This is a genomic window from Microbacterium sp. 67-17 (assembly GCF_001898325.1).
Taxonomy (GTDB): Bacteria; Actinomycetota; Actinomycetes; order Actinomycetales; family Microbacteriaceae; genus Microbacterium; species Microbacterium schleiferi.
Map to the genome: position 1 here is coordinate 55,625 of NZ_MKTR01000016.1, position 56,416 is coordinate 112,040.

General features: G+C 67.1%; 54 protein-coding genes and 1 tRNA gene (1 of these 55 only partly in view). 35 read left to right on the forward strand and 20 right to left on the reverse strand.

The annotated features are described in order from the left end of the window. Together BGO47_RS07455 and BGO47_RS07460 are read right to left on the reverse strand one after the other, a co-directional pair. Positions 1–859, reverse strand: partial view of an MDR family MFS transporter gene (locus BGO47_RS07455; protein ID WP_292710077.1) — the 5' end (the start) only. 863 nt of this gene lie to the left of the window's left edge; only the first 859 of its 1,722 coding nucleotides appear in the window; its start codon is at positions 857–859; its stop codon lies off the left edge, out of view. A 170-nt stretch (positions 860–1,029) separates the two neighbouring features. Next, the gene (locus tag BGO47_RS07460) at positions 1,030–1,680 is read right to left on the reverse strand and encodes a YqaJ viral recombinase family protein (protein WP_292710079.1); all 651 of its coding nucleotides are present in this window, start codon (positions 1,678–1,680) and stop codon (positions 1,030–1,032) included. A 330-nt stretch (positions 1,681–2,010) separates the two neighbouring features. On the opposite strand from BGO47_RS07460, the gene rplJ reads away from it, so the two are divergent. The 3 genes from rplJ to BGO47_RS07475 all read left to right on the forward strand — a co-directional run bounded on the left by rplJ (position 2,011) and on the right by BGO47_RS07475 (position 5,602). Continuing rightward, the gene (rplJ, locus tag BGO47_RS07465) at positions 2,011–2,526 is read left to right on the forward strand and encodes a 50S ribosomal protein L10 (protein WP_292710080.1); all 516 of its coding nucleotides are present in this window, start codon (positions 2,011–2,013) and stop codon (positions 2,524–2,526) included. 42 nt (positions 2,527–2,568) lie between these two features. Then, a complete protein-coding gene (rplL, locus tag BGO47_RS07470) occupies positions 2,569–2,958 on the forward strand; it encodes a 50S ribosomal protein L7/L12 (protein WP_292710082.1) in 390 nt (129 codons plus the stop codon). A 115-nt stretch (positions 2,959–3,073) separates the two neighbouring features. After that, complete coding sequence (locus BGO47_RS07475; RefSeq protein WP_292710084.1) at positions 3,074–5,602, forward strand: HAD-IC family P-type ATPase; 2,529 nt, start codon at positions 3,074–3,076, stop codon at positions 5,600–5,602. On the opposite strand, the gene BGO47_RS07480 is transcribed toward BGO47_RS07475, so the two are convergent. Together BGO47_RS07480 and BGO47_RS07485 are read right to left on the reverse strand one after the other, a co-directional pair. Continuing rightward, a complete protein-coding gene (locus BGO47_RS07480) occupies positions 5,532–5,978 on the reverse strand; it encodes a hypothetical protein (RefSeq protein WP_292710086.1) in 447 nt (148 codons plus the stop codon). The two genes, BGO47_RS07475 and BGO47_RS07480, sit on opposite strands and share 71 nt — an antisense overlap. A 114-nt stretch (positions 5,979–6,092) precedes the next feature. Further along, positions 6,093–7,127, reverse strand: a complete 1,035-nt coding sequence (locus BGO47_RS07485) for a LacI family DNA-binding transcriptional regulator (protein ID WP_292710088.1) — start codon at positions 7,125–7,127, stop codon at positions 6,093–6,095. A gap of 300 nt (positions 7,128–7,427) precedes the next feature. Between BGO47_RS07485 and BGO47_RS07490 the strand changes: the two genes are divergently transcribed. The 4 genes from BGO47_RS07490 (at position 7,428) to BGO47_RS07505 (ending at position 12,532) form a co-directional block, all read left to right on the forward strand. Then, on the forward strand, positions 7,428–8,741 hold the full coding sequence (locus BGO47_RS07490) for an ABC transporter substrate-binding protein (RefSeq protein ID WP_292710090.1): 1,314 nt from the start codon (positions 7,428–7,430) through the stop codon (positions 8,739–8,741). A gap of 102 nt (positions 8,742–8,843) precedes the next feature. Beyond that, positions 8,844–9,977, forward strand: a complete 1,134-nt coding sequence (locus tag BGO47_RS07495) for a sugar ABC transporter permease (RefSeq protein WP_292710092.1) — start codon at positions 8,844–8,846, stop codon at positions 9,975–9,977. A 106-nt stretch (positions 9,978–10,083) separates the two neighbouring features. Beyond that, a complete protein-coding gene (locus tag BGO47_RS07500; protein WP_292710306.1) occupies positions 10,084–10,992 on the forward strand; it encodes a carbohydrate ABC transporter permease in 909 nt (302 codons plus the stop codon). A gap of 160 nt (positions 10,993–11,152) precedes the next feature. Beyond that, a complete protein-coding gene (locus BGO47_RS07505; protein ID WP_292710094.1) occupies positions 11,153–12,532 on the forward strand; it encodes a multidrug effflux MFS transporter in 1,380 nt (459 codons plus the stop codon). Here the strand turns inward: BGO47_RS07505 and BGO47_RS07510 are convergent. After that, a complete protein-coding gene (locus BGO47_RS07510; RefSeq protein WP_292710096.1) occupies positions 12,522–13,061 on the reverse strand; it encodes a nitroreductase family deazaflavin-dependent oxidoreductase in 540 nt (179 codons plus the stop codon). The genes BGO47_RS07505 and BGO47_RS07510 overlap by 11 nt on opposite strands. A gap of 89 nt (positions 13,062–13,150) precedes the next feature. Between BGO47_RS07510 and BGO47_RS07515 the strand changes: the two genes are divergently transcribed. From BGO47_RS07515 to BGO47_RS07525, 3 genes are read left to right on the forward strand one after another with little or no spacing between them, the layout of a single operon-like run. Next, on the forward strand, positions 13,151–13,528 hold the full coding sequence (locus BGO47_RS07515) for a hypothetical protein (RefSeq protein WP_292710309.1): 378 nt from the start codon (positions 13,151–13,153) through the stop codon (positions 13,526–13,528). A 31-nt stretch (positions 13,529–13,559) separates the two neighbouring features. Beyond that, positions 13,560–13,784 carry a GNAT family N-acetyltransferase gene (locus BGO47_RS07520; RefSeq protein ID WP_366246878.1) on the forward strand — a complete coding sequence of 75 codons (225 nt, stop codon included), beginning with the start codon at positions 13,560–13,562 and terminating at the stop codon, positions 13,782–13,784. 9 nt (positions 13,785–13,793) lie between these two features. Continuing rightward, positions 13,794–15,347, forward strand: coding sequence for an SDR family oxidoreductase (locus tag BGO47_RS07525; RefSeq protein ID WP_292710098.1), 1,554 nt, complete (start codon positions 13,794–13,796; stop codon positions 15,345–15,347). Here BGO47_RS07525 and cydC read toward each other — a convergent pair. Both cydC and cydD read right to left on the reverse strand, forming a co-directional pair. Further along, a complete protein-coding gene (gene cydC, locus BGO47_RS07530) occupies positions 15,344–17,005 on the reverse strand; it encodes a thiol reductant ABC exporter subunit CydC (RefSeq protein WP_292710100.1) in 1,662 nt (553 codons plus the stop codon). The genes BGO47_RS07525 and cydC overlap by 4 nt on opposite strands. Then, a complete protein-coding gene (gene cydD / locus BGO47_RS07535) occupies positions 17,002–18,663 on the reverse strand; it encodes a thiol reductant ABC exporter subunit CydD (RefSeq protein WP_292710102.1) in 1,662 nt (553 codons plus the stop codon). The genes cydC and cydD overlap by 4 nt, the downstream gene beginning before the upstream one ends. Positions 18,664–18,835: 172 nt before the next feature. Here cydD and BGO47_RS07540 point away from each other — a divergent pair, with 172 nt between their 5' ends. From BGO47_RS07540 to BGO47_RS07555, 4 genes are read left to right on the forward strand one after another with little or no spacing between them, the layout of a single operon-like run. After that, positions 18,836–19,228, forward strand: a complete 393-nt coding sequence (locus BGO47_RS07540) for a TOBE domain-containing protein (protein ID WP_292710104.1) — start codon at positions 18,836–18,838, stop codon at positions 19,226–19,228. A 3-nt stretch (positions 19,229–19,231) separates the two neighbouring features. Continuing rightward, complete coding sequence (modA, locus tag BGO47_RS07545) at positions 19,232–20,017, forward strand: molybdate ABC transporter substrate-binding protein (protein ID WP_292710106.1); 786 nt, start codon at positions 19,232–19,234, stop codon at positions 20,015–20,017. Then, the gene (locus tag BGO47_RS07550; RefSeq protein WP_292710109.1) at positions 20,014–20,832 is read left to right on the forward strand and encodes an ABC transporter permease; all 819 of its coding nucleotides are present in this window, start codon (positions 20,014–20,016) and stop codon (positions 20,830–20,832) included. The genes modA and BGO47_RS07550 overlap by 4 nt, the downstream gene beginning before the upstream one ends. Next, positions 20,829–21,599, forward strand: coding sequence for an ATP-binding cassette domain-containing protein (locus BGO47_RS07555; protein ID WP_292710111.1), 771 nt, complete (start codon positions 20,829–20,831; stop codon positions 21,597–21,599). The genes BGO47_RS07550 and BGO47_RS07555 overlap by 4 nt, the downstream gene beginning before the upstream one ends. A gap of 60 nt (positions 21,600–21,659) precedes the next feature. On the opposite strand, the gene cydB is transcribed toward BGO47_RS07555, so the two are convergent. The 3 genes from cydB to BGO47_RS07570 all read right to left on the reverse strand — a co-directional run bounded on the left by cydB (position 21,660) and on the right by BGO47_RS07570 (position 24,952). Then, the gene (gene cydB, locus BGO47_RS07560) at positions 21,660–22,691 is read right to left on the reverse strand and encodes a cytochrome d ubiquinol oxidase subunit II (protein ID WP_292710113.1); all 1,032 of its coding nucleotides are present in this window, start codon (positions 22,689–22,691) and stop codon (positions 21,660–21,662) included. Between the two features lie 12 nt (positions 22,692–22,703). Then, entirely contained in the window at positions 22,704–24,146 is a 1,443-nt protein-coding gene (locus BGO47_RS07565; RefSeq protein WP_292710115.1) for a cytochrome ubiquinol oxidase subunit I, read from the reverse strand. Between the two features lie 161 nt (positions 24,147–24,307). Next, on the reverse strand, positions 24,308–24,952 hold the full coding sequence (locus BGO47_RS07570) for an ArsR family transcriptional regulator (RefSeq protein WP_292710117.1): 645 nt from the start codon (positions 24,950–24,952) through the stop codon (positions 24,308–24,310). 89 nt (positions 24,953–25,041) lie between these two features. Between BGO47_RS07570 and BGO47_RS07575 the strand changes: the two genes are divergently transcribed. The 8 genes from BGO47_RS07575 (at position 25,042) to BGO47_RS07610 (ending at position 31,154) form a co-directional block, all read left to right on the forward strand. After that, positions 25,042–25,650 (forward strand): hypothetical protein, encoded by a 609-nt coding sequence (locus BGO47_RS07575; protein ID WP_292710119.1) that lies wholly within the window; start codon positions 25,042–25,044, stop codon positions 25,648–25,650. Positions 25,651–25,777: 127 nt separating this feature from the next. After that, the gene (locus tag BGO47_RS07580; protein WP_292710121.1) at positions 25,778–26,386 is read left to right on the forward strand and encodes a copper resistance CopC family protein; all 609 of its coding nucleotides are present in this window, start codon (positions 25,778–25,780) and stop codon (positions 26,384–26,386) included. Between the two features lie 11 nt (positions 26,387–26,397). After that, positions 26,398–26,952 carry a copper chaperone PCu(A)C gene (locus BGO47_RS07585; protein WP_292710123.1) on the forward strand — a complete coding sequence of 185 codons (555 nt, stop codon included), beginning with the start codon at positions 26,398–26,400 and terminating at the stop codon, positions 26,950–26,952. Beyond that, positions 26,952–28,178 carry a Dyp-type peroxidase gene (locus tag BGO47_RS07590; RefSeq protein WP_292710125.1) on the forward strand — a complete coding sequence of 409 codons (1,227 nt, stop codon included), beginning with the start codon at positions 26,952–26,954 and terminating at the stop codon, positions 28,176–28,178. The genes BGO47_RS07585 and BGO47_RS07590 overlap by 1 nt, the downstream gene beginning before the upstream one ends. Before the next feature lie 71 nt (positions 28,179–28,249). Continuing rightward, complete coding sequence (locus BGO47_RS07595) at positions 28,250–28,600, forward strand: hypothetical protein (RefSeq protein ID WP_292710127.1); 351 nt, start codon at positions 28,250–28,252, stop codon at positions 28,598–28,600. Positions 28,601–28,607: 7 nt separating this feature from the next. Next, positions 28,608–29,603 (forward strand): TIGR00341 family protein, encoded by a 996-nt coding sequence (locus BGO47_RS07600; protein WP_292710129.1) that lies wholly within the window; start codon positions 28,608–28,610, stop codon positions 29,601–29,603. A gap of 89 nt (positions 29,604–29,692) precedes the next feature. After that, positions 29,693–30,751: a phosphogluconate dehydrogenase (NAD(+)-dependent, decarboxylating) gene (gnd, locus tag BGO47_RS07605; protein WP_292710131.1), complete on the forward strand. Its 1,059-nt coding sequence runs from the start codon at positions 29,693–29,695 to the stop codon at positions 30,749–30,751. 37 nt (positions 30,752–30,788) lie between these two features. Continuing rightward, positions 30,789–31,154, forward strand: coding sequence for a PLD nuclease N-terminal domain-containing protein (locus BGO47_RS07610; protein WP_292710133.1), 366 nt, complete (start codon positions 30,789–30,791; stop codon positions 31,152–31,154). Here BGO47_RS07610 and BGO47_RS07615 read toward each other — a convergent pair. The 5 genes from BGO47_RS07615 to BGO47_RS07635 form a co-directional block, all read right to left on the reverse strand. Then, positions 31,130–32,473: a HAMP domain-containing sensor histidine kinase gene (locus BGO47_RS07615; protein ID WP_292710135.1), complete on the reverse strand. Its 1,344-nt coding sequence runs from the start codon at positions 32,471–32,473 to the stop codon at positions 31,130–31,132. The two genes, BGO47_RS07610 and BGO47_RS07615, sit on opposite strands and share 25 nt — an antisense overlap. Before the next feature lie 46 nt (positions 32,474–32,519). Beyond that, positions 32,520–33,215: a response regulator transcription factor gene (locus tag BGO47_RS07620; RefSeq protein ID WP_292710137.1), complete on the reverse strand. Its 696-nt coding sequence runs from the start codon at positions 33,213–33,215 to the stop codon at positions 32,520–32,522. Between the two features lie 4 nt (positions 33,216–33,219). Further along, positions 33,220–35,127 (reverse strand): YhgE/Pip family protein, encoded by a 1,908-nt coding sequence (locus BGO47_RS07625; protein WP_292710139.1) that lies wholly within the window; start codon positions 35,125–35,127, stop codon positions 33,220–33,222. Continuing rightward, positions 35,124–37,880, reverse strand: a complete 2,757-nt coding sequence (locus tag BGO47_RS07630) for an MMPL family transporter (protein WP_292710141.1) — start codon at positions 37,878–37,880, stop codon at positions 35,124–35,126. The genes BGO47_RS07625 and BGO47_RS07630 overlap by 4 nt, the downstream gene beginning before the upstream one ends. Before the next feature lie 93 nt (positions 37,881–37,973). Then, positions 37,974–38,591 (reverse strand): hypothetical protein, encoded by a 618-nt coding sequence (locus BGO47_RS07635; protein WP_292710143.1) that lies wholly within the window; start codon positions 38,589–38,591, stop codon positions 37,974–37,976. Positions 38,592–38,721: 130 nt separating this feature from the next. Here BGO47_RS07635 and BGO47_RS07640 point away from each other — a divergent pair, with 130 nt between their 5' ends. The 12 genes from BGO47_RS07640 (at position 38,722) to BGO47_RS07695 (ending at position 49,760) form a co-directional block, all read left to right on the forward strand. Then, the gene (locus BGO47_RS07640) at positions 38,722–40,584 is read left to right on the forward strand and encodes a hypothetical protein (RefSeq protein ID WP_292710145.1); all 1,863 of its coding nucleotides are present in this window, start codon (positions 38,722–38,724) and stop codon (positions 40,582–40,584) included. 3 nt (positions 40,585–40,587) lie between these two features. Continuing rightward, a complete protein-coding gene (locus BGO47_RS07645; RefSeq protein WP_292710147.1) occupies positions 40,588–43,218 on the forward strand; it encodes an FtsX-like permease family protein in 2,631 nt (876 codons plus the stop codon). A 1-nt stretch (position 43,219) separates the two neighbouring features. Continuing rightward, positions 43,220–44,158, forward strand: a complete 939-nt coding sequence (locus tag BGO47_RS07650) for an ABC transporter ATP-binding protein (protein ID WP_292710149.1) — start codon at positions 43,220–43,222, stop codon at positions 44,156–44,158. Further along, the gene (locus BGO47_RS07655) at positions 44,151–44,873 is read left to right on the forward strand and encodes an ABC transporter ATP-binding protein (protein ID WP_292710151.1); all 723 of its coding nucleotides are present in this window, start codon (positions 44,151–44,153) and stop codon (positions 44,871–44,873) included. Before BGO47_RS07650 ends, BGO47_RS07655 begins: the two co-directional genes overlap by 8 nt. 74 nt (positions 44,874–44,947) lie before the next feature. Then, positions 44,948–45,847, forward strand: a complete 900-nt coding sequence (locus BGO47_RS07660; RefSeq protein ID WP_292710153.1) for a DMT family transporter — start codon at positions 44,948–44,950, stop codon at positions 45,845–45,847. 61 nt (positions 45,848–45,908) lie between these two features. Beyond that, entirely contained in the window at positions 45,909–46,325 is a 417-nt protein-coding gene (locus BGO47_RS07665) for a GNAT family N-acetyltransferase (protein ID WP_292710155.1), read from the forward strand. 43 nt (positions 46,326–46,368) lie between these two features. After that, positions 46,369–47,457, forward strand: a complete 1,089-nt coding sequence (locus BGO47_RS07670; protein ID WP_292710157.1) for a crosslink repair DNA glycosylase YcaQ family protein — start codon at positions 46,369–46,371, stop codon at positions 47,455–47,457. Between the two features lie 22 nt (positions 47,458–47,479). Then, positions 47,480–47,827, forward strand: a complete 348-nt coding sequence (locus BGO47_RS07675; RefSeq protein ID WP_292710159.1) for a DUF2200 domain-containing protein — start codon at positions 47,480–47,482, stop codon at positions 47,825–47,827. Beyond that, positions 47,824–48,000 carry a hypothetical protein gene (locus tag BGO47_RS07680; protein WP_292710161.1) on the forward strand — a complete coding sequence of 59 codons (177 nt, stop codon included), beginning with the start codon at positions 47,824–47,826 and terminating at the stop codon, positions 47,998–48,000. Before BGO47_RS07675 ends, BGO47_RS07680 begins: the two co-directional genes overlap by 4 nt. After that, positions 47,997–48,101 carry a PLD nuclease N-terminal domain-containing protein gene (locus BGO47_RS07685; protein ID WP_292710163.1) on the forward strand — a complete coding sequence of 35 codons (105 nt, stop codon included), beginning with the start codon at positions 47,997–47,999 and terminating at the stop codon, positions 48,099–48,101. The genes BGO47_RS07680 and BGO47_RS07685 overlap by 4 nt, the downstream gene beginning before the upstream one ends. A 178-nt stretch (positions 48,102–48,279) precedes the next feature. After that, positions 48,280–49,611 carry an HNH endonuclease signature motif containing protein gene (locus tag BGO47_RS07690; protein WP_292710165.1) on the forward strand — a complete coding sequence of 444 codons (1,332 nt, stop codon included), beginning with the start codon at positions 48,280–48,282 and terminating at the stop codon, positions 49,609–49,611. Between the two features lie 59 nt (positions 49,612–49,670). Further along, a tRNA-Ser gene (locus BGO47_RS07695) sits at positions 49,671–49,760 on the forward strand. Between the two features lie 194 nt (positions 49,761–49,954). Here the strand turns inward: BGO47_RS07695 and BGO47_RS07700 are convergent. After that, positions 49,955–50,320 carry a nuclear transport factor 2 family protein gene (locus BGO47_RS07700; protein ID WP_292710167.1) on the reverse strand — a complete coding sequence of 122 codons (366 nt, stop codon included), beginning with the start codon at positions 50,318–50,320 and terminating at the stop codon, positions 49,955–49,957. A 450-nt stretch (positions 50,321–50,770) separates the two neighbouring features. Then, positions 50,771–51,592, reverse strand: a complete 822-nt coding sequence (locus BGO47_RS07705; protein ID WP_292710169.1) for a MerR family transcriptional regulator — start codon at positions 51,590–51,592, stop codon at positions 50,771–50,773. Between the two features lie 95 nt (positions 51,593–51,687). Here BGO47_RS07705 and BGO47_RS07710 point away from each other — a divergent pair, with 95 nt between their 5' ends. Further along, positions 51,688–51,810, forward strand: a complete 123-nt coding sequence (locus BGO47_RS07710; RefSeq protein WP_292710171.1) for a hypothetical protein — start codon at positions 51,688–51,690, stop codon at positions 51,808–51,810. 54 nt (positions 51,811–51,864) lie between these two features. On the opposite strand, the gene BGO47_RS07715 is transcribed toward BGO47_RS07710, so the two are convergent. From BGO47_RS07715 to BGO47_RS07725, 3 genes are read right to left on the reverse strand one after another with little or no spacing between them, the layout of a single operon-like run. Next, positions 51,865–54,153, reverse strand: coding sequence for a DUF3488 and transglutaminase-like domain-containing protein (locus BGO47_RS07715; protein WP_292710173.1), 2,289 nt, complete (start codon positions 54,151–54,153; stop codon positions 51,865–51,867). Then, positions 54,150–55,370 carry a DUF58 domain-containing protein gene (locus tag BGO47_RS07720; RefSeq protein WP_292710175.1) on the reverse strand — a complete coding sequence of 407 codons (1,221 nt, stop codon included), beginning with the start codon at positions 55,368–55,370 and terminating at the stop codon, positions 54,150–54,152. Before BGO47_RS07720 ends, BGO47_RS07715 begins: the two co-directional genes overlap by 4 nt. Position 55,371: 1 nt before the next feature. Beyond that, positions 55,372–56,385 (reverse strand): MoxR family ATPase, encoded by a 1,014-nt coding sequence (locus BGO47_RS07725; RefSeq protein WP_292710177.1) that lies wholly within the window; start codon positions 56,383–56,385, stop codon positions 55,372–55,374. Positions 56,386–56,416 lie beyond the last annotated feature (31 nt).

Genomic DNA, 56,416 nt, shown 5'->3' on the forward strand with positions numbered 1-56,416 from the left:
TCGAGGCGAGCACGGCGAGCGTGAACGTGCGGCTCCGGAACATCGAGAGCGGGACGAGGGGTTCGCGTGAGCGCAGCTCGACCACGATGAACGCAATGGCTGCGAGGATCGCGCCGCCCACCATCAGCAGGGTCGTCAGGCTCCACCAGTCAAAGGAGTCCCCGGCGAGGGTCACCCAGATCAGAAGCAGCGAGACGGCAGCCGAGAGCAGGACGATGCCGAGGTAGTCGATCGAGACCTTGCGTGCGGTCAGAGGCTTCAGGTGGAGGGTCCGCTGCACGATGATCAGCGCTGCAACGGCAAACGGGAGGGCGACGTAGAAGTTCCAGCGCCAGCCGATCCCGTCGGTGATGACGCCGCCGACGAGGGGACCGCCGATGGTCGCAAGCGCCATGACGGCCCCGAACAGACCCATGTAGCGACCGCGCTCGCGCGGGCTGATGATGTCAGCCATGATCACCTGGCTGAGCGCCGCAAGGCCTCCGGCGCCGACGCCCTGCACGGCACGCATGGCGATGAGCCACTCGGTATTCGGGGCGAAGCCTGCCGCGGCGGTGGCGACGACGAAGATGCCGATCGCGAGCTGGAAGAGGAGCTTGCGATTTATCAGATCGGCGAGCTTGCCCCACACGGGCGTCGAGATCGCCGTCGTCAGGAGTGTCGCTGTCACGACCCACGTGAACGCGGCCTGATCGCCGCCGAGATCGTGGATGATCACCGGCAGCGAGGTGGAGACGACCGTCGAGGCGAGCATCGAGACGAACATGCCCAGGAGCAGGCCCGAGAGGGCCTCCAGGACCTGGCGGCGAGTCATCCCGGAGTCGGTGAGGGCGGGAGCTGGAGAAGAAGCGGATGCCATGGGTTGCCTTCTGGACGACGAGGATGTGGCTGCGCTCGTCATCGCGCAGTCATTGACAAATGTCAACTATACGATATTTGGTTGACAGGGGTCAATTAGTTGGTGGACGTGCGTCATAGCGGAGCCCGACGGTGCCGGATGAGGCGAGGCGAGCGGTGGGGCGTGGCTGATCAGTCGGACAGTGCGAGGGCGCGATAGGGCTCGCGTGTCGTGACCGGGGCGGCCGTCAGAGTTCGCGTGCGCTGTGTGCGCACGTACAGCTCATCGATCAGAGCCGTCGCCAGGCTGACCAACCGCGCGATCTCTGTCTCATCGCGGTCAACCCACGCGCACCGCGGCTCGTCGCCGACGGGGACGAAACCGTCATGCTGTTCCCAGGCAACCAGCGTGCGCTCGGCGCCGAGGACGTGCTGCTGCCACCAGACCTGGCGGAGGTAAGAGCGGGGGATGCTGCGCCACTCTTTGTTCGTCGTCTTGATCTCGGCGAGGATGATGCGCCCCTGCGCGTCGACGACCACTCCGTCGGGGGTGGCGAGGTGGCGCTTTTCGACCTCGGCGTGAAAGAGTGCCGACGAGGGCTGGATGCCGTGCGTTGCAGCTACCCAGCGAGCGATCTCGGGTTCGCGCAGCCGCCCGTGGTTCGTATAGGCGTTGCCGGAAAAGCCCGAGCCCATGAGCTTGGCGTCGGCTGCGCGGGCGATGGCCCGCTCCGAGGTGAGCGTCGCGACATCCGTCGCCGTGATTCCCCGCGAGCGTGCCCGCACCCACGCGACTCGGTCTCGCGAGTCGGCGACGATGCGCGCTTGGAGTTCGGGAGTCACCCCTCGACCCTACGTGCGGGTGGCGACCTCGGCGGCCCGTACACGCGAGGAAGCGGAGACCTTCCCCACTGATTTGTCGGGGTGACCGGATGCCGCGTACACTTATTGGAGCCGAAGACCGCCGGTCATCGGCGTGCGCGTAAGCGAACGTCGATCGAAGCATTGGAAGTTGCCCGTCAGGGGAATCTCCAAGGGCCTGCGCAGGTGTCACGAACAACGCCCATCCGGGCCGAAGCTCCGTGCGCTTGCGCCGGAGCTTTTCTTATTTTCCGGGGGTTCGAGGCTCCCGTCCCGCCACCGCGAGACGGGGACAAGACACAAGGAGTGGCCATGGCGCAGAAGGAAGCGACGGTTGCCGAGCTCACGAAGCATTTCGAGGACTCGACTGCCGTTCTGCTCACCGAGTACCGCGGTCTGACGGTTGCTGAGCTCAAGGAGCTCCGCAGCGCGATTCGTCAGGACGCCGAGTACGCCGTGGTGAAGAACACGCTGTCCAAGATCGCCGCGAACAACGCGGGGATCACGGCACTGGACGAGGACCTCGTGGGTCCCTCGGCCATCGCGTTCGTGCACGGTGACCCGGTCACCGTCGCGAAGGGACTGCGCGCCTTCGCCAAGGCACACCCTCTTCTCGTGATCAAGGGCGGATACTTCGATGGTTCCCCCCTGAGCGCGGAAGAGGTAGGCAAGCTCGCCGACCTCGAGAGCCGTGAAGTCCTGCTGGCGAAGCTCGCCGGCGCGATGAAGGCCTCGATGACCAAGGCAGCATTCGTCTTCAACGCACTGCCGTCCAAGGCCGTTCGCACGGTCGACGCGCTGCGTGAGAAGCAGGAGTCCGCGGCCTGAGACGGGCCCCGGCGATAACCACACCCATCAAGGAGAATCATCATGGCAAAGCTCAGCACTGAAGAGCTGCTCGACGCGTTCAAGGAGCTCACCCTCATCGAGCTCTCCGAGTTCGTCAAGGCGTTCGAGGAGACCTTCGACGTCACCGCCGCCGCGCCCGTCGCGGTTGCCGCTGCCGGCGCCCCCGCCGGTGGTGCCCCCGCTGAAGAGGTTGAGGAGAAGGACTCCTTCGACGTCATCCTCGAGGCCGCTGGCGACAAGAAGATCCAGGTCATCAAGGTCGTCCGCGAGCTCACCTCGCTCGGCCTCGGCGAGGCCAAGGCCGTCGTCGACGGTGCTCCCAAGGCTGTCCTCGAGGGCGCCAACAAGGAGACCGCAGACAAGGCGAAGGCTGCTCTCGAAGAGGCAGGCGCCACGGTCACCCTCAAGTAAGTCCCCGCGACTTTCTCGCGAAGGTCTCGGATGCTTCGGCATCCGAGACCTTCGTGCATTTCCGGCACCCGAACCGGCACTCTGCCGGGCCGGGCGTGGCCGCTAGGGTGAACGCATGACGAGCGGTACCGACGTGGCAACGCAGCCAGGGCCCGAGCCGGCCGGGGATGACGAGATCACCGGACTCACGGCTGCCGAGGTAGCCGAGCGCGAGGCCGAGGGCCGAACCAACGCCTATCAGGCCGACTCGAGCCGGAGCATCGGCAGCATCATCCGCGCCAACGTCTTCACGATCTTCAACGCGATCGTCGGGTCGTGCTTCGCCGTGCTCCTGCTCCTCGGGCGTTGGCAGGACGCGATCTTCGGGCTCAGCGCCCTGGCCAACACGATCATCGGTGTATGGCAGGAGTTCCGTGCGAAGGCAGCGCTCGACCGCCTGGCCCTGCTCAATGCGCCGACCGCGCGTGTGCTGCGTGATGGCGTCGAGGCCGAGATCCACCCGACCGCGGTCGTGATCGACGACATCCTGGTGCTCCGCGCCGGCGATCAGATCGCCGCCGACGCCGAGGTCGTTCACGCCCGTGGGCTGCAGATCGACGAGTCGATGCTCACGGGTGAGTCGGATGCCGTCGACAAGCGTCCCGGTGACGAGGCGCTCTCGGGATCGATCGTCGTGGCGGGGGAGGGGATGGCGCGCGTCATCCGTGTCGGTGCCGATTCCTACGCCAACCGATTCGCAGCCGAAGCCAAGCGGTTCTCGCTCGTCTCGAGCGAGCTGCGCTCCTCGATCAACCTCGTGCTGCGCGTCGTGGGCTGGGCGATCGGGCCGATGGCGCTTCTGGTCCTGAACGCCCAGATGATGGTCTTCGGCGGATGGGTCGCCGCCTGGGAGAGCGGCGACTGGGTTCAGGCGGCTGTGAACACCATCGCCGCGGTCACCGCGATGATCCCGCTCGGGCTCGTGCTCATGACCAGCATCGCCTTCGCTGTCGGTGCGGCAAAGCTCGCCTCCCGCCAGGTGCTCGTCAACGAACTCCCCGCCGTCGAAGGGCTGGCGCGCGTGGATGTGGTGTGTCTCGACAAGACCGGCACGCTCACCGCGGGTGAGATCGAGTTCGACGCGGTTCATCCCGTGGGTGGTGCCGCGGCACCCGGATGGGATGAGGCATTGGCTTGGTACGGGGCAGACCCGGCTGCCAATGCGACAGCGCGGTGCCTGCGAGACCCCTACCCGGTTTCGGCTCCCGTCGCCGCAGGGTGGGTCATCCCGTTCTCGTCGGCACGCAAATGGAGCGCCGTGTCGTTCAGCGACGGTCCGTCCGGTGCATGGGTGCTCGGCGCTCCCGAAATGGTCTTTCCGGAGGAGACCGGGGCCGGCACTGAGCTCGGGTCCCTGGTCGCTGAGCTTGCCGCGACGGGGCGGCGCACCCTCGTGCTCGGCCACTCGCCGCATCCGATCTCTGACGAGCAGGCCGAGGCCGAGCGCATCCCCGAGGACCTCGTCCCGATCGTCGTGCTCACCTTCCGCGAACAGGTGAGGCCGGATGCCGCGCAAACGCTGTCGTATTTCCGAGAGCAGGGGGTCGGCATCCGTGTCATCTCCGGCGACAACCCCCGCACTGTCGCTGCCATCGCACGTGAGGTGGGAGTGGATGCGCCCGAGGGGTTCGATGCCCGCCAGCTGCCCGAGGACGACGAGGCGCTCGCTGATGTGCTCGAGACGTACCACGTGTTCGGTCGCGTCACCCCCGAGCAGAAGAAGCGCATGGTCACTGCCCTGCAGTCGCGTGGCCACACCGTGGCGATGACCGGCGACGGCGTCAACGACGCGCTCGCGATCAAGACCGCCGACATCGGCATCGCGATGAACTCCGGCGCCGCTGCCACGAAGGCTGTCGCGCGCCTCGTGCTGCTGGACGGCCAGTTCTCGCACCTGCCCGACGTCGTGGCGGAGGGGCGGCAGGTGATCGCCAACATCGAACGTGTCTCGATGCTCTTCCTCACCAAGACCGCCTACATCTTCGTGCTGTCGATCGTGTTCGGCATCCTCGTGCTGCAATTCCCGTTCTTGCCCAGGCAGCTCTCCATCACCGACGGGCTCACCATCGGCATCCCGGCGTTCTTCTTGGCCCTCATGCCCAACCGGCAGCGCTACATTCCGGGATTCCTGCGGCGGTCGCTGAGTTTCGCGATCCCCGCCGGTGTGGTCGTCGGGGCAGGCCTCACTCTCTACACGCTCGGCGCGCAGTCGCTCGGCGTCGACGAGCAGCAGATGCGAACGGGCGCGACGATCCTGCTCGCCATCGTCGGGATCTGGATCCTCACCGTGCTGTCCCGTCCGATCAACCGCTACAAGGGCCTTGTGATCGGCGCGATGTTCATCGGCCTGGTGCTGATCTTCTCGGTGCCCCTCGCTACCGAGTTCTTCCAGCTCACGGACCCGGGGGAGGATGCCGCATACCTGCTCACGGTAGTGATCGTGGCGACGATCGGCGGAATCGAGATCGTGCGGTTCATCCACCGCCGGTTCGTGGCGCGCGACACGGCCGCCAGGACGGCGGGTGCGAAACCTGTCAGCGCCGGGCGTCAGCGGCGGCGCGGAAGAAGCGGTTCGTCGGCGGAAGCCACAACACCACGAGAGTGAACAGCTCGAGCACCAGCTGCGCGACGGCGATCCAGTCGAAGTCCGCGGTGGCGATGGCCAGGGCGTGAAGCGGCACTTGGATCGCCAGGTAGACGGTGAGGGTGATCCGCGACAGCCGGCTGCCGCGCGCAACGCCGGACGCGATCCCGATGATCAGCAGTCCGATGAGAATGATGGCAGCCCCGATGAGCGAAACGCCGAGCACGTCTCCGGAGCTGGACTGGTCGTAGCGGCTGAGCAGCACCAGGATGCCGAGAAGGATGCTCAGCAGTCCCGTGAGGTAAACGAAAGCGACTGCCACCGACACGATCACCGGGCGACGCGCGGCATCCGGAGTTGCGTTAGCCGTGCCGCCTTCGGCCACCGTGTCGTTCACGGCACCACTGTAGCGGGAGGTGCCGGCCGCACGAGACCCCCCAATTCTGGTGAGCCACCGCGCGCCGCAGGGTGTCTCAGGAGGCCGGGGGCGTCTGGCCCAAGGGGGCGCGTGTCAGGACGTGACGCCGACGCCGACGGTCACCGAGGCGGTGCCCGGGGGCGGGGCGGTCGAATTGCGCACGATCAGGCGGGCTTGGATGCTGACATCCTGCGGAACCTGCGCGGGATCCTCGAGCTGTCCCAGCAGCATCCGTGTGGCATGCATGCCCTGACTGCGGGGTGACTGTTCGAGCGTCGTGAGAGAGAACATCTCGGCGAATTCGTGATTGTCGATGCCGACGACGCTCAGTGCGGACGGCACCGGGATGCCGAGCCGACGGGCAGCGATGATGGCGCCGATTGCAACCTCATCGCAGGTAGCCAGCAGTGCTGTGGGGCGTCGTGCGGGGTCTCCGAGCAGGTCGACGGCAGCCGCATATCCACCGGGCAGGCTCACTTCCGACCGCACGTGCGTCACGGTCAGGCCCGCCTCCGTCATCGTCCGCTGGTAACCGGAGAGGCGCGCGCGATCGACGTGTGGGCCGCTCGACACCGAGACACCCCCAAGGAAGGTGATGTTCGTATGCCCGAGTTCAATGAGGTGCGTTGTCGCGCGGCGCGCGGCATATTCGTCATCCAGTCGCACGACGCCTGCGTTATCGCCGATTGCCACCACGCTGACGACGGGACGGCCGATCGCGACCAGTCTTTCGAGCTCGTGGTCGTCCGGTTCGAGCCCGACCGCGATCAACCCGTCGAATCGCTTTCTGGCGAGGAAATCGTCGAAGACGCGTCTGCGCCCCTCCGTTCCCGGCTTGGCGTCGTAAAGAGTCAGGTCGTAGCCGGATTCGAGAAGCACCTCCTGGATGCCCTCGAGCACCTCGGCAAAGAACCATCGGTTCAGGTATGGCATGACGACACCGATGTTGCGCGTGCGCCCCGTGGCCAAGCTCGCAGCGCTTGACGAGGGGACGTATCCCATCTCGTGTGCAACGCGAGCCACGCGCTCCCGTGTGGCAGCAGCGACGTACCCGTGTCCGGTGAGAGCGCGACTTGCCGTCGCCTTCGAGACTCCCGCAGCGCGGGCCACGTCCTCGATGCCGCTCACGTCGTTGTACCTTCCGGCAGTTCTCTGCGGTTCCCGACACCGCACCTGCGATCGATCGTCGATCTCTTGTAGGGACAGGCTAAACGACGAAGGGCGAAAAGGGGAAACGGTTCCAGACGAATGTTGTGTCGTCAATCACTATCTCGATAGCCAAAGGAGCGCTCCCAATCGCAGTTATCGGCTCGTAATCGTTCATCTGTTGTGCGCGGGAGAAGAGGGCGATACGGTGTCATGGAAACGGTTCCCGAGAGGCTCTTACGAAGGAACCATGTTTGCGCTCAACGAGGAGGAGTCATTCATATGGGTATGACACAGCGTCACAAGGTGCTCGGCGCCGTGGCGATCGCCGGCGTCGCGGGCATCGCGCTTGCCGGTTGTAGTGGTGACAGCGGCGGCAACGGTGGGGGCGGCGACGTCGACAACGTCGTGACGATCTACGGCACGATCTCGGACACCGAGGCAGAACTGCTCGACCAGTCATGGGCCGACTTCGAAGCGGAGTCGGGGATCGACATCCAGTACGAGGCTTCCAAGGAGTTCGAGTCTCAGATCGGCATCCGCGCGCAGGGTGGCAACCCGCCCGACATCGCGATCTTCCCGCAGCCCGGTCTGCTCGCCGACCTCGCGTCGCGCGGCTACCTGGTTCCGGCCCCCGAGGCCGTGCAGCAGAACGTCGCCGACTACTGGTCGGAGGACTGGGCCGCGTACGGCACCGTTGACGGCACGCTGTACGGCGCGCCGCTGATGGCATCCGTCAAGGGCTTCATCTGGTACCAGCCCGCGAAGTTCGCCGAGTGGGGTCTCGAGGTCCCGACGACTCTCGACGAGCTCATGCAGGTCACCCAGACGATCCAGTCGACCACGGGCAAGGCTCCGTGGTGTGCCGGCTTCGGCTCGGGCGATGCAACCGGTTGGCCGGGAACCGACTGGGTCGAGGACATGGTGCTTCGCGACTCGGGTCCCGAGGTTTACGACCAGTGGGTTGCCAACGAGGTCAAGTTCACCGACCAGCCGATCATCGACGCGTTCGACGCGGCCGGTGAGTACCTGCTGAACCCCGACTACGTCAACGCAGGCTTCGGCGACGTGCAATCCATCAACTCGACCGAGTTCGCTGACCCTGCGGCTGCCCTCGTCTCGGGTGAGTGCGCGCTGCACCACCAAGCGTCGTTCTTCACCGGATTCATCGAGGATGCCGGTGGCGTCGTCGCCGAAGATGGCGACGTCTGGGCCTTCATCATGCCGGGACAGGAAGCAGGCGCCTCGGCCGTCACCGGTGGTGGCGAGATCGTCGGCGCGTTCAACGACGAGTCCGACACCCAGGCTGTGCTCGAATACCTCTCGAGCCCGGAGTGGGCGAACAACCGCGTCTCGCTCGGTGGTGTCATCTCGGCAAACACCGGCCTCGACCCGGCTAACGCATCGTCGGGAATCCTGACCCAGTCCATCGAGATCCTGCAGGACCCGAACACCACGTTCCGGTTCGACGCATCCGACCTGATGCCCAGCGCAGTCGGCGCCGGGACGTTCTGGAAGGGCATGGTCTCGTGGATCAGCGGAACCCCGGTCGACGAGGTCACCGCGCAGATCGAAGCCGGCTGGCCCGCCAGCTGACAGTAATGACAGAGGGGCCGCCTCGCTCAGGCGGGGCGGCTCCTCTGTCGTCTTCCTGGCTAGGATTCGAGCGAGTCCGCTGACGTACTCGAAAGGAGCGACGTGACCGCCTTCTTCAACTGGGTCGGCACGATGCACCCGATTCTGCAAGCGATCATCGTGGTCGTTGCATTCCTCGTGGTGATCGGCCTGATCCTCTTCCTCATTGACATTGCTCCCCGTTCGGGACCCGTCTACACCTGGATCCGGCTCGCGATGTGCGTGCTCATCCCGGTAGCCACGGTTCTGCTGTTCAACTCCGTCTGGTGGGCGGCAATCGTCGCCGCTCTCATCGGTGGACTGTTCTTCGTGATCGACTACCGATCGCGAAACGGCAAGGGCTACTTCATCCAGCTCATCGCCTTCATGACCCCGGCGGCGCTGCTGCTGCTGATCGGTCTGATCCTCCCGTCGATCCAGACCTTCGTCGCATCCTTCATGAACGCGGCGGGCAACAAGTTCGTCGGGATAGACAACTTCGTCTGGATCTTCACACAGCCCGAGGGAATCAGGACCGTCGTCAACACGATCGTCTGGGTGCTGATCGCACCGACCGTGTCCACGATCGTGGGACTCGCCTACGCGGTGTTTATCGACAAGACCCGCGGTGAGAAGGTCTACAAGGTTCTCGTGTTCATGCCGATGGCTATCTCGTTCGTCGGTGCGAGCATCATCTGGAACTTCGTGTACGCCTACCGCGGCCCGGAGTTCACCCAAATCGGCCTTCTCAACCAGATCGTGGTCTGGTTCGGGGGAGACCCCGTGCAGTGGCTGCTCAACGAGCCGTGGAACACGCTGTTCCTGATCGTCGTGCTCATCTGGGTGCAGACCGGTTTCGCCATGGTCATCCTCTCGGCGGCGATCAAGGGCGTGCCGACCGAACAACTCGAGGCGGCGCAGTTGGACGGAACCAACGCGTGGCAGCGTTTCATCAACGTCACGGTTCCGGCGATCAGCCCGGCGATCATCGTGGTTCTCACGACGATCTCGATCGCTTCGCTGAAGGTCTTCGACATCGTTCGCACGATGACAGGCGGCAACTTCGGTACCTCGGTGATCGCGAACGAGATGTACACCCAGTTCACGAAGTTCGAGGCGGGGCGAAGCGCCGCGTTCGCGGTCGTCCTGTTCCTCCTGGTGCTGCCGATCGTGATCTACAACGCGCGGCAGATCCGCAAGCAGAAGGAGATCCGATGAGTGAGCTCATGCCCGTAGATCTCCCGAAGGGGGCGATCCAGTGAGTGAGGTCATGCCGATCGATCTACCGATCGACAAGGAGACCGAGAAGGAGCTCACCCGCGGTATGGCGAGGTCCGAGGGCCCCGCGCGACGTGCGCGCAAGGTGCTCTCCAAGCCGTGGGCGACCGTCGCATCGATCATCATCGCGGTGGCGTGGACGATCCCGACTTTCGGTCTGTTCATCTCTTCGTTCCGGCCCGAGCAGCAGATCAAGACGACCGGATGGTGGACGTTCTTCGCCGACCCGCAGGTCACGCTGGAGAACTACATCCAGGTGCTGCAGGCCGGAAACACGCAGCTCACGATGGCCGAGGCGTTCATCAATTCGATCGCCATCACGATCCCAGCCACCATCGTGCCGTTGACGATCGCGGCCTTTGCGGCCTATGCGTTCTCGTGGATCGACTTCAAGGGTCGCGACTGGCTGTTCATCTTCGTGTTCGCGCTGCAGATCGTGCCGATCCAGATGGCGCTGATTCCGCTGCTGAGCTCGTTCTCCCGGGGCCTGAACATCTTCGGACTGCAGATCACGGGGCCCCTCGGAGTCTCCGGCGGATACGCACAGGTCTGGATCGCGCACTCGATGTTCGCGTTGCCGTTGGCGATCTACCTGCTGCACAACTTCATGTCGCAGATCCCAGCTGACATCATCGAGGCGGCACGGGTGGATGGGGCATCGCGCGGGCAGATCTTCTTCCGCATCATCCTGCCCTTGACGATGCCGGCGCTCGCGTCGTTCGCGATCTTCCAGTTCCTCTGGGTCTGGAACGACCTGCTCGTGGCGTTGATCTTCGCCGACGGGCCGGTCGCGCCGATCACGAAGCTGCTCGCAGAGATCACGGGAACACGGGGAAACGAGTGGCAGCTGCTCACTGCAGGCGCCTTCGTGGCCATCATCGTTCCGCTCATCGTGTTCTTCTCGCTTCAGCGCTACTTCGTGCGGGGCCTGCTCGCAGGCTCGACAAAGGGCTGATCGCAAGAGAACCATGGCGTAGGGGCGTTCCGGAAGGGGCGCCCCTACGTCGTCGGATGCTCGGTGCGATGGCATCCGTTATCATGGAGTCGAATCGATTCGACGCCGATCGGGGGCGACGATCCCCGAGCGCCGAGTAATCTCCCCCTGAACGGAACCCGTGCTCGACACCGCCTCCAACCCCGTGACGCCCGACGCTCAGTCCGCTGGCGGTGTGTCTGACCCCGGCCCCGCGACCGATTCCACCCGCCTTCGCGCCGCGACGGGTGCAATCCGCACGCTCGGGACGAACCCCGCCACAGCGCCGATCATGCTGCACCCGGGCGATGCGATCCCCACACGCCGCCGGGTGCTTTACATCATCTTGCTCGGCGCGCTGACAGCACTCGGCCCCTTCACGATCGATCTGTACCTCCCGGCCTTTCCGGTACTGGAGGACGATTTCCAGACCACGTCAGCCGCGATCCAGCTGACCCTCACGGGCACCATGATCGGATTCGCTGTCGGCCAGCTCGTCGTCGGCCCGCTCAGTGACAAGGTCGGGCGACGGATGCCGCTGATCGCCGTGACGGTGTTGCATGTGCTGGCAAGCGCGGCTGCAGCGCTCTCGCCGACGCTCATCACCCTCGGTGCCGCCCGGTTCTTCATGGGAGTCGGCGCTGCGGCGGGAGGCGTCGTTGCGATGGCGATCGTGCGCGACCTGTTCGGCGGGAAGCGCTTGGTGGTGATGCTCAGCCGGCTCGCGCTCGTGAGCGGTGTAGCCCCGGTAATTGCGCCTCTCATCGGTTCGGCACTTCTGATCGTCATGCCGTGGCAGGGGATCTTTGTCGTTCTCGCCGTTTACGGCATCGTGATGCTGGTCTGTACGGTCTTCTTCATCCCCGAGACGTTGCCTCCCGCGCGCCGCCACGACAAGGGAAGCACCACGACCTGGCAGCGTTATCGGTCGGTTCTCAGTGACCGCGTGTTCCTTGGCGTGCTCGTGATCGGCGGGATGAACTTCAGCGGTCTGTTCTCGTATCTGTCAGCCTCGCCGTTCCTGTTCCAAGAGGGCTACGGATTCGATCCGCAGGCCTATGGTCTGCTGTTCGCCGTCAACTCCCTCGGGATCGTCTTCGGTGTGCAGATGGCCTCGCGGCTGGCCGCACGCTTCGGACCTCAGTGGGTGCTGGCCTTCTCGACGGCGGGCACCGTGGTGTTCGGTGCGGCGATCATCCTCGCCGACAGTCTCGGGCTCGGCCTCTGGGGGACCATGGTTCCGCTGTTCCTGTTCATCACCTCGGTCGGCTTTGGCTTTCCGTGCGTGCAGGTACTCGCCCTCGATCGTCACGGCAAGGCGGCGGGGACCGCGGCATCAATCCTCGGGGCGGTCAACTTCGGCGTTGCCGGCGCCATCTCCCCGCTGGTCGGCTGGCTCTCAGCGAGTGCTGGCATCACCGCCACGACGATGGCGTCGGTCATGGTCGGATGCGGTGCGATCGCAGTCATCGCGCTGTGGACGATCGTGCGGCCCCGGACGGTGCAGGCCCTCACTCCGTAGCGGCCGGCCCCGTGGTGTGGCTCCGTACGGGCTGGAGCCGGAAAAGTCGCACGGTGCGGTGCGATTCCCGCTCATAGGCACGGTAGCCGGGCCACTGCGACTCGATACGCGCCCACGCGCTGTCTCGTTCGTCGTCAGGGATGAGGGTGGCGTGCACGAGCATCTGGTTGCCGCGAACGGTGATGGCGGCATCCGGGTGGGCAAGCAGATTCGTCGTCCAGGCGGGGTGGCGCTCGCCGGCGAAGTTGGTCCCCGCGACAATCGCCCGACCCTGCCCGTCGGGTGTGTACATCAGTGGAACATCCCGGGTGAGACCACTCTTGGCGCCCGTCGTGTGGAGAATGAGCGAAGGAACCAGCACGGCGCTCAGCTGCACTCGACCCCCGCTCAGGGCGGCGAAGACCCGCTCGACCGGGGGGAGGAGGCGGGGACCTGCGGCGCGGAAGAGCCGGGTTCTGGTCAGGGGCGCCAGAAGCAAGCGGAGCACGCGGCGCAGTGGCCTGGCGATGCGCTGTGCGATCTCGGACACGGAACCACTGCTCACACCCACGCGTTCGTCCTCACCCAGCCATCCTCGCAGCCTCGTGGCAGCCGAACCACCCCGCGTACGATCGCGGCGTGGCCCGAATTCGACCCTTTCGCCCCGACGATGAGGCGGCGCTGTCGTCGGTGTGCGTTCGCACCGCGGATGCCGGAGCCGATGCGACAGGCATCCTGATCGACGACGAGATCTGGCCCGAGGTGTTCCTCCGCCCGTATCTTGCCCGGCACCCGGATGACGCGTTCGTGGTCGACGCCGACGGTGAGCCCGTCGGGTATCTCGTGTGTGCACCCGATACGCGGTCTTTCAAGGACTGGTTCAGCACGTCATGGTGGCCCGAGCGAGGGGGCGCGGTGGGCTCCAGACGCCGGGGCCGGTGGCCCGCGCGCGGAGCGCACTGCCGGCATCCTTCGCTATGCCGCCGCCAGACGTGCGGGAGCAGAACCCTACGGTGACGCCTACCCCGCTCACCTGCACATCGACCTGCTGCCGCAGGCGCAGGGACAGGGGTGGGGGCGACGCTTGATCGAAGCGCTCATCGAGACCCTCCGTGCGCGCGCAGTCCCCGGCGTGCACCTGGTGGCCGACGCCACGAACACGTCAGCCCTCGCCTTCTATGACCGCCTCGGATTCGTGAGGCTCCCCTCGCACGAGGGAGTTCAAGCCTTCGGAATGTCGCTCGACGGCCCTGAGCGGTCGGGGCCGCGTTAGCCTGCCGGTGTGGAAGACCTTACCGCCCCGACGGGACGCGAACCGGCCCTCGTCGCGCCGCTGCGCGCTGACGGCGGCCAGCCTCGCGCGCTCGTGCTCGGCGCCACCGGCTACCTCGGCGGACGCCTGGTTCCCCGGCTGCTGAACGCCGGATATCGCGTGAGGGTGCTTGCCCGCAATCCGGAGCGCGTGGCCGCCTTCTCATGGGGGGACCGCGTCGAGGTCGTGGCCGGCGATGCGAAGGACCCGGATGCCGTCGCTGACGCCGTGAGCGATGTCGACGTGCTCTACTACCTCATCCACTCGATGATGTCGGGTCGCTCATTCGAGCAGACCGACCGGGACGTTGCCACCACCGTGGCGGATGCCGCAGCTGCGACGTCCGTGGCCCGCATCGTCTATCTCGGCGGGCTGCATCCGGACGACGCTCCGCTCTCGCCTCACTTGCGCAGCCGCGTCGAGGTCGGCCAGATCCTGCTGGCCTCGGGGGTGCCGACGCTCGTGCTCCAGGCCGGTGTCGTCATCGGGTCGGGATCGGCATCGTTTGAAATGGTGCGGCATCTGACGGATGTTCTGCCCTACATGCCCGCACCGAAGTGGGTACGAAACCGCATCCAACCGATCGCGGTGCGCGACGTGTTGCACTACCTGCTCGGTGCCGCGCACGTTCCCGCTGAGGTCAACACGGCTGTCGACATCGGTGGACCTGATGTCTTGCGGTACGGGCAGATGATGAACGGCTACGCGGTCGTCGCGGGCCTCCCGCAGCGCGCTATTGCTGCTCTGCCGGTGCTCACTCCGCGGCTTGCATCGTTGTGGGTCAACCTCGTCACGCCGATCCCCGCAGCGATCGCTCGTCCGCTGGTCGAATCGCTGCAGGTCGACTGTGTCGTCCGCTCGTGGGCGGTCGACGACCTGATTCCGCGACCCGAAGACGGGCTCATGCGGTACCGGGATGCCGTGGCTCTGGCCCTCAGTCGCGAGAAGGAAGACACCGTCGAAACGAGCTGGGCTGATGCCGAGCTCTTGGATGTGCCCTCCAGTCCGTTGCCGAGTGACCCGGACTGGGCCGGTCAGGTCGTGTTCGTCGATGAGCGTTCCGCGACGACGCCGGCGCCGGCATCCGCGCTGTGGCGTGTGATCGAGGGGATCGGCGGGCAGAACGGCTGGTACTCCTCGCCCCTGCTGTGGGCGGTTCGCGGCTGGATGGACCGGTTGGTCGGCGGGGTGGGGCTGCAACGAGGACGCCGGAGCAAAGGCCGGCTGTCAGCCGGTGATGCCCTGGACTTCTGGCGCGTGGAAGCCATCGAGCACGGGAGCTTCCTTCGACTGCGTGCCGAGATGAAGGTTCCGGGCCTGGCGTGGCTCGAACTGCGGGCAGTTCCGACCGGAACCGGATCGCGGTATGAGCAGCGCGCCGTGTTCTTCCCTCATGGACTTGCCGGGCGCCTGTACTGGTTCGCCGTGCTGCCCTTCCACGGGTTCATCTTCAGCGGGATGGCCAACCGGATCGCGGCGACCGCCGAGACGTTCGTGAGCGACCCCGAGTCGGTCGAGGCCTAGACCAGAGCGCCGCGCTCGAGGCGCACGACGCGATCGACCAGACCCGCCGGCACGGTGACGTGCGAGATCAACACGACGCACTGGTGCGGCTCGACGGCAGAGAGCAGGTCGGTGAGCAGAGCATCGGATGCCGCGGGATCGACGCCTGCCGTCGGCTCGTCCAGAACCAGGACCTCGAACCCGCGCAGGAGAGCGCGGGCCAGAGCGATCCGCTGTGCCTGGCCGCCTGAGACCAGTTGCCCGCGCTCTCCAACGCGGGCATCGAGGCCGCCCCGCTCACGGAGCCAGGGTCCGAGCCCGACGCGTTCGAGGGCAGCCGCCAGGTCGGCATCCGTCGCGTTCTCGCGGGCGAAGAGCAGGTTCTGTCGAATGTCTTCGTCGAACAGCATCGGGTTCTGTTCGCACAGTCCGACCGTCTTGCGCAGGTCGTCCGAGGCGATCAGGTGCGCGTCGGTGCCGCCGATACGATACTCGCCTGAGCTGTCGAGGAAGCGCACCAGCACGTGCGCGAGGGTCGACTTGCCCGCCCCGGACGACCCCACGACCAACAGCCTCTCGCCGGGGTGGATCTCGAGGGAGATTCCGCGCAACGCCGCGTCGTCGGTATGCGGCCAGGTCGCGGAGAGATTGCGCAGAATGATGCCGTCGCCGAGTGCGGGGGAAACCCCGGTTGCGGCGGGTTCATCGCGAACAATGCCCGTCGGCGGCTCGGCGGGAAGGGCGGCAGCGATCCGCTCGGCCGACGCGTGCACCTGGCGCCAGGCGGCGGCGGCAAGCGGGACTGCGGCGAAGACCTCGAAGACCGCCATCGGGACGAGTACTGCCACCGCGAGATCCGGGCCTGTGAGGGTTCCGGTTGCGACGGCAGGCATCGTCACCAGGATCGCGGCGAGGGAGGCTGCCCCAGCGAGCAGCGAGATGATGCCGGCAGCTCCCGCCTGTGCCCCGGCACGGCGGACGACGGCGCGGCGAAGCTCGCCGTCGGCAGCGCGGACGCGAGCCCTGCTCTCTTCCTCGGCACCGTAGGCCACCAGCACATCGAGGCTGCCGAGATGGTCGAGGAGGTCGTCGGCGAGCCGGGAGCGCAGCGGCGCGATCGCCCGCTCGGCCCGGGCGCCGGCGGCCCACCCCCAGCCGACGGCGACGACCCCGGCGATCGCGAGGCAGGCGAGGAGGGTCAGTCCCGCGGGCCACGAGATGATCGCCACGAGTACAACGGCACCCAGCGCCACCGTCGCCGATGCGATGAGCGGTTGCACGACGCGCAGGGGCAGATTCTGCAGGTCATCGACGTCATCGACGAGGGCACCAAGCACGGATCCGCGTCTGGTGCGGGTGAGTCCGTCGGGGGCGAGGGGGATGAGACGGCGCACCATGTCGGTGCGTGTGGTGGCGAGTTGACGGAGGGCGGCGTCATGGCCGGCGAGCCGGTCGAGATACCGGAAGACCGACCGGGTCAGCGCGAAGAACCGAACGCCGACGACCGCGACGGAGATGTAGAGCACCGGTACCATCTCGCTGGAGCGAACGATCAGCCAGGCGCTCGTTGCCAGCAGCCCCACGGCAGAGGCCTCGGAGATGAAGGCCGACACCGCACCGGGCCAGAACCGACGCAGCGGCGGCATCGCGCCGCGGAGGATCTCGTTTGCCGTGGTCATGCCATCACCTCGCTCCCGGTCAGCGTGACGACCTGATCGGCGATCGCTCGCGCGCTCTCGCGATGGGAGACCAGCAGAACTGTCGCGCCGGCGTCGGCGAGCTCGCGAACGGATGCCCACAGTCGCGCCTCGGTCTCGGCATCCAGTGCTGCGCTGGGTTCGTCGAGCGCGATGACGCTCGCCGCTTTCCGGAGGTGTCGATAGAAAGCCCGCGCCACCGCGACGCGCTGCGCCTGACCGCCGGAGAGCCCCGCTCCCTGGACCCCGAGTTGCCTCTCGGGGAGGATCTCGTCAGCGCATGCGAAGCGAAGCGCCAGCGCGACGAGGCCGGCATCAGGGTGGGGATCACCGAGGGCGACATTCGCAGTGACAGTGCCGGAAATGAGCCCCGGCTGCTGCCCCGCCCAGGCCAGCCATCCTGCCGGGTCGAGGGCGGCGCACTCGATGTCCCCGTAGCTGGCTGAGCCGGAGTAGCCCGCGGCACCGCGAAGAGCGGCGAGGATGCTCGACTTGCCCGCCCCGCTGGGGCCGTCGATGAGGGTCACGAGACCGGGCCTGGCGCGAAGGCTCATCGGGGGGAGGACGCGCTCACCGCGATGGACGGCGAGCTCATCGAGCACGAGCTCCGCGCCGTCCGGAGCGTCATGTGATCGCTGACCTCCGCCGACGACGGCGGCTGCGGCATCCAAGACGTCGAAGATGTCGTCAGTTGCGGCCACGCCCTCTGCTGCCGCATGGAATTGAACGCCGACCTGCCGAAGGGGGAGGTAGGCCTCGGGTGCGAGGAGCAGGACGAACAGCCCGACCGTCAAGGCGAGGGATCCGTCGAGGAGGCGGAAGCCGATCGTCACGGCGACGATCGCGACGGCGATCGAAGCAAGGAACTCGAGCATGAAGCCCGAGAGGAACGAGACCCGCAGGACTTTCATGGTCTCGCGCCGGTATCTCGTCGTGACGCTCTCGATCGAGTCGGCTGCCCGGTACTGACGGCCGAAGACCTTCAGGGTCGACAGTCCCTGCACGGTGTCGCTGAAGCGCGCGGCGAGCTGGCCGAGCGTTCGCCACTGGCGCTGCTGTACGGCGCGGGTGGCCAGTCCGATCAGCACCATGAAGATCGGGATGAGCGGAAGGGTGAGCAGCACGATCAGACCGCTCAGCCAGTCCTGCCACCACATCACGCCCACGAGGATCGGGGTGGCGATCGCGGTGAGCACGAGCTGCGGCAGGTAGCGCCCGAAGTATGCGTCGAGGGCTTCCAGCCCGCGGCCGGCGGTCACCGCGAGCTGTGCCGTGTTGCGGGTCGCGAGCCATCCCGGGCCGAGCGTGCTGACGGCGCCGACCAGGTGATCGCGCAGTTCGCTTTCGACGCGAGCTGCTGCGCGCGATGCTGCTGCCTCGCGCGCCCAGATCAAGACGGCGCGTACCGCGACCGTGGCGCCGAGTGCGAACAATGTCGGTGCCAGGTCGTTCAGCGGCGCACCGCCGATCGCATCGACGATCCCCGTCGTGAGGAACCAGGCAAACGCGACGATCGTCAGGGTCTGGGCAAAGCCGATGACTGCGATCAGGAAGAAGAAGCCGCGGGAGCTTCGCGCGTAGCGCAGGAGCCGCGGGTCGACAGGTCTCCGACGCGCGGGTCGGTCCTGCTCGGGGGGCATGAATCGAGTCTGCCTCATTTCGGCGGGCGAGCGCCCGGGTCGAACGTGCCAAAGGTCCCGCTTTGGTGGCAATCGCGCCCTGGCGCAGCAGCGGCAAGTATTTGAAGAGTAGTCCGCTGAATCGGAGAATGGTGGCGGAACCGACCGCACATGCGGATGCTATGGTGCGAAGATGCGCACATATCGCATTGCCGATGCTGCCCGACTGCTCGGGGTCAGCGATGACACCGTCCGGCGGTGGATCGAGGCGGGCAGTCTCGCCACGACCGGCGCAAGCCCGGTCGAGATCCCCGGCGACGCCCTCGCCCAGCGTGCTGTCGAGCGCGCGCAGCAGGCGGCCGACACCTCCGACGTGCTTTCGAGCGCGCGCAATCGGTTCGTGGGTCTGGTGACGCGTGTGCAGGTCGACGGTGTCATGGCGCAGGTCGATATCCAGTCCGGCCCGCACCGGGTCGTCTCTCTCATGTCGGCCGAGGCTGTCCGTGAGCTCGAGCTGCAGATCGGATCACTTGCTGCCGCGGTCGTGAAAGCGACCACTGTCATCGTCGAAGCCCCGAAGGACTGATCAGTGCCTTTTCGCGCCGTGCCCCGCGCTGCCCTTGTCGCCGCTTCCGTGCTCATCCTCGCCGGATGCTCGGCGGTGGCCTCCGAACCGTCGCCGACTGCCTCGACGCCCGCTGTGTCTGGCGAGGTCACGATCTTCGCTGCTGCCTCACTCCAGGCTGCCTTCGACGAGATCGCGGAGGGATTCGAAGACGCCTATCCGGACGTGGACATCCGCCCGATCACCTACGACGGCTCGTCGACACTGGCTACGCAGATCGTCGAGGGTGCCCCCGCTGACATCTTCGCAGCCGCAAACGAATCGACCATGGCAACAGTCGTCGAGGCCGGGCTCGCCGAAGCGCCCGAGCTGTTCGCCTCGAACACTCTTGTGATCGTCGTGCCCGCGGGAAACCCTGCAGATGTCTCAGACCTCGCCGACCTCGCCGATCCGAACCTGTCCGTCGTGCTGTGTGCCCCCGAGGTGCCGTGCGGGTCTGCGTCGCAGAAGCTTCTTGCCGGTGCGGAGGTGTCAGTCACGCCAGCGAGTCTCGAGCAGAACGTCACTGCCGTGCTCACCAAAGTCGCTGCCGGTGAGGCCGACGCGGGCCTGGTTTACCGGACGGATGTCGCGGGTCGCTCTGACGTCGACTCGATCGTTCCCGATGGCGCCGAGGCCGTCGTCAACCTCTATCCGATCGCGGCGCTCAATTCGGCCGCCTCGCCCGAGGCTGCCGCGGCCTTCATCACCTATGTGCTCGGACCCGAGGGTCAGGACGTGCTTGCTTCGTTCGGATTCGGCGCACCGTGAGTTCGGGAACCGGAACGCTTCTGCCGCGCTCGCTGATCGTTCCGGCGCTGCTCGGGCTCGCGTTTCTGGTTGTGCCGCTCATCGCGCTCATCGCCCGGGTGCAGTGGAACACCTTCTGGGACGACATCACCTCCACCGAGGCTGTCCAAGCTCTGGGGCTGTCCCTCGGAACGGCGCTTGCTGCGACGGGGTTCTGTGTGCTGCTGGGTGTTCCCCTGGCGCTCCTGATCGCCCGATCGTCGCCGCGCATCGCCGCGGTGCTTCGGGCGCTTGTCACGGTGCCGCTGGTGCTTCCACCGATGGTCGGGGGAGTGGCCCTGCTCTTTCTGTTCGGGCGTCGCGGTTGGGTGGGAGGTCTTCTCGCCGAGGCCGGCGTCGCGCTGCCCTTCACCACGACAGCCGTCGTCATGGCCCAGACCTTCGTGGCGCTGCCGTTCCTGGTCCTTGCCGTGGAGGGATCCCTTCGAGCCACGGGCGCCGATCTCGAACAGGTAGCCGCCGGGCTCGGAGCCGGGCGGTGGATGATCCTGCGTCGCGTGACTCTTCCCCTCGCGGCACCCGGACTGATCGCCGGCGTTGTGCTGAGCTTCGCGCGTGCGATCGGTGAGTTCGGCGCGACGGCGCTGTTCGCCGGTAATGCGCCCGGGACGACACAGACGATGCCTTTGGCGATCTACACGGCCTTCAATGGTGCCGGTATCACGCAGGGGACTGCCGTGGCGCTCTCCCTTCTGCTGCTGGTGACGGCGCTGGCGGTGCTGCTGCTCGTGCGCGGATGGCGAGGCGAGGCCCCGAGACGCGGAGTTCCCGGATGACGGCCGCGCTCTCGGCACGGATGCGCGTCGTCCGTTCCTCGGCTTTCGAGCTCGACCTGGACCTCGAGCTCGCACCCGGCGAGCGGGTTGCGGTGATGGGTCCGAGTGGCGCGGGCAAGTCGACGTTGGTGGCTGCGCTCGCCGGCTTCGTACGCCTGGATGCCGGTCGCATCCAACTCGACGGGGAGGTGGTTGCCGATGCATCCGTCCGCGGCACCACGGTCCGCCGCGGCATCCACGTTGCTCCGATGGATCGCGGGGTCGTGCTGCTCGGCCAAGACGCCCGCCTCTTCCCGCACCTCAGTGCTCGTGAGAACGTCGCGTTCGGCCCTCGAGCGCGTGGCCACTCGCGCACCGACGCTAGGCGCGCCGCCGATGAGTGGCTCGACCGCGTTGGTCTTGCCGGGTTCGGCGACCGAATGCCTGCCCAGCTCTCGGGCGGGCAGCAGCAGCGCGTGGCTGTGGCCCGGGCACTCGCCGTGGAACCGCGGCTCGTGCTGCTCGATGAGCCTCTGACCTCGCTCGATATTCAGACGGCGGCAGAGATCCGGATGCTGCTGGCAGATCAGTTGCGCAGCACAGCAGTGGTGATCACCCACGATCCGGTCGATGCCCTGGCCATCGCCGATCGACTCGTCGTGATCGAGCGGGGGATGGTGGCACAGCACGGGTCGGTTCGCGAGGTGTTGCTGCATCCTGCGACGCCGTTCGCGCAAGCTCTCTCAGACCACGTGCGGATCGCGGGGCGCATCGGCGACGCGGACTGAAAGCGAGGACCGCCTGGCGTAGCGCCAGGCGGTCCTCCACAGTCTCGGTGTGTGACCGGTTCAGTGGCTGACGAGCTCTGCCTTCTCGATCCGCGACCGGGTGACGCGCTTGCGGAACACCCAGTAGGTCCAGCCCTGGTAGGCAAGGACCAGCGGAAGGAAGATCAGCGCCGCCCACGACATGATCGTGAGGGTGTAATCGGTGCTCGACGCGTTCTCGATCGTGAGGCTGAACGCGACATCCGTCGACGAGCGCATCACGTTCGGGAACATCGACATCCACAGCGTGAGTACCGCGAACGCGACGGTGAAGATTCCCGCGGTGAACGCCAAGCCCTCGCGTTCCTTCGTGTGGAAGAACATCGACAGCAGCAGAGCGACAGCTGCCAGGGCCGCAGCGGCGATCACGAGCGGCAGGAGCGGCGCTTCGTGAGCTGCGGCGATGAAGATCGTCCAGATGAGGAACGCCGCAGCGACCACGACGGTGATGAAACCGACCCGGGTTGCGAGGCGCTTGGCATCCTGATGCACCTGACCGTCGGTCTTGAGACCGATGAAGTACAGGCCGTGCAGGAACAGCACCAGCACGAGGGTGATACCACCGAGGAGCCCGTACGGGTTGAGCAGCGTGAGCAGCGACCCGGTGTACTCGTGGTTCTCATCCAGCGGCACACCCTGCACGAGGTTCGCGACAGCGACACCCCACAGCAGCGCCGGCAGTACCGACCCGATGACGATCATCGTGTCGAAGCCCTTCTTCCAGCGAAGGCCCTCGCGCTGGTGGCGGTATTCGAACGAGACACCGCGCAGGATGAGGGCGAGCAGGATCAGGAGCAGAGCGAGGTAGAACCCGCTGAACAGCGAGGCATACCACTCGGGGTAGGCCGCGAACAGGCAGGCGCCGGCGACGATGAGCCAGGTCTCATTGAAGTCCCACACGGGACCGATCGTGTTGATGATCTGACGCTTGCCGACCTCGTCCTTGCCGAGGAAGGGGAGCGACATGCCCACGCCGAAGTCGAAGCCGTCGAGAACGAAGTAGCCGACGAACAGGACTCCGACGATCCAGAACCAGAGGTATGCGAGATCCATGATGATCAGCTCCTAGTAGACCGTCGTCGGGGTGTCTTCGAGGGCAGGCGGTTCGGCGTCCGTGCTGCCGGGCTCAGGAAGCGGGTCTGGTCCCTTGTGCACCGTCTTCAGGATGAGACCGAACTCGACCACCGCAAGCGAGGCGTAGATCGCGGTGAAGGCGACGAGCGAGATCAGCACCGACCACCCGGGAACGCTCGGGGACACACCGTCCTCGGTCAGCATGAGGCTGAACACGATCCAGGGCTGACGGCCCATCTCGGTGAAGACCCAGCCGACGAGCGAGGCCACCAGTGCCAGCGGCGCGGTCCAGATCGCGACGCTCCAGGCCCACCGGGGCACCTCGCGCTTCGCGTTCTTGCGGGTCAGCCACAGGCCCACAATCGCGATGAAGGTCGCGAGGAAGCCGAGGCCCATCATCCAGCGGAACGCCCAGTAGGTGATCCACAGCACCGGGTTGAACACGCCGTCAACCTGCGCGGCAAGATCCGGCCATTGCGCGGCGTACTGCGCGTTCAGGTCGTTGATGCCTTCGACGCAGCCGTCGAGCGTGTGCGTGGACAGCAGCGAGAGCAGGTACGGCACGCGGATCGACCAGATCTCGCCCGTGCCGTCCGGGGTGCCGATCGAGAAGATCGAGAAGGATGCATCGGCCCCGCAGGCGGTGTTGAACAGCGCCTCGGCTGCGGCCATCTTCATCGGCTGGGTGGAAACCATCACGAGGCCCAGCTGGTCGCCGGCCAGGAAGGTGCCGGCGAAAGCGACGATCATGCCCCACAGGCCGAACTTCAGGGCGGGGCGCATCATCTCGATGTTGCGCTTGCGTGCCATGTGCCAGGCTGCTGCGGCGATCACGACGCCCGACGAGAACATGAACGCGGCGAAGATCGTATGTGGGAAGGCTGCCAGGGCGATCGGGTTGAACACGACCTCGAGGAAGTTGTTCATCTCCGCGCGGCTGCCGTCGGCCGCCATCTGGTAGCCGACCGGGTTCTGCATGAAGGCGTTGGCCGCGATGATGATGTAGGCCGAGAGCATCGCGCCGATCGAGGCGATCCAAATGGATGCCAGGTGCAGCCCCTTCGGGAGTTTGTCCCATCCGAAGATCCACAGGCCGATGAAGGTTGCCTCGAAGAAGAACGCCATGAGGCCTTCGAAGGCAAGCGGGGCGCCGAAGACGTCACCGACGAATCGTGAGTAGGACGACCAGTTCATGCCGAACTGGAACTCCTGCACGATGCCGGTCACGACGCCCATCGCGAAGTTGATCAGGAAGATCTTTCCGAAGAACCGGGTCAGGTGCAGCCACTTCACGTCGCCGGTGCGGTACCAGACGGTTTGGAAGATCGCGACGGTGACCGACATGCCGAGGGTCAGTGGCACGAACAGGAAGTGGTACAGCGTCGTGAGGCCGAACTGCCATCGGGCTAGCAGCAGCGGATCGAGCAGATCCATGATCATTTCCCCCCAGATCGAGGTTGGGTACTGGTGGTCACGCTACTCCCGGCTCCATCAGCCGGGGTGAAAGTTGGGGCCGTGAATAAAGCCCCCTTGCTGGTGTCTGACCACATCACGCTACCTCCATGGCGGCGATGCGGACGAGGACCTTGGTCCGCTCAGCTCGCGACGAGCTCCGCGTGGCGCGAGGACCGCGCGGCGAGAAGCTTCACGACGCACCGCTCCGGGTGCACAGACGCCGTCATGCAATCAACCCGCAGCGGCCCCCCTGCCTGGGAAAGCACACTGTCCATCAAGCCGAGGTGCACAGCGCAGAGCGTCTCGCGATCGCGCGCGCTGGCCGAGGCATGGGGGCAGGGGGAGAGGTCGACGGTGAGTGCCGACTCGTCGACGATCGGCTCGAAACCGGCATCCCCGAGATCTTCCACCAACGCGTCGAGCTGATGGACGGCATCCGTCGGTAGGTCATCGACATCGGTCCACGGCATGACCCGACGCATGAGGTCGCCCCGTTGCGCGGCAGCCCGGGCCTTGTGGCGTGCAACGGCGCTGGTTGAGTCTCGGTCCTGTCCGGTAGCCGCCGAATACAGCACGCGGGGGCGGCCGCGCGTCGTGCGGTGCTCGGTCTCGGCTACCACGTAGCCGCCGTCGACGAGCCGCTGAAGGTGCTCGCGCACGGTGTTCGCGTGCAGGCCCGTTGCCTCGCAGAGTTCGGTCACGGTCCGTTCGGGTCGCTCCTGCAGCAGAAACAGGATGCGGACGCGGGAGAAGCTTGAGATCGCACTGTAGGTCACGCGGGTCATAGCAGGATTATGGGTCGCCGATCGGGCTGCCCAACCGGGAATAAGGTCCCGTGCGTGGGGGACGCGTGGATGTTTGCGACAATGGACGCATGTCCCGATCGCGAGCGACGCGCGTCATCCGCGCTTCAGTCGCCGCGTCGATCGCGACCTTCGTCGCGCTGTTCTCGCACGTCGCGGCGGGCGGGACGATGCCCCACTGGCTCGGCATCGCCGTGCCGTGGGTGCTTTCGCTCGCCGTGTGCACCGTGTTCGTGGGCCGCACTCTCTCGCTGCCGCGGCTGAGTGTCGCGGTCGTGCTCAGCCAGCTGCTGTTCCACGTGCTCTTCGTCCTCGGTGCTGACAGTGGAGCCGCGACGGATGGGGCCGCCACCGGTCACGTTCATGGCGTCCCCACCCTCGACCTTTCGGCGGCGTCACCTGTCGTCATCGCCGACGTGTCGATGTGGCTTGCTCACCTGGCTGCCGCCGTGCTCACGGTCGCCGCCTTGTACCGCGGCGAGCGACTCGTCATCCGTCTTGGCGTCTTGGCCCGTGAGCTGCTCGCGTGGCTCCGCCGACGCATCCTCTCGGGCGACATCCTGCTTCCTGTTGTCGCCGAGAAGCCGGGGCTCGTCCGCCTTCCTGCGGAGCCCCTGCGTTCGGCGCGCGTTGTCTCGCTCGTGCGGCGACGCGGTCCGCCTCTGTCCTTCGTGGTCTGACTCTCTGTTTCGACTCCTGCGGCTGCCAGCTCGGCGCCGGGGGAGGCGTATCGACGTTCACTCACGAAAGGCGTTTCTTATGTCGTTGTCTCTTCGCGCGCGCGCCGGGGCCGTTGCGGCTTCGGTCGTGGCAGCCACCGTCGCGCTGTCTCTCGTTGCCGCGCCCGCCTGGGCGCACGACGAACTCGTCGCGAGTTCTCCTCAGCAGAACGAGCAGCTCACGGTCGCCCCGACCAGCGTGGAACTGACGTTCTCCGCCGAGATCATGCAGATGGGAGCAGCCGTGATCGTCGCGGATGCTCAGGAGAACGACTGGGTCGCCGGCGACATCCAGATCGACTTCGACACCCTGACGGTGCCCCTGGACGAGGGGATGCCGAACGGGGCATATGAAGTGCGCTGGCGGGTCGTCTCGTCGGACGGGCATCCGATTTCCGGTCTCATTCCCTTCACTGTGGATGACCCGGCGGCGGCCTCCCCGGCGCCGACGGCTACGCCGACCCCCGTGAGTTCACCCACGCCGACAGCAGATCAGGCCACCGGTGGTCCTTCCGATGACGCGACCACCGCGCCGCTGGACTCCGCGGCAGAGGACGGCGGCATTCCGCGCGTCGTCCTGATCGGCGCGATCGGGGCGGCATCCGCGCTCGCCCTGTTCGGGCTGGTTCTCTTCTTCCTTCGCGGCCGCGCCAGGCGCGCCCGCCGGGGCTCCGATGAGGAGCCCCCGAAGCCCTGAAAGGGAAACCTGTGAACACCCGTATTTCCACTCGATTCGGCATCCTTCTGGTCGCAGCAGCACTAGGACTCGCCGGCTGCGCTTCCGGCAGCACCAGCACCCCGGCTACGACCGAGGCCGACTCCGTCACCATCACGAATGCCTGGGTCAAGGCTGCCGACAGCGGCATGTCGGCGGCCTTCGGAGTCCTTGAGAACTCCGGCGAAACCGACGCCACGATCGTCTCGGTCAGCTCCGACGCGTCCTCGATGATGGAGCTGCACGAGGTCGTCGATGACGGCAGCGGCAGCATGGTCATGCAAGAAAAGGACGGCGGCTTCGTCGTTCCTGCCGGCGGCAGCCTGACACTCGAGCCCGGCGGTTACCACTTCATGCTCATGGACCTCACTGCTCCGCTCGTGGCGGGCGAGGAAGCGACATTCACCGTCACGTTCGAAGACGGCTCGACGATGGAGTTCGTCGCGCCCGTGAAGGACTTCACCGGCGCCAACGAGAACTACAACGGCGGCGACATGGACATGGGAGACGACCACTCCGGCATGGACATGGGCGGCGACGACCAGTAATGACCACTGATCGGAATCGCTCCGATCGCACCGGGTCGACCCGGCGACAGTTCCTCGTAGGAGGAGCTGTCGCCGGCGTCGGCGCGGCGGCTGCGATCGGCATCGACCTTGCCCTGACGTCAGGCATGGATGCTGCGCCTGCGGCATCCGGGTCCACACCGCAGGATGGAGCGGACATCGTTCCGTTCTACGGTGCGCACCAGGCGGGGATCGACACCGCTGCCCAGACCTATGGCACCTTCGTGGCGCTCGACCTGCTGCCCGAAGTCCAGCGCGATGCACAGCGCCGGATGATGAAGGTGCTCACCGACGACGCCGCGCGCCTGACCCGGGGCGAGCCGGCTCTTGCCGACTCGGAGCCCGAGCTGGCGATCGCGCGGGCCCGGCTGACTGTCACGTTCGGGTTCGGCCCCGAGTTCGTCGCTCGGGCGGGAGGCTCCGGGCCGTCGTGGCTGAAGCCCCTCCCCGCCTTCTCGATCGACAGGCTCGAGCCGGCCTACACGGGCGGAGACCTGCTCATCCAGGTCGCTGCCGATGATCCGCTCGTCGTTGCCCACGCGACGCGGATGCTGCTGAAGGACTCGCGCTCGTTCACCACCGTGCGGTGGGTGCAGCAGGGCTTCCGGCGCTCGGCCGGTGCCTACCCCGAACGCAGCATGCGGAATCTCTTCGGGCAGGTGGACGGCACCGTCAACCCCGAGGCGGGGACGGCGGACTTCGACGAAGTCGTCTGGAGCTCGGACGGATGGCTGGCAGGCGGCACCGGGATGGTCGTTCGCCGCATCCGGATGACGCTCGACACGTGGGACAAGCTCGATCGGTCGGGACGAGAACAGTCCGTCGGTCGCACCCTCGACACCGGGGCGCCGCTGACCGGGACTGCCGAAACCGACGATCCGGACTTCGAGGCACGCAACGCGCTCGGCTTCCCCGTGATCCCGGAGTTCTCGCACATGCGGCGCGCTCGCAGCGACAATCCTCGGGAACGCATCCTGCGCCGTCCGTACAACTACGACGATGCTCCGACAGGGGGTGCGCTCTCGGACTCGGGCCTGATCTTCGCGTCGTTCCAGGCCGACATCGACGCGCAGTTCGTGCCGATGCAGCAGCGCCTCGCGGATCTGGACCTGCTCAACGAGTGGACCATTCCGATCGGTTCGGCGGTCTTCGCCGTTCCGCCCGGATGTGCCGAGGGCGGCTTCGTCGGAGAGACGCTCCTGTCGTAGCTGCTCTCCCGCTACAGTGATGCCGACGGGACGGATGCCGCGCTGGGCGGTCGCCCCGCTGGGAGGGAAACATGGCGGGTAGGCGACCTTTCGGAGTCACCCTGGTGGCGATCATCGCCTGGATCACGGGTGCGCTGCAGATCATCGCCGGAGTGCTGCTGATGATCGGCGGGGAGATCACGCTCGGTATCGTCGCCATGCTCATCGGCTTCATCACGATTCTCGTGAGCCTGGGTCTGTTTGGCGGGAGCAACGGCGCCCGCATCCTCACCGCCGTCGTGTTCGTGCTGAACATCGCAGGCTCGGTGTATCTCATGGTTACCGAGCCTGCCCAGCTCTGGTCGGCTGTGGGGTCGGCGGTGCTGCCGCTGATCGGCCTACTGCTGCTGTTCACATCCCGCGCCAACAGCTTCTTCCGCTAGAGGTACCGTGTCCCGGATCGCCGAGGCGCTCATTCCGCCGTCGCAACGTTTGTCGGCCGATGAACTGCACGAAACGCTGAACCTCGGCGCGGGGGAGGTCGGGCGCAAGCGCTCCGCCTTCCTCATCATGCTCGTGCTCTCGGCGATCATCGCCGCGGCAGGAGTGCTGGGCGACTCGACGGCTACGGTCATCGGCGCCATGATCATCGCGCCGCTTGCCACTCCGATCCTCGGCATCGCGCTCGGGATCGTCGTCGGGCAGCTGCGTCTCGTTGTCAGCTCGCTTCTCTGGGTACTGCTCGGGGTGGTCCTCGTGATCACGATCGGTGCGATGTTCGCCGTGTTCGTCGCCGATCCGTCGGAACTGCAGAGCAACTCCCAGATCACCGGACGCACCTCCCCGGGACTCCTCGACCTCGCGGCAGCGCTCGCGACCGGAACCGCCGGCGCTTTCGCGATGTCGCGCCGCGACCTCAGCACCGTGCTGCCCGGGGTCGCCATCGCGATCTCACTCGTCCCGCCGCTCGGTGTCGTCGGCGTGTGCGCGGGGGTCGGGGAGTGGGATGCCGCGATCGGCGCCCTGTGGCTCTTCCTCTCCAACGTTGTGGCGCTGATCATCGCGGGAAGCGTCGTCTTCACCCTCGCCGGGTACGCCCGCGAGCCTAGTTCGCTGCCGACCGCTCGGCGGAGGCGCGCCTATGTCATCGTCGGGATCGCCGCCGTCGTCGTTGTGATCCCGCTGGCGCTGAACACCGTCGCGTCGTTGTTGCTCACGTCGTGGGGCCTCACGATTCGCAATGCCTCCCAGGAGTGGATCAGCGCCGATCCCACGGCATCCATCTCGGATGTCCATTGGGTCGGGCTGAACGCAACGATCGATGTGGTCACGGATGACGGTGAGATCCCAGCCACTGACGACCTCGCTGCGGCGCTGGATGGGCTCCCGGAGTTCATCGGCGTATCGGTTCGCGTGCAGACCGAAGCCGAATACTCGATTCGCTGACGATCCACATCAGCGGGCTCTCTAGACTGCGAATGAGCTTCCGGATCGGGTAGCCGCGCCAGTCGACATCGACAACGTAAGGAACCGCAATGCAACTGGGAATGGTCGGACTCGGACGAATGGGCGCGAACATCGTGCGCCGCCTCATGAACGACGGGCACGAGTGTGTCGTCTACGACGTGAATGCGGATGCGGTCACCGCGCTCGCGGGCGAGGGCGCGACAGGCGCCTCGTCGTTTGCTGACATGGCGAGCAAGCTCGAGGCGCCGCGCGCGATCTGGCTCATGATTCCCGCGGGTCTCACTGGCGACGTCGTCGACCAGGTGGCCGAGGTGCTTGAGCCGGGCGACATCATCATCGACGGCGGCAACTCCAACTACCGCGACGACGTTCGCCGCGCCGCGAAGCTCAAGCCCAAGGGCATCCATTACGTGGATGCCGGAACCAGCGGCGGCGTGTTCGGCCTCGAGCGTGGCTACTGCCTCATGGTCGGCGGCCCGAACGAGGCGTTCGATCGGATCGAGCCGATCCTCAAGACCATCGCACCCGGCAAGGGCGACATCGAGCGCACGCCGGGACGCACCGGCGACTACGCCCCCGAAGAGCTCGGCTACCTGCACTGCGGCCCATCGGGGGCCGGTCACTTCGTGAAGATGGTCCACAACGGCATCGAGTACGGGATCATGGCTGCGCTCGCCGAGGGAATGAACATCCTCAAGAACGCCGATGCGGGAGTCCGCGAAGCGGAGCACTCGGCAGAGATCGCGCCGCTGGAAGAACCCGAGTTCTACCAGTTCACGATCGACACCCCGAAGGTCGCCGAGCTGTGGCGTCGCGGGTCGGTGATCTCGTCGTGGCTGCTGGACCTCACCGCCGCGGCTCTCGAAGAGAACCCCACGCTCGATGGACTTGCAGGCCGGGTCTCCGACTCGGGTGAAGGTCGCTGGACCGTCAAGGCTGCCGTAGACACCGGGGTTCCCGCTCCCGTGCTCTCGGCGGCGCTGTTCGAGCGGTTCGCTTCGCGTGACGAGGATCACTACGCCAACCAGCTGCTGTCGGCGATGCGTCTGCAGTTCGGTGGCCACCACGAACTCCCCACCGGCGATGTGTTGGAGGCCGGCGCTCGGAAGTCCGATCAGGCCGGCTGACCTTCACGGCTGCGCGGCCTGTGCTTAGGCTGTCGGCATGCCAGTGCTGTTCTCGGTCCTCGTCATCGCGCTGAGCATCGGTGCGCTCATCGACGCGATCGTCATCTCCGAGGACCGCGTGCGCTACCTCCCCAAGGTCGCGTGGGTGATCCTGATCGTGCTCGTCCCGTTGGTGGGGAGCATCTTCTGGTTTGCCCTCGGACGGGAGTATCGGCGTGCGCCGGCTCCGTGGCGCGAGTACACGGACAAAGGGGCTCTGCCGGGGAGCGCCCCGGCGCGGCCCCGCGACACGCGCAGCACCGAGCAGCAGTTAGCCGATCTGGACATGGAGATCGAAGAGTGGCGCCTGCGGGCTGAGATCGAAAAGCGCAAGCGAGATCAGGGCGAAGGCTCAGTCGGCTGAACGTCGAGCGCCGGAAGGCTCGCTTCGAACGTCGTGCCCTGGCCCGGCGCGCTCGTCACGCGCAGGATGCCGCCGTGCGCGCTCACCAGGGCATGGGCGATAGCAAGCCCAAGCCCCGAGCCCGCAGAGTGGCGGGAGGTATCGCCCCGCCAGAACCGCTCGAACACATGCGGTAGTTGTTCGGCAGGGATGCCTGGTCCGGTGTCGTGCACGCGCAGGATGACGCGGTCGGCGTTCATCTGTGTGCTGACGGCGACATCGGCATCCGGGGGAGTGTGCTGCAACGCATTACCCACGAGGTTGCGAGCGACCTGGGTGAGGCGAGGCTCGTCGCCGAGGACCCACGCGGGGCCCTCGGTGTAGACGACGAGACGGCGCTCGGGATGCAGCACGCGGGCGTCCGAGACCACCTCGGCGGCCACGGCTGCGAGGTCAACCGGTGTGTTCTCGAGCGGACGTCCGGAGTCGGTCCGCGCGAGCAGAGACAGCTCGTCGGTGAGGAGCCTCATGCGCCCCAGCTGTCGTTCGACCCGTGCCATGGCTTCCGCGAGGGCGTCGGGGTCGGTCAGGCCACCGCGGAGGTACAGCTCGACCCATCCGCTCGCCGTGGTCAGCGGGGTGCGCAGCTCGTGCGAGGCATCGGCGACGAACGAGCGCATGCGATTCTCGGCATCCTCTTGCACGTCGAAGGCGAGGTTCACGGTGCTGGCCATCCGAGCGATCGCTGGATCACCGCTGCTTTCGACCGGCAGTCGCAGCGTGCGGTCGCCCTCAGCGATGCGTTCGGCGTGCTCGGCCATGGCAGTCAGTGGGCGGAGCCCGCGACCGACGACGATCGCCGCCGCAATGATGAGGATGATGGTCGTCACCACCGCCGTCACCGAGAGCGCCGAGATCAGGAGAACGCCATTGGCCTCGCGATCGGTTGTGCGCACGACGAGCACTGCCGAGGTCACCGGAACTTCGCTCTCGTTCTCGCTGAACGACAGCGAGAGGCCCGTCGTGTCGATCGTCTCGGCGAGGTACCGGCCGTCAATATCTGTCGGTTCGTGAGCCGCACGAGCCACGATCGCGGGAACGTCTGCTTCCGGGATGCCAGCAGCCGTCAGCACACCCTCATTGCCGAGAAGGACGATGCCGAGCGAGTCAGCCGCGATGCGCTGCACTGTCTCGCTGGAGATGACAGCGCCCCCCGTCGCGTCCAGCCCCGCGGTCATCCGCTGCGCCGTATTCTCCAGCTGGGTGAGGTCGCGCTGGCTCAACAGCGGAAAGATCGCGAACGACGCGATGACCGCGCCGCCGAGGACGACGGCCACCATCACCACCGCGAGGGTTACCGTCAGCCGCGCCCTAATCGATCGCACGTCAGCGACCGGCATCCGTGCGAAGGACGTAACCGAAGCCGCGCACCGTCTCGATCAGTGGGTCTCCATGCGCATCGAGCTTGCGCCGCAGGCTCGAGATGAAGCGCTCGACGACGTTGGCCTCACCGCCGAAGTCATAGAGCCACACTTCTCTCAGGATCTGGCTCTTGGACAGGACCTGGTCGGGGTTGGCCATGAGCATCTGCAGGAGCCGGAACTCCGTGGGTGAGAGGTCGATGCGTGTCCCCCCACGCTCGACCAGGTGACGCTGTTCGTCGAGCACGAGGTCGGCGACGCGGATGGCGGCGTCCTCAGGGTCGGGTTCGGTGAGTGCAGTGCGGCGCAGGAGCGTCTCGATCCGGGCGATGACCTCGACGGCACTGAAGGGCTTGGTGACGTAGTCGTCGCCCCCCAGCCGCAGACCTCGGACGCGGTCCTCGACGGCATCGCGGGCCGAGAGGAAGAGCACAGGGAGTGTTGCATCACGCCGGCGGATCAGCTGCACGACTTCGAATCCATCGACTCCCGGCATCATGACATCGAGCACGACGACGTCCGGCGGGCTCGACGTGAGGGCGGCGATCGCGTCAGCCCCGGTGGAGGCCTGCGTGACCTCGAAGCCGCTGAATCGCAGCGTTGAGTCCAACATCGCGCGGATCTCGTCGTCGTCATCGACCACGAGGATGCGGGCGCTCATGTCGTCATCCTGCCACGGGCTGCGTGAGGGCAGCCCCGCCGGCCATCGGGATGGCGGCCCGGTTGCTGCCCGTGAGGGCGCGTCGGCGACGGATGCCCCACCTCACCCCGACGACACCGATGAGGCTCCACACCACCAGCACCGTGATGGCACCGAGCGCGGAGGAGCCGTCGGGGTCGCCGGCGAGGCTCGCCGCGAGGGACGTGAACGCGGTGCCCGGAAGCAGTGTGTTGAGCGTTCCGAACACCGGCGGTGCGGTCTGCAGCGGCAGGATGGCAGAACTGGCGGCCTGCGCGGCAGTGAGGATGCCGAATCCGACGAGTCCCCACCGGCCCCAGGCGGCTTCGAGTGCCGACAGCAGCAGCGCGAAGCACATCGCCGCCAGAAGTGCGACGCCCATGAACCCCACGGCAGCGTTCAGCGAAAGCCCGAACATCGCGATGACTCCCACGGTCACGAGGGCCTGAACGCCAGCAATCGCCAGCCGGGGGCGAAGCAGCAGCCCCGAGAGCCGGCCGGTCGATGCCGGCGAGTCCAGGGATGCGCGTGAGTACACGCGCCGACCGGCAATGAGTGTGGCAAGCGACCCGAGCCACAGCACGAGCGCAGCAACGCTCGCGGGGAGCCATCCGTCTGCCGAACTGGTCGCGTCAGTTGCGACCTCCACGGGGGTGGTCACTACCTCGGCGAGGGTTGCGGCATCGTCGTCGGAGGTCACCGGCACCTGGGCTGCGCCCTCGGCGAGCCCGTCGGCCAGGCTCGCGGTGCCGTCTGCCAGCTCGGTCGCGGCTCCGGCAAGAGTGTCGGCGCCGGACGCAAGCTGTGAAGCTCCCGACGCTGCTGAGGACACCCCGCCTGCTGCCTGGGCCGCGCCATCGGCGACCTGTGCCGCGCCATCGGCTAGCTGGGTGGCCCCTGCGGCAAGCTGCGAGGCTCCTGACGCGACCGAGGCCGCCGCGCTCGCGGTTCCTGCAGCTCCGCTCGCGGTCTGCGCGGCAGAGCTCGCAAGGGTCGCAGCTGCCTGCGCGCTCGCTGACAGTGAGGCGCAGAACTGCGCAGAGCTCGACACGCCTGGGCAGGTCGCGGCAAGTGAGGCGAGACTTGACGAGAGTTGCTGAGCGCCGCCGGCGACTCCCGACGCCGCTGCGCTGACGCTGCTCGAGCCTGACGACAGTTGAGACGCGCCGCCTGCCAGCTGACCGGCCGAGGACGCGAGCGTCGAGGATGCCGAGGCGATCTGCTCTGTCCCGGTGGCAAGTCCCTGGGTGCCCGTGGCAGCCTGCGAGAGACCGCTAGCCAGTTGCTCGCTCGAATCGGCGAGGGTCGTCGTGCCGCCGGCGAGCTGGTCAGCCCCGGATGCGAGTTGCTCAGCGCCGTCGGCGGCATCGGTGAGCGACTGGGCGACGCTGTTCATTCCGGTGATGGTCTGGGTGACGAACGCGTCAGTGACCTGTTCGCCGAGCGCCTGCGTCGCCGCCTCGGTGACGGCCTGCGCTGCCAGCGCTCCGACGGCCGATGCTGCCGGATTGGTCTGGAGCGTCACTTCGGCGCTGACGGGCGTGACGGTTCCCACCGACAGGACCGACTGCGAGAAGTCTTCCGGGATGGTCAACACGGCGTAGTACTCGCCCGCGGCGAGGCCGTCTGCGGCATCCTCGGCGCTCGTGAGCGTCCAGCCGAGACCGAACGTGTCATCCTCCGGGTGCACAAGCGCACTCGAGAGTGCTCGCCCGGCGGCCATCGGGGTGTCACCGGTGACGATCTCATCGTCGTTGACGATCGCCACCGGGACATCTTCCACGCGATCCGCGCGGTCGGTGACGCTCCAGCTCAGGAGCGCCGCAGCGCCCAAAGGAATGACCAGAGCGGCGATGAGGAAGAGGGTGAGGGCGCGGGGACGCGACGCGCTCATGCGGGGGCTCCGATCGATGCGAGAGGGGCGGATGCTGTCAGGGCTGCCGGTGCGACGGTGAACATGATGACCGTGGCGCCGGCGCCACGGAGGTTCTCGGCGAGGCCGTGATCGTCACATCCGGGGAGGAAGACGATCTGCGCCCCACAAGCCAGCGCAACGGCGGCCGCCAGCTGTCGCCGAGCGGACAACTCGAGCTGCGCGATCGGGATGCCTGTGGCGGGCGCGAGACTCATGGCGCGCGCGAGGCGGGCGGCGCGTTCGGGCCGTCTTCCCCCGACAGTGGTGAGGGTCGCGGCGATGTAGTCGGCAACTGTTCCATCGCCGGGGCTGACATCGTCGGCCGTGACGATCGCCGTCGCGCGACGAACTGACTCTGCGCGCTCGGGAAGCACCTGACCGTGCACGGCAAGGGCTCCCGAGACCGGTCGGGTTCTGCCGGCGAGAACATGCGCGAGTCTCATTTCATCGATGCCACCGGGAACGGGGATGCTCGCCACCTCGCCGGCGCTGATCGCAAGGTTGAGAGCAGCCGCGCCGGGATCGACAACCAGGTCATGCGCGCTGATCGCGAGGGCACTGCGTCCACTCTCATCCAGCGCCACCTGGCGTGCGAGCGCGTCGCCCTCGATGTCGACGGCGGGCAGGATCCGCTCGAGCCACGCGGGCAGCCACCACGCGCGGTCGCCGAGCAACGTCATGACGGCGGGAACCAGCGTCATCCGCACGAGGAAGGCGTCGACGAACACGCCGACGGCAAGACCGAAGGCGATGGGTTTGATCGTTGCGCTGCCGGCGGGAATGAACGCCACGAACACCGCGATCATGATCAGGGCTGCTGCCGTGACCACCGGGGCAGAGTGTCTGAACCCGCTCATGACGGCGCCGTGGGCATCACGTGTGTGGCTGTAGTCCTCCCGCATCCGGCTCACGAGGAACATCTCGTAGTCCATCGCGAGGCCGAACAGGACTCCCATCACCAGGATCGGCAGGAAGCTCACGAGCGGGCCGGGGAGAGAGTCGCCGAGGATCGCGGGGAACCAGCCCCACTGGAAGACCGCGACGATCGCGCCGAACGCTGCCCCAACCGACAGGAGGAAGCCGACGGTGGCCTTGATCGGCACCCAGATGGAACGGAAGACGATCATCAGCAGAACGATCGAGAGCCCTGCAACGGTGAGGGCGAAGGGCAACAGTGCGCCAGCCAGTCGCTCCGAGGTGTCGATGTTGATGGCCGTGGTTCCGGTCACCCTGATATCGCTGACCCCGTACTGCTCCTCCAGGTCGGGAGCGCGCTCGCGCAACTCGTGGACGAGGTCCGTCGTGGCCGGATCGTTCTGGCCGCCCCCGGGAATGACGCGCATCAGCCCCGTGTCGGCACCCGCGTTCGGCGATGCGACCGGCACGGCGGCAACGCCCGGGATCTCCGAGATCGCTGCGGACAGGTCGTCCATCGTCTCGAGCGGATCGGTCGATTCGAGGATGTCGACGGTGACGAGCAGGGGAGCGTTCCAGCCGGGTCCGAACGTCTCGGCCACCGCATCGAAGTGGTCGCGGCTGTCGGTGCCGACCGGCTTGGTGCTGGCATCCGGCAGGGCGAGTGCCATCTGCGTCGCAGGCAGGGCGAGCGCGCCGACGCCGACGACCACGAGCACGATGGTCAGCGCGGGAACACGGGTCACGATCCGCACCCACCGGCTCGAGAACCCCGGGCGCCCGCTCGGTGCCGGCGATGCCGAACGTCTCGCGCGGCGAACGCGGGGCGTGAGGCGAGTGCCGGCGAGCAGCGCGATGGCCGGCAGCAGCGTCAGGGCGACGAGGACCGCTGTGGCAACCGCGAGCGACCCGCCGAAGGCCATGACGGTGAGCACGGGGATGCCGACGACCGAGAGCCCCAGGAGCGAGACGATCACCGTGAGTCCCGCGAAGACGACGGCACCGCCCGCGGTTCCCAGCGCGCGGGACATCGCCTCGCGCGGCTCCAAGCCGGCGGCAAGTTCCTGCCGATGTCTGGACAGGATGAACAGGGAGTAGTCGATCGCGACAGCAAGGCCCAGCATCGTTGAGAACGAGGGAGTCGCGGTCGAGATGTCCGCGACGTGCGACGCGAGAGCCAGGATGCTGATCGTCGCGCCCACTCCCGCGATGGCGGCGACGATCGGCATCCCGGCAGCCAGGAACGATCCGAACGTCACGAACAGAACAAGGAGTGCGACCGCGATGCCGATGACCTCTGACAGGTGCGACATCTCGGGGTTACCTTCGCCATAGGCTGAGCCGCCGATGGTCGAGGTCACGCCGGCCTCATCGACAATGGCTGCTTCGTGCACGGCATCCAGGGCCTCGTCGCTGGGTTTCTCGTCCTCGAACTGCACCGTGGCCAGCGCCGCGTCGCCGTTCTCGTCGATCTGCAGGCGGTCCATGCCGCTGACGTTCGCGACGCCCGGGATCGTTTCGATTTCGGCCAGGGCGTCTTCGATGACCGCGGCGGCATCGGCATCCTCGATCGAGCCGGAGTCGGTGCGAAAGAGGAGCTGTGCACTGGCGCCCGCGGCCGATGACCCGAAGCGCTCCTCGAGGACGGTCTGTCCGATCTCAGACTCGGTGCCGGGCACCGAGAAGTTGTCGGCGTACGCGGTGCCGGCCACGCGGCTGGCGCCGAGGAGCGCGAGAATCACGACCAGCCATCCGATGATGACGAGAAGTCGGTGGCGAGCGACCAGGTGGCCGAGCCGGTGCAGGGCGAGTGACATGAGAGCCTTCCGGGCCAGCGGATGCGGTAGTCACCAGTCGAGCCCGTCGACCTGACCGCTCACGCTCGCCGAACCTGACGGGAAGCTGACGATTCAGCCCATACAGCCGTTCAGGGGCCCGGCAAGACCACGCGCGCCGGATGCCGAGGCCGGCGCCGTCAATGACAGCACCAGCTCGTCCTGTGCCAGGGATACCGACGTCACGGCTATCGCGTCCGGGTCACTCGGGAGCTCGATCCCGTCGATGAGAGCGGCAGGGACCGCGTCACCTGCCTGCGAGAGCATGGCCGGTGGTACCTCGAATCCGGCGACGGTGACCGAGCTCGGCACGAGCCGCCACCCTTCGGGTGTGGATGAGGGCAGAAAGCCAATCGTCGCCGGAATCGTCCTTCCGCGGTACGGCATCTTGACCGCCACAGACAGGGCGCTCGCGTCGATCTGTACATCGACCGGCGAATCGAACCGGCACGCGGCCATCGTCGCCATGGCGCTGCTGTCGATTGCGACGTGCAGATCCACTCGACCCGTGAGCACTTGCCATATCGCTGGTGTCGGGCCAGCGGAGACAGAGAGTCCGTCGATGGCTAATCCGGAGGTGGCGGTGTCAATCCTCGCGTCGATGTTCGCCCGGACGATCAGGTCCGATCCCACCGCGGCTCCGAGAACGATTGCAGCGCCGATGGCACCCCAGGCCCATGCTCGCTTGTTCACTCATCCATCGCAGCCGTACGACCTTCCGGATCGCGATCCGTGTGCTGACGGGTGGCTGACGCACCGCCGCCCGCCATGTTCTCGCCCCTCGGTCCCTCGGCTAGAGTGCCAGGATGCGGAGCAGGCGCGAGTGAGCGGAGTCATCCGTTTCGCTCTCCGACGCGCCGCAGCCGCGCGCGCGTCGCTTGTCGCACTGGCAGCGTTCGCGGGGCTATCGGGCGCGCTGGTCACCGCGGCGACCGCCGTGGATGCCGCTCGGGCCGGACGCTCCGCAGCGGACGGGCTCACGATCGGCGGGTCAGGCAGTCTCGCCGCGGTCGCGATCGGGATGCTCGCCCTGTCGATCGCCCTGGGGGTGGCGCTCTCAACGGTCGAGGTTGCGCGCTCACGCGTCGGCGAGACGAGATTGCTTCTGGCCCGTGGCGTGGCGCCGCGCTGGCTGGTGACGATGGCCGTTGCCGAAACTGCCGTCGTCACGACAGTGGCAAGCCTTGCCGGTGCTCTCGGCGCGGCTGTGCTCCTGTGGGCGCTGATGTCCGCCGCACCGCAGATCGTGCTGACGGCCACGGGTGTTGCGGTGATCATCGTCGGCACCGCGGGTAGCGCCGGTGCGCTTGCTGGGCGCGAGAGTCCGCCGACGAGGGCGGTCGCGGTTGCCATCGCTACGATCGTTGTCGTCGCCATCCTCACGGGGGTGGCGACCTGGCGCCTCCTGACTTTCGGTGTGGACCCCCTCTCGTTCCTGGCCCCTGCCCTGCTCCTTCTCGTGGTTGTCGCGGCATCGACCGTTCTCGCTCTTGCTGTGCTCCGGATGCTGAGTCGGGCAGCCGCCCGGAGCCGTGGCCTCATCGTCGTCACGGCACTGCGCCGGCTCTCTCGCCGTCCTGGCCGGTCGGCTGCGTCGATGATCGCCGTCGCCATCGCCGTGGGGATGAGCATCGTGGCAGCCTCCTACATCTCCAGCGCTGACCGGCTCGGAGACGGGCCGGAGGCCCTGCGAGTGGGCGCAGACCTTCGCGTCGTAACGATCCCCGACGATGTCGCGCCCTCCGCCATTGCGGACACAGCCCGGGCAGGGGCCGCGATGGGGGGCCGCCAACTGGTTGCGAGCATGCCCTCTACGCGCTCCGATCGTGACCGTGTCCCGATCCTGGCGCTGGAATCCGACAAGCTTTCTCAGGTGATGACGGCGATCCCGGGTGTCATCGATCCGGGCGACTGGTTCGAACGCCTCAGCCGGTTTTCGGATGCTGGACAGATTCCGGCACTGGTGTCGCAAGACGTCGCCGACGACTTGGGGCTCATCGAGGGCGACTCCCTCGCCCTCGATGCCTCCTCACCCTCGCTCACGGCCGACATGGTGATCGCCGGCGTGGTTCCCGTGATCCCAGGGACCCCGGGCTCGCGCGGCTTCGTCGTAGACCTCGCGCGTCTGGCAGTTGTCTCGGGGAAACCGGTCGAGACCAATCAGCTCTGGCTCGCATCCGACGACCCCGGTGCTTCAGCTGCGCTGGTCGAACGGGACTACCCGCAGGTCGTCGTGCTCACACCCGATCCGGCTGTTGCAGCAGACCGCGTCAGGCAGGGATCCGTCCTTGAGGTATCAGCGATCGGGTCCGTCCTCATCGCCCTGACTCTGCTCGTGTTGCGCGGCGGAGTCAGCGGGGTCGAGGCTCGTGAGGCAGCACTGGTGGCCATTGTGGGAGCTGGCAGGCGTGGTGCGGCCACGGTGGTGGCAGTGCAGAACACGACAGCCCTTGTCGTCGGCTTCGTTGCCGGGACCATCGGGGGAGCGGTGACGGCAGTGGCGACGGTGCCCGCGGCGGTGAGGTGGGCATCCGGTAGCCTTCCCGCTGCCTATCCCGTCGGCATTCAGGTTGATGTCCCCGTCCTCCTCGTACTGTTGGCGGTGCTTCTGGTCGGTGGGCTGACCCTTGCCTGGTGGGTGCGTCTTCCGAGAGCGCTCGCGCGACTGGTCCGAGAGGACGAGTGACGGATGCCGTCGGATCGCGTTTCGGTTCTCCGCCTGCTGCGGCGGCGCTTCGGTGTGCCCCGTGGGGCTGCAACGGTCATCGTCGTTCTTGCTGCGATGACGGCGCTGCTCATCTCCGCAGCGCCGCGCATGCTGGTTCAGGTCACCAGGGACGAGGTTGCCCACCAGGTGGGGCAGCTTGCCCCGACAACGCGCGACCTGACTGGGACTGTGTCGGCGGTCGTGCCCGAGGGGGGCCTCGCAGGACTGGAGTCTTCACTATCGAGCGCGCGAGATCAGTGGCCATCGAGCATTCAGGGCCTCGTCGAAGACGGCGAGGTCGCGGTCTACACCGATCCGCTGCGGGCATCGCCGGAGGTCCTCGGGCCGACCTCGCCCTTTGCTGACGTTCAACTTATGGCCGAGCCCGATGCCCTCGCGCACCTGCAGATTGCCGAGGGGACGTGGCCGAGGGCGTGGTCGGGTTCCGGGCCGATCGAGATCGCACTGTCCGCGGGCGCTGCCGCCACCATGGACTGGCCGATCGGAGAGCAGCGCACGATTCCTACCGCGGCCGCGCCGCTCGAGGTGGTGCTGACGGCGACGGTTCGAGCAACCGATCCAGACGATCCGCGCTGGCTTCATCTGCCTACCGTGCTCACGGCATCCGTCTTCGATGACGGGAACCGGCGTCCGGTGGCAGGTTCTGCCGCCTGGATCGATCCCGGGACGTGGGAGACGCTCGACCCGCCTGGGACCGTGATCGCGTGGTACCCGGTCGACACCGTTGGTGCCGCTGACATCGATGTAGCGCAACTGCTTCCGGCGATTCGCGCCATCGTCGCTTCACCGCTGCCGCTGAGCGAGGGGGGCGATCTGCGTGTTTCGCTCGATTCCGGCCTGGTGGCCGCGCTCGGCGTTGCCGTCGGACGGACCGAGGCCACACGCGCAATTCTCGCGGTGGCGGCGGTGGGCCCCGTCGTCGTGGCCTTCTCGCTCGAGGTTCTCGCCGCGGCGCTCATGGTTCGCAGGCGTCGTCAGCAGCTGGCACTGTTGGCTGCACGCGGTGCCGCGCCGTCGCAACTGCGCCGCCTGCTCGCTCTCGAGGGTGCGCTTCTCGGCGTCCCGGCGAGTGTCATCGCGGCGGCGCTCGGTGTACTCCTCGTTCCCGCGGACGCAGGGTGGGTGCCTGTCGTGCTCGCTATCCTCGCGGGTGTAGTTCCGGCCGCGGCGCTCGCTCTCGCACTGCCCCGGAATCTCCTGGCCGTCGGTCGGGAAGACCTGGGTCACGGGCGGCGGACGTTGCCGCTGCTGGCAACGGAGGCTCTCGTGGTCGTGCTCGCCGCGGTAGCCGTGACCGTGTTGCTGGTACGCGGTGCTGGTCCCGGCGCCCTCGATCCCCTCGCGGTGGCCGCGCCGCTGCTGCTGACGGTAGCGCTCGCGTTGGTCGTCGTACGCCTGCATCCGATCCCCCTCACGTTGGCTTTGCGCCTGCAACGGCGTCGCCGGGGAGCGACGGGACTCGTGGGTGCCGCGCGCGCCGTGCGGGAGCCGGTTGCCGGCACGGCGGCAGTGCTCGCGATGCTCGTGGCTGTCGCGATCGCGGTGTTCTCCTCCGTTGTGCTGGCCACTGTCGACCGAGGAGCCGTTGTCGCGGCTCAGCGCACGGTCGGTGCAGACATCCAGATCTCCGGCCCGTACGTGGATGCCGATCGGCTCGAGGCGATTCGGGGGATCGAGGGAATCGCAGCCGTCGCGGGCCTGCTTCGCGGCGATTATCTGCCGGCCACGGGACCGGGCGGCCGCGTCACTGCCGAGGTCATCGCCACTGACGTCACCGCGCTCGCCGCGGTGCAAAACGGGATGGTGGGAGCCTTTCCCGCGGGCGTCGCTGATGCGGAGGTTCCGATGCAGGTCGTGCCCTCGACAGCGGTGACGGCCGATCTGGGTGGAGCCGTCACCGATGTCTCGGGCGTTTCTGCTGTGGGAGCCACATCGATCGCCGAGATCCTTGGCCTCACCGCGTCTTCGGAGTTCGTGGTCGTCGGAGCCGAGGACTACACGACCCTCACCGGCAAGGGCTTCTTTCCCCGGACGATACTGCTCGACCTCGCGCCCGGGTACGACGCCGCTCCCGTGGTCGATCAGGTCGGCCAGATCCTCGGGGGGACATTCTCGGTGAGTCTGCTGGATGCCTCGACCGATGAGATCCGCAGTTCCCCAGCGGTGACGGCTCTGCGGATCGCGTTGCTCAGCGCAGTCGGTATCGCGATTGGGCTCTCGGCTGTCGCCGTCCTGGTCGTGGCAGGCGTGACTCGCGATGCGAGATCCCGCGTCATCGCGCTGCTACGCACGATGGGGATGGGGCGGCGCGCGACGCGCGGCATCGTGGCGTGGGAGTTCGTTCCCCTGGGGGTCACCGCGCTCGTGGCTGGCGGAGCTCTCGGCATCCTGCTGCCTCTTCTGATCGTGTTCTCGATCGACCTGCGCCCGTTCACCGGTGGGGGCGGTCAGCCCTCGCTCTTCATTGATCCCGTCCTGAGCGCTACGCTCGTCGCGATCGTGCTGGCAGCTCTCGCCCTCGCCGTGATCGGCGGCGTGCTGACTGCCCGTGCGACCTCGACGGCGACAGTGCTGCGAACGGGGGAGGACTGAGATGACACCAGCACCCTCGGCTGAAGCCGACATCCGCTGCGAAGGACTCGTACGGATCTTCACCGTCGCCGACATCGAGGTCCAGGCCCTCCAGGGACTTGACCTGTTCGTCGGTCGCGGGGAACTTGTTGCACTCGTCGGAGCCTCGGGTTCAGGCAAGTCGACGCTGCTGGCGATTCTGTCGGGGTTGGATACCCCCACGGCGGGGAAGGCTGTGGTCGCCGGTCGTGACCTGCCGTCGCTGACCACACGCGATCGCGTGGAATACCGGCGCGATGTGGTGGGCTTCGTCTGGCAACAGACAGCGCGGAACCTGCTGCCCTACCTCTCTGCGCTCGAGAACGTCGAGCTGGCCGCCGCTATCGGGAGCAAGCCCCGTGCGAAGGAGCGGGCGCTTCGGATGCTGGACCTCGTCGGGGCTGCCCACCTGGCAGACAGGCACCCGGCAGAGCTTTCCGGTGGGCAGCAGCAGCGCGTCGCGATCGCGGTAGCACTGGTCAATGAGCCTCGGGTACTGCTGGCCGATGAGCCGACCGGCGACCTCGATGAGGGGGCATCGGCGGAGGTTCTTCGTACCTTCGAGCAGGTCAACGCTGAACTGGGAACCACCGCCCTGATCGTGACGCACGACCCCGCGGTCTCGGAGCATGTCCAGCGCACGGTACAGATCCGTGACGGCCGCACCTCGACGGAGGTGCTGCGCTGGACGCATACCGATGATGAAGGACGCGAACACGCGATGGCGGAAGAGTTCGTCGTGCTTGACCGGGTCGGCCGGATGCAACTACCGGCGGACTACCTGACGAACCTGGGTCTGCGAGACCGCGTGCGTCTGCAGCTTCAGGCCGACCATATAGCTGTCCGGCCAGGCCACGAGGGCTCTGCGGTACCGGACTCGGCCGGAGCAGCGACGGGACGAGACGAGGCTGCAGATGAGTGAGCGTTCGGTGGAGCCGGTGGTCACGGCATCCGACATCTCGGTGACCCACCTCACACCGGCTGGCGAGGTGCATGCCCTCGTGCGCGCCTCCCTGGAGCTGTACCCGGGGGAGCTTGTCGTGCTCATCGGACCCTCGGGGGCAGGAAAGACGACCCTCTTGCACGTCCTCGGTGGTATCGAGGCGGCATCGAGCGGGTCAGTTCGCGTCGGACAGACGGTGGTAACGGATGCCCCGGAGCGCGACCTCGACAGGGTGAGGCGCGACGATATCGCGTTCATCTTCCAGTCCTTCGGGCTGCTCGATGCGCTCACCGCCGCCGAGAACGTCGAGATTCCGCTTCGGATCGTCCGGGCTGAACCGGGCGCGCGCGATGAGCGCGTCAGCGCACTCCTGGAGCGGGTCGGTCTGGCTGGCCACGCCGGGCAGCGTCCGGCAGAACTCTCTGGTGGGCAGCGTCAGCGCGTCGCGATCGCGCGGGCCCTGGCGGCATCGCCGCGGGTGCTGCTCGCCGACGAGCCGACAGGCCAACTCGACTCACACACTGCAGAGGCGATGATCGACCTGATCGCCTCGGTCGCGCATGACGACGGCGTCGCTGTGCTGCTCTCCACCCATGATCCATCGATCGTGGCGCGCGCGGATCGGGTACTCGAGATCCACGACGGGGTGCTCACGGAGCGAAGCTTGCTCGCGCCGGCCTCGGCATCCGAATGATCAGCGCCTCTCAGATCCTGGGTTGTCGGATAGCCTGAGCGCCAGGTGACACGACGAGGCACCGGGGGACCCGCATGCAGTTGAGTTCGTTTCCGATCATCGGCATCGCGCTTGCCGTGCTGTCGGCGGCGCTGCTCACTGTCGGAAACCACCTCCAATCGGTCGGGGTCGAACGGGCCAGCGGTGGGGGCTCACGGCGCCTCGGTGTCGCGGGTTTCTGGGCCCTCGCGAGGACGCCCGTTTGGCTCCTCGGGTCTGTGTTGTTCGGGCTGGCCATTCTCGCGCAACTGGCTGCTCTCGCTTTCGCCCCGCTTATCGTCGTCCAGCCGGTGGGAGTGATCGCGCTCGTTTTCGCTTCTGCGCTCACCGCGGTCGTCACGCGCCGCCCGCCTCGCCGCCCCGAAATCGTGGCGATCGCGGTCGCCGTGGTGAGCCTTGCCGCGTTCGTCGGAGTGGCCGCGGCTGTGAGCGTGCAGACAGCGATCACCGATCGCGAGCTCATCCTGATCCTCATCATTCTGCTCGTTGTTCTTGCCGCGACCTTCGCGACTCTTGCGCTGATGCGGCGCCGCGGCATCCCGCCCGTTGCCTATGTCGTGCTCGGCGGGCTGTTCGCGGGATTCGTCGCAACCCTCGGCAAGACCGTCATCCTCCGTGTCCAGACCGCGTGGGCGTCGCAGGACTTCGGGATCGACGACACAAACCTGCTGACGATCGCGTGCCTGATCGGGATCGCTGTGGCCGGCGCGCTGTCGATCTACTTCGTGCAGACAGCCCACACCGTGAGCAACCCGCAGACAGTTGTCGCGGGGCTCACGATCGTCGACCCCTTCGTTGCAGTCATCCTCGGAATCACGGTGCTCGGCGAAGCAGCCGGCGCGCCGCTGTGGAGCTTTGGCGTGTTTGCGGTTGCCGGCGCCGGTGCCATGTGGGCGGTCTGGCGACTGGCCTCGATCACCCGGCCGTCGCGATGATCAGTTCCCGTGTCGCGGGCTGACTAGCGACCGGGCGAGCCGGCTCGGCGAGAATATCCCCATGCCCGCATACGAGTTCTCTGCCGACCCACGCCGCGTCGATCGGGTCACGGTTCATCGCTGGCTGAGTGAATTGTCGTACTGGGCACGCGGGCGCTCGCGCGAGCAGCAGGACGCCGCGATCGAGGGCTCCCGCAACTACGGCGTCTACGACCGCGATACCGGTGAGCAGGTGGGCTACGCGCGAATCGTGACCGATGGCGCGACCTTCGCCTCGCTCTGCGATGTCTTCGTCTCACCCGACGCTCGAGGTCAGGGCATCGGCAAGGCGCTCATGGCCGGGATCGTCGCAGATGTCCAGCCGCTCGGCGTCCGCCGTGTCATGCTCGCCACCGCTGACGCGCACGGACTGTATGCGCAATTCGGATTCGAAGGCCTGCGTGCGGCCGAGAAGTACATGGTTCTCGGCGCCCACTGATACGTCGGGCGCGTGTGTCGGTGCCGGGCGGTACGCTCGCGGCATGCATCGGCTCACTCGGGACGAAGCGCGCCGGATCGCCGTGCGCGCGCAGTTGTTGGATGCCGATCGTCCCGGCGATGTCGTCGAGGTCGCCGAACAACTCGGCAGCATCAAGATCGATCCGACGGCGACGATCGCGCCCGCCGAGCAGACCGCCTTCTGGAGTCGCATCGGATGGGGATATGAGCCGGGTCAGCTGAAGAAGGCCGTCGAAGACGATCGCCTGCTGTTCGAACTCGACGGGCGATTCTTCGCGTCCAGCCTGATGCCCTACATGGTGCCCCTGATGCGTGCCCGGCAGTTGCGTGCCGCTTCCCGCGAGTACCTGGAGGCAAACGCTGCCTTTCGCAATGATGTCCTGGCTCGGCTGCGCGCCGAGGGGCCGCTGCTGGCATCCGAGATTCCCGATACCAGCGTCGTGCAGCGCAGCAACGAGAGCGGCTGGTACGGATCGAATCAGGTGCCACGGATGCTCGAGCTGCTCTCGGTCATCGGCGAGGTGGCCGTGGTCCGACGCGAGAACCGCCAGCGCGTGTGGGACCTTGCCGAGCGGCTCTATGGTCCCGATGACGGGGCCATCACGGCCGAGGAAGCCGAAGAGCGGATGCAGCAGCGGCGCCTTCAGGCTGCGGGGATCGCGCGCCAGAAGTCGCCCTGGAGTGATGTCGGCATGGCGGGGGAGCCGGCGGAGATCGAGGGGAGCGCGTGGAAATGGCGCGTCGACCCCGAGGCGATCGCCGCCCACGATGACGACCCCGGTGGTCGGGTCGCGATCCTCAACCCGTACGACCGGATGCTCTTCGACAGGCCTCGCCTGGCTGAGCTGTTCGACTTCGACTTCGTCCTCGAGCAGTTCAAGCCCAAAGCGCAGCGCGTGTACGGCTACTTCGTGCATCCGATTCTCATCGGCGACCGTTTCTCGGCTCTCCTGGATGCTGAACTCGACAAGAAGAAAGAGAACCTCGTCGTCTCGGCGGTGCACGAACTCATCCCGTTCGATGACGAGGAGCGCGAGATGGTGGATGCCGAAATCCGCGACCTCGGGGAGTGGCTGGGCGTCCCGGTGGTGTTCGCCTCGGGACGCCGGTAGGCCCAGCGCGTACCCTCGGACCATGGCGCACCGGATCTTCACGACGAGCTTCGCTTCCGTCTACCCGCTCTACGTCGCGAAGGCCGAGCGCAAGGGTCGCACGAAGGATGAAGTCGACGAGATCATCCGGTGGCTGACAGGCTTCGACGACGAGGCTCTGGCGCGACACCTCGACGAGCAGACGACGTTCGAGGAGTTCTTCGAGGATGCCGATCTCAATCCGCGTGTCTCGGCGATCACGGGCGTCGTGTGCGGCGTGCGTGTGGAAGAGATCGAGGATCCGCTGATGCAGAAGATCCGCTACCTCGACAAGCTGATCGACGAACTGGCCAAGGGCAAGGCGATGCCGAAGATCCTCCGGCAGGCGTGACGTTGCCGCTCGTCAATCATCTGGGTATCTCGGTCGCCGACGTCGCGGCGACTGCTGACCGATTCGAGCCGGTGCTCACCGAGCTCGGCTACGTTTGCACGGATGCCGGGTCCACAGTGTTCTGGACGAGGCTTGCCCGCTCCGCCCGACAGCTCACCGGAGGCTGGCGTTGATCTGGACGCTTCTGATCCTCTTCGTTCCGGTCGTCGGCCCGGCGCTCTGGCTGACGGCAGGGCGCCGGATGACTCTCGAAACGAGCCACGATCGGCCGTAGCGGAGCTCGGTACCTTCGGGTCGGGGCCTCCGCTCAGTCGCGCCTTGACGCTGGTCGCAAAGCGCGAAAGTCGCGCGAAGGCGCGACTGAAGGGGAGTGTCGGGACACCTCGCGATTCGAGCGTTCTGAGGTGCACCTAGCCAGGATGAATGTCGGAGGTATGTTCTAATGTCGAGGCATGACGAACTCGCTGGCAGGTATCGCCGAGGCGCTGGAAGCGCTCGCTGCTGCAGGCGCTGAACGGTCGCCGGAGTCGTTGACCGCGGCCGAGTTGGTTGCCGTGAACAACGCCTACGGAGCGTTGCGGCGGCGAGTTGACGCAGCCTTCGCGCCCGTTGCCGCCGAGATCGCGCGTCAGTCGCGGCGGGAACTCGGCAAAGAATCGCTTGCCAAGCGTCAGGGATTCGCTTCGCCAGCGGCGCTGATCTCCACCACGACGGGGACCGGCATCGGTGAGGCGCTTCGCATCGTCCAGGTCGGTGAGGCAACCGCGCCGCGGATGACGCTCACGGGTGATCCGCTGCCCGCAAAGCGGCAGTTTGTGGCCGCCTCGATCGCCCGGGGAGACCTTGGGGTGACGCCGGCGGCGGCGATCGTGACCCTTCTCGACCGGCTTTCCCTTCGTGTAGACCCTGCGCGCATCGACGAAGCAGAACGGCAGCTCGTGGAACTTGCGCCCGGAATGCGGCCCGACGAACTCTCGAAGCTGCTGGCGCGCGTCGAGGCGCACCTCGATCCCGATGGTGTCGAACCGCGGCACGAGGATGCCCGGGCGCAGCGCTCTCTCGTCATCCAGGAGCGCGACGGCATGGTGACACTCACGGCAAAACTGGATGCCGAGACCGCGGTGCCCGTGAAGACGGCGATTGAAGCGATGGTGACCCAGGTCTTGCGCCGCAACGAGCATGCATCCACCGACGAGCGCGACCTGCGATCCGTGAAGCAGCTTGCCGCAGACGCGTTGGCGGACCTGTGTCGGCACGGATTGAGCTGCGACCGTGTCCCCACGGGCCCTGCAACCACCGTCGTCGTGCGTATGAGTCTTGAGGAACTGCAGAGCGGAATCGGGGCTGCCACGATCGACGGTCTCGATCAACCGGTTTCGGCAGGAGCCGTCCGCCGGCTCGCGGCCGACGCCCAAGTTATCCCGTGTGTGCTGGGTGGCGAGAGCGAGATTCTCGACTGGGGAAGGCTCAAGCGTTTGTTCACTCCCGCCCAGAAGCTTGCGCTCGCAGGAAGAGACGGCGGATGCATCTTCTGCGGCGCCCCGCCCGGGTGGTGCATTGTTCATCACGCGAAGTGGTGGGAACGAGATACCGGTCCAACCGACCTCGAGAATGGTGTGCTCCTATGCACCGGCTGTCACCATCGCGTTCATGACGACGGGTGGGAGATCGAGATCGACAGCACCGGCCCGGCTGGGCGGGTCTGGCTCATCCCGCCCGCGTGGATCGACCCCGTCCGGACGCCCCGGCTCGCCGGTAGCTCCCGCTTCGCGCTCACAGCGTGAGCGCTTATCCGCTGGTCCGGGCGAGAGAGGCCCATCGGGTACGATGGACAGGCTGTTCTGGTGACGTGTCTGAGCGGCCTAAGGAGCACGATTGGAAGTCGTGTGTGCGTGCAAGCGCACCGTGGGTTCAAATCCCACCGTCACCGCCATGTGTCCTGAGTCGCGTCATCGTTTACGAACGGGTCGCGGCTCAGGGCTTTTTCGTGGGTTCGGGGTATTGACGATGACGCCGCCGTGGCGAACCAGCCGACGGTGACGGTCGCTGCTTCTCGGTCGGCTCGGGTCGAGAGAGGGGCGTGCTTCGCGTACCAGAGCACGCCCCCTCTGCAGGGATGCTTCGCGGTCACGGCGCGATGGTCAACTCCGCGATCTCTCCCTCGCGCACCGTGAACCGGTAGCGCAAATCTGCCGTTCCCCCGGGGAAGTTTCCCTGCAGACGCGCCGAGACCACCCACTGGTCGGGCCCCTCCTGTCGCTGCCCGATCAGTGTGGTCGCGTAGGTGTACTCGGAGGCAGCTTTCGTCAGCCAGTCCCGAATCCGATCGGTGCCCTCGTAGCGGATGCCCTCATCCGTCACCCGGCCATCTGCCGAGAACGTCTGCAGAACGGCGCGCCAGTCGCCGCCGTCGCCGTGCTCCCTCAGGTAGCGCACGATAACCTCGGGAAGGATCGCTGCGTCGTAGGGGTCGACGGTGTGTGTCTCAGCCATGTTTCTGCCTTTCGTTGTCTCTTGATGTGCGCGTCCGCGCCTGCGGCGGAGATCATCGCGGTGCTGTGGGTGTCGCACCAGACCAGCGTTGGGCTTCCCCCAAGGGGAAGGTCAAGAGATCGGATGCACGTGCGCGGCATCCGCCAGAACAGCGACCGGTCGCTGTGGTCTTGCATACGCTTCGATCGATCCCCCGCCGGCGGCGCCCCGACCGACCCGGCGGCGCCCCGACCGACCCGGCGGTGGTGCCGAGCGAGCCGCGCACCACGGTCGAACACGGATACCTTCCCCCGGGTGTTTCCGTCACAGACGACACGTATCCGGGCGTCACCCGACTCAATCCGGCGCTCCTTCGCGCGCTCCGCAACGCGGTCTCGGTCGCATCCTCCGATGGCGTGGTCTTCGGGCGCAGGTCTCCCTGCCGGCTGCGGCGGCTGCCGAGAGTGCAAATCAGTGAGTCACGCGGAAGACGGGCCACTGGATCTCGGTGGTCGTCGTGGGATCTGTGCCGGGGAGGCCCTCGAGGTAGATCTCGCGGGCGGGCGCATCCGTGGCCAGTTGGTGTCGCGCGACATACGTACCGAGGGCGGCATAGGCGCGGGGGACACGATCATCGCTGCCTCTGTGAACGGCGACGGCGACCTCGACGGGTGGCAGAGTCTCGCGCGTGAGACCGCCACCAACAAGATCGTCGGCGATGTCGTCGGCGTTTGTGAGGAACACCGTCGCTCTACCGCGGCCGTCGGCGATGAGTTCGTTGGGCCATACGCCGCCCAGCTGGCTTCCCGCTGAGCCGGGGGCTCGGGCGGCGATGCTCTGTAGCTGGGCGGTAGCCTCGCGGAACCATTGCTCGAGGTCCCCGAGCTCGATCACCTCGCTAAGCGAAAGGACCGCCATGGCCGGTACCGTGCGGAATGTGACGGCGATCTCCGGATCGGGTGGGCTGAGCAATCCGCGAAGCTGCTCGGCGGCCGCCTGTGTCTCCGCGAGTTCCTGCTCGAGGCGCCCGAGATGCGTTGAGAGGAGCGCGGCGCGCGCCGTGATGTCGGGGGCTGCCAGGATCTCCCGGATGGTGGGCACCGGTAATCTCAGTGCCCGCAGGGACCGGATGACCTGAGCGTCGGGGATCTGCTCGGCTGCGTAGAGACGGTAGCCGCTGTGCTCGTCGACCAGGGCAGGCGCGAGGATGCCGTTCTGGTGGTAGAAGCGGAGGGCCTTCGCGCTCAGGCGGACGGCGCGGGAGAAATCGCCGATCGTCATGAGAGAGCTCACTTCTCGATCATCGGAGAGCGCGCCAAGAGTGCGCATCCACCATGCAGAGTCCACGTGCATAGGTTGTGCTTGTCGGAGGTGGTGCGGGGGATGTGATGGCGGTCACGCGGCACGAGCAACCGATCGATGCGCTCGTTGCCGGCGACTCCGTCGGCGCGGCCGACGTCACCTTCGCGATATGGCACATCCTTGCTGCCGAAGGCGAGGAGCCGTGCTAACTCGCACCGGTGCGTGACCGTACTCACCCGGGTCGCGGCTCAAGGCTTATTCGTCTAGCTGCGGGGAAACAGGCCGAGCACCAGTGACCGGGGCGCGACCAGGGCGATCGATCGTCGCGCAGGAGAGGCCGCCAGCATCACCTGGCCGCGAACCTCTCGAGCCGCCTGGGCGAGCGTCCCCCGCTCGGTTCCGCCATCGCCAGGCCGCGGCCTCGGCGCCGTGCCAGCACCGGCGAGTGCATAGGACTCTCGTTCAATAGCCGACACGAGCACAGCCATGGCATCCGCATCAACGCCGTGATGCCGTACGAGCCGGTCCCCGAGCATCCGCGGGGTGTCGCTCCCCGCCACCCGGATGCCGAGATCCGCCGCGGTATCCCGAACAACTGCCCACGCGGCCACCGCATCACCGCGCGCGGCCGAAGCAAGCAGCCGCCGTCGGCGCAGCTCGGCAACGACGCCCGGCGCGGCCAGAAGAGCGAGCATCCCGACCGCGAACGCTCCCCATCCGAACGCCGCAAGGTTGCGTTGCAAGGGAAGGGGAACCGAGGCATTCGGGGTGTCGAGGTTCTCGGAGAGGGCCGATCGCGTGGGCTGCGGGGTTGCCGACGGGGTGGATGACGCGGTCGGTGTGGGGTCAGCCGTGTCGTCCTGTGCGGCATCCGTGGCCGAGCCGAACCGCGTCGCCGTCCCGAGGCTGTTGGTCGGCTCGAATGCGACCCAGCCGATCCCGTCGAAGTACACCTCGGGCCACGCGTGAAGCTGACCGCTGAGTACCGACCGCACGTTCTGCCCGTCGACGACGGTGCTGGTGTTGACGCCGGGCAGGTAGCCGACCACGATCCGCGAGGGCATGTCGAGGGTCCGTGCCATGAGCGCAAATGCCGACGCGAAGTGCACGCAGTACCCGGACTTCACCTCGAGGAACGCCGCCACCGCGTCAGCGCCTGACCCGTCGAACCCCTGCTCGACCGGGGCGTCGAGCGAGTACCGGAAGTCCGATCCGCGGAACCAGGACTGCATCGCGATCAGCGCGTCATAGTCGTTCGTGGTGCCGGCGGTGATCTCTCGCGCGGTCTGGGCGATGATCTCGGGGAGGTTGTCGGGCAGAGCGGATGCCGTGTCCCGAACCCGGTCAGGGTTGGCATCCGCTGCACGGATCTGGTCGAGGGTCGGTTCGGGGACGCGGGTCTCGACGACATACGACTGCCCCTGCGTCGCCCCGTTCTCGCCCACGACCGTCCGGTTCAGCGGCATCACGTTCCACGAACCCGACAGGCCTTCGACTCCCACAGCAGGGAAGGGCACCGGAAGCCAGGATGCGGAGAGGTCGGTGATCTCCACAGTCGTGGAGTAGTCGGCCACCTCGATGCCGGGACCGGTTTCGACATCGCCGAACGCGGCTCCGCCTTCCAAGGGAAGCGACCACGTGCGGTCGGGTTCCCAGACGGCGCCGGTGAACTCGCTGAGCGTTGCCACGCGCAGGTACGGAGGCAGCGGCGCGGTCGAGCGCATCCGCAGGACCTCGATCTGCTCGGGGCGACGCAGATCCTGCCCGAGTGAGAGGGATGCATCGATCCCGGCGGTCCCGCTCCCGGACGCAACCCGGGGGCCTGGCTGGGGGAGGGAGGGAGTGATCAGGAGGGTCGCGACGAGCGCGAGCGCGCCGATACCTGCTGCGACGGCGGAGGCGCCGCTTGCACGACCTCCCCGAGGCTCCCGGCCGCGCGTCTCGGCGCGAAGCATCAGCAGCACGGCTGCTGCCAGTAGCGCGAACGACCACAGGTTGACGGCGCTGGGTACCGCGAGCGCAGGAATCAGCGACACCGTGAACAGTGCGACACCGGCCAGGAGCGGCATCCGCGCTGTCAACGCGATGTGATCCACGGCAATCGTGAACAGGCCGGCCGCCCCGACGACCAAGAAGCTCAACGCCGGAGTGGGGACCATGGGGGCCGCGCTGTAGAAGATCTCCTCGGATGCCGTGACCACGAGGCCCGCTGCCTGATCGACGCTCCCAAAGACCGGGATGATCCCCCACAGAGCGGTCTCTCGCAGGAACACCACTGTGACGACGCCGATCGTCAGCGCCAGCTCCACGGCGCTGATACCGACCGCCGACATCCGGGTGCGGCGGAGCAGGAATCCTGTGGCCATAGTCGCCGCCGACAGCGCGAGGGCTCCCCAGATCCAGGCGCCGGGCGCGATGACTCGCGTTACGGGAAGAAGCGCGGCGACGATCCCGATCATCACACCGACGGTAAGCAGGGCGTCGGAGCGTCCGTTTCGCGTCCCCCGGCGGCGGGCGCTGCGCGCTGCTCGCCATCGTGTCGACAAGCTCATCGCCGCGGACCTTGATCGCGCGCGTCGTCCCACCAGCCGGGCATCTCGGGTCCCACGCGAATGGCCTGAACTCGCCACCCCAACTCCGCTGCGTGGTCGAAGGCGTCAGCGCTGGCGTCGGTGGCCAGCAGGATCGGCAGGGTCGTGTGTGCGCCGATGGGTGCCAGGGCTGCGACATCAGACTCAGAGACGGAGCCGGTGATGATGACGATCGGGCCACTGCCGACCCGAGCGAAGGCGCGCGGCAAATCATGGATGTTGTGCCCGGTGCCCGCGATGATGGTTGCGCAGTCCGCAGCGAACGCGTCGAGGAGCGCCTTTTCGCCCGGTTCGATGGGCTCGTGGAGCGGGGTTCCGTCGCTGTCGAGAACGCTGACGGTGTAGCCGTCGCGCGAGAGTTGCGCGACAGCCGACACGGTTGTGGCAACCGCTGCCTCGAAAGCGGGATCCTGCCCAGGCGCGGTAGCGGCCCCGGCCCCCCAGCGCGCGTCGTCCCGGTCGAGCACGACGACGGCATCCGGTGCCGATTCATTCTCTTCCTGGCGCACCATCAGTCCGTCGTAGTGAGCTGACGCACGCCAGTGGATGCGGCGCATCGAATCCCCCGGCTGATAGGGGCGGGCCAGCAGGTTGTCCACGCCGTGGCCCCGCTGGGTGTGGGTGGCGTGGAGCGCCCCACCCGCTGTCGCCGTCATCGCACGCAGCGCCGTGACCTCGACCTGCGCGGGGGCGACCCTGACCGATTCGGCGGCGACAACCCGCACCGCGCGGCGGGCCAGCCCGAAGGGGTCTTCGGTGACCACCCGCAGCGGGCCGAGAGCGTAGGTGCCACGCGTGGTGGGCGTCACGCTGTAGGTCACCGTCGCGACTCGCTCGGCGCCGCGCCACATCAGATCGCCCTCGAGTTGGCCGATGAAGACCGGATCGGCGTGCTCGTGCCACCGCCCCGATCTGCCCATCATGCGGGTCGGCGGCCGTAGCGTCACCGTGACCGTCGTGGGTTTGCCGACCGTCGCGACGTCAGGGACGATCCGTCTGGGTGTGGCGGTGGGAGCCGCGCGAAACCAGAGCGATGCGAGGCTCCCCGCGCACAGCACCGCCATGAGGACACCGAAGAACATGAGTTCGAGCACGCCGGTCTCGCCCGCGATCACGAACGAGGCGATGGAAAGCGTCAGAGCACCGGTGCCCCGAAGCGTGAATGGCCACCAGCGCATGTCACCGCCGAGAGGCAAGCGGGACGCGGGCGCTGGCGGCGATCTGGTCGAGAGCGCCTGCTACCGCTGCCTCGCCGTGGTTTGCGCCGCCAGCTGCCCGGGTGGCGATCAGGCGGTGGGCGAACACGGCATGCAGCAGGCCGGTGATGTCATCGGGAATGACAAAGGATCGCCCTTCCAGCGCCGCCGCGACCTTGGCGGCTCGCACCAGTTGCAGCGTCGCGCGCGGGCTCGCTCCGAGCTTCAGGTCAGCGTGAGCGCGGGTCGCCTGAGCAAGAGCGACGGTGTACTCCTCGATGGCCGGTGCCACGTGGATGTGCCGCGCCGCCACGATCAACTCCGCCACCTCGTGGGTCGTGACGACCGGTCGCACGGATTCGAGCGGGTTGACGGTCTCGCGCTGGCGCAGCATGAGCGCTTCGGCGCGCGCATCCGGGTACCCCATCGAGATCCGCATCGTGAACCTGTCACGCTGCGCCTCGGGAAGCGCGTAGGTCCCCTCCATCTCGAGCGGGTTCTGGGTGGCAACGACCAGGAACGGATGCGGCACGAGGTGCGTGTGGCCGTCGACGGTGACCTGCCGCTCTTCCATCGCTTCCAGAAGCGCGGACTGCGTCTTCGGGGAGGAGCGGTTGATCTCGTCGGCGATCACGATGTTGGCGAACACCGCTCCGGGCTTGAACTCGAACTCACGATCGATGGGGTTGAAGGCCGAAACGCCGGTGACGTCGCCCGGGAGCAAGTCGGGAGTGAACTGGATGCGTCGCACGGCGGCATCGATGGATGCTGCCAGCGCTCGAGCGAGCATCGTCTTGCCGACGCCGGGCACATCCTCAATGAGGAGGTGCCCCTCGGCAAGCAGGCAGATGAGCGCACTGCGAGCTGCCTCCGGCTTACCGTCGATCACGGAAGTGATAGCCCCGAGGATCGCGTCGGTGACCTCGGCGAATCGCTCCACGGCAACCGGCGGGCTTCCCGGGGCGACCTGATCCTCGCCGATGACGCTCTCGGTCATACCGCCCCCTCCGCCTGTGGGCGCGCCGCCT

What these genes read in the sequence shown, in the direction of transcription:
- rplJ (WP_292710080.1), top strand. Translation starts at nt 2,011, where the DNA reads ATGGCGCAGAAGGAAGCGACGGTTGCCGAGCTCACGAAGCATTTCGAG.
- rplL (WP_292710082.1), top strand. Translation starts at nt 2,569, where the DNA reads ATGGCAAAGCTCAGCACTGAAGAGCTGCTCGACGCGTTCAAGGAGCTC.
- BGO47_RS07475 (WP_292710084.1), top strand. Translation starts at nt 3,074, where the DNA reads ATGACGAGCGGTACCGACGTGGCAACGCAGCCAGGGCCCGAGCCGGCC.
- BGO47_RS07490 (WP_292710090.1), top strand. Translation starts at nt 7,428, where the DNA reads ATGGGTATGACACAGCGTCACAAGGTGCTCGGCGCCGTGGCGATCGCC.
- BGO47_RS07500 (WP_292710306.1), top strand. Translation starts at nt 10,084, where the DNA reads ATGGCGAGGTCCGAGGGCCCCGCGCGACGTGCGCGCAAGGTGCTCTCC.
- cydC (WP_292710100.1), bottom strand. Translation starts at nt 17,005, where the DNA reads ATGACCACGGCAAACGAGATCCTCCGCGGCGCGATGCCGCCGCTGCGT.
- cydD (WP_292710102.1), bottom strand. Translation starts at nt 18,663, where the DNA reads ATGCCCCCCGAGCAGGACCGACCCGCGCGTCGGAGACCTGTCGACCCG.
- BGO47_RS07540 (WP_292710104.1), top strand. Translation starts at nt 18,836, where the DNA reads ATGCGCACATATCGCATTGCCGATGCTGCCCGACTGCTCGGGGTCAGC.
- BGO47_RS07555 (WP_292710111.1), top strand. Translation starts at nt 20,829, where the DNA reads ATGACGGCCGCGCTCTCGGCACGGATGCGCGTCGTCCGTTCCTCGGCT.
- cydB (WP_292710113.1), bottom strand. Translation starts at nt 22,691, where the DNA reads ATGGATCTCGCATACCTCTGGTTCTGGATCGTCGGAGTCCTGTTCGTC.
- BGO47_RS07565 (WP_292710115.1), bottom strand. Translation starts at nt 24,146, where the DNA reads ATGGATCTGCTCGATCCGCTGCTGCTAGCCCGATGGCAGTTCGGCCTC.
- BGO47_RS07570 (WP_292710117.1), bottom strand. Translation starts at nt 24,952, where the DNA reads ATGACCCGCGTGACCTACAGTGCGATCTCAAGCTTCTCCCGCGTCCGC.
- BGO47_RS07575 (WP_292710119.1), top strand. Translation starts at nt 25,042, where the DNA reads ATGTCCCGATCGCGAGCGACGCGCGTCATCCGCGCTTCAGTCGCCGCG.
- BGO47_RS07590 (WP_292710125.1), top strand. Translation starts at nt 26,952, where the DNA reads ATGACCACTGATCGGAATCGCTCCGATCGCACCGGGTCGACCCGGCGA.
- BGO47_RS07595 (WP_292710127.1), top strand. Translation starts at nt 28,250, where the DNA reads ATGGCGGGTAGGCGACCTTTCGGAGTCACCCTGGTGGCGATCATCGCC.
- gnd (WP_292710131.1), top strand. Translation starts at nt 29,693, where the DNA reads ATGCAACTGGGAATGGTCGGACTCGGACGAATGGGCGCGAACATCGTG.
- BGO47_RS07610 (WP_292710133.1), top strand. Translation starts at nt 30,789, where the DNA reads ATGCCAGTGCTGTTCTCGGTCCTCGTCATCGCGCTGAGCATCGGTGCG.
- BGO47_RS07615 (WP_292710135.1), bottom strand. Translation starts at nt 32,473, where the DNA reads ATGGTGGCCGTCGTCCTCGGCGGCGCGGTCATCGCGTCGTTCGCGATC.
- BGO47_RS07620 (WP_292710137.1), bottom strand. Translation starts at nt 33,215, where the DNA reads ATGAGCGCCCGCATCCTCGTGGTCGATGACGACGACGAGATCCGCGCG.
- BGO47_RS07625 (WP_292710139.1), bottom strand. Translation starts at nt 35,127, where the DNA reads ATGAGCGCGTCGCGTCCCCGCGCCCTCACCCTCTTCCTCATCGCCGCT.
- BGO47_RS07630 (WP_292710141.1), bottom strand. Translation starts at nt 37,880, where the DNA reads ATGTCACTCGCCCTGCACCGGCTCGGCCACCTGGTCGCTCGCCACCGA.
- BGO47_RS07645 (WP_292710147.1), top strand. Translation starts at nt 40,588, where the DNA reads ATGCCGTCGGATCGCGTTTCGGTTCTCCGCCTGCTGCGGCGGCGCTTC.
- BGO47_RS07650 (WP_292710149.1), top strand. Translation starts at nt 43,220, where the DNA reads ATGACACCAGCACCCTCGGCTGAAGCCGACATCCGCTGCGAAGGACTC.
- BGO47_RS07655 (WP_292710151.1), top strand. Translation starts at nt 44,151, where the DNA reads ATGAGTGAGCGTTCGGTGGAGCCGGTGGTCACGGCATCCGACATCTCG.
- BGO47_RS07660 (WP_292710153.1), top strand. Translation starts at nt 44,948, where the DNA reads ATGCAGTTGAGTTCGTTTCCGATCATCGGCATCGCGCTTGCCGTGCTG.
- BGO47_RS07665 (WP_292710155.1), top strand. Translation starts at nt 45,909, where the DNA reads ATGCCCGCATACGAGTTCTCTGCCGACCCACGCCGCGTCGATCGGGTC.
- BGO47_RS07670 (WP_292710157.1), top strand. Translation starts at nt 46,369, where the DNA reads ATGCATCGGCTCACTCGGGACGAAGCGCGCCGGATCGCCGTGCGCGCG.
- BGO47_RS07675 (WP_292710159.1), top strand. Translation starts at nt 47,480, where the DNA reads ATGGCGCACCGGATCTTCACGACGAGCTTCGCTTCCGTCTACCCGCTC.
- BGO47_RS07690 (WP_292710165.1), top strand. Translation starts at nt 48,280, where the DNA reads ATGACGAACTCGCTGGCAGGTATCGCCGAGGCGCTGGAAGCGCTCGCT.
- BGO47_RS07700 (WP_292710167.1), bottom strand. Translation starts at nt 50,320, where the DNA reads ATGGCTGAGACACACACCGTCGACCCCTACGACGCAGCGATCCTTCCC.
- BGO47_RS07710 (WP_292710171.1), top strand. Translation starts at nt 51,688, where the DNA reads ATGGCGGTCACGCGGCACGAGCAACCGATCGATGCGCTCGTTGCCGGC.
- BGO47_RS07715 (WP_292710173.1), bottom strand. Translation starts at nt 54,153, where the DNA reads ATGAGCTTGTCGACACGATGGCGAGCAGCGCGCAGCGCCCGCCGCCGG.
- BGO47_RS07720 (WP_292710175.1), bottom strand. Translation starts at nt 55,370, where the DNA reads ATGCGCTGGTGGCCATTCACGCTTCGGGGCACCGGTGCTCTGACGCTT.
- BGO47_RS07725 (WP_292710177.1), bottom strand. Translation starts at nt 56,385, where the DNA reads ATGACCGAGAGCGTCATCGGCGAGGATCAGGTCGCCCCGGGAAGCCCG.